The organism is Curtobacterium sp. MCPF17_051, from assembly GCF_003234595.1.
Taxonomy (GTDB): domain Bacteria; phylum Actinomycetota; class Actinomycetes; order Actinomycetales; family Microbacteriaceae; genus Curtobacterium; species Curtobacterium flaccumfaciens.
This window is the reverse complement of the sequence record NZ_QKSE01000012.1, coordinates 114,275-154,845: the sequence shown is the minus strand read 5'-3', so window position 1 is coordinate 154,845 and position 40,571 is coordinate 114,275. Positions and strand designations below refer to the sequence as shown.

The following is a 40,571-nucleotide window of genomic DNA, read 5'->3' as shown; positions in this document are numbered from 1 at the left end:
TCCGTCATGTGCGCCCCCCCCCCCCCCGCAACACGCCGTCGTGTCAGCGGGACGCCGCCTGCCCGCCGAGACGCCGCCGAATTCGGCGGCGTCTCGCGCGCGTGGCGGCGTCGAACGAAGACGCCGGCGTCTGCGCACCCGATGCAGCGCGGCGAGACGCCGTCAACGCAGGTTGACGAAGGCCGGTGCGTCAATGTAGGTTGACAGGCATGGACCGACCGACCATCACGAGCCTCGCGGCCGGAGCATCGGGGGACGACCCGTTCTCCGCCCTCGCCAACGTGCGGGAACTGCGCCGTGAGCTCGACCGGACCGAAGAGCTCGCCGCGCGACGTGCCCGCACCGCCGGCGCCTCGTGGCAGGAGATCGCGACGCTGCTCGGTGTCAGCCGACAGGCAGTGCACAAGAAGTACGGCAGAAACTAGGAACACGATGAGCTTCCCCTTCGCACGCCCGAAGACCTCCGACGGCCCCCGCGCCACGTTCGGCCGCCTGCTGTCCTACCTGTTCGAGAACAATCCAGCGATGGTCGTGATCATCGTGCTGAGCGTCCTCGGTGCGGGGGCATCGCTCGCGCAGCCACTCCTGGTCAACCAGGTCATCACCGCGGTGCAGCAGGGCAACACCCTCAGCACGCTCGTGTGGCTGCTGGTCGGGCTCGTCATCGTCGCGGGAGTGCTGAACGGCGTGCAGCACTTCCTGCTGCAGCGCGCGGGCGAGGGCGTCGTGCTCTCCACCCGCCGCAAGCTCATCGCCCGCATCCTCAACCTGCCGATCTCGGAGTTCGACACCCGCCGAACCGGTGACCTGGTGTCCCGCGTCGGCAGCGACACCACGCTCCTCCGGGCCGTCCTGACCCAGGGACTGATCGAGTCGATCGGCGGCGCGCTCACGTTCATCGGCGCCATCGTCGCGATGGCGATCATCGATCCACTGCTGCTCGGCATCGTGATCGTCATCGTCCTGATCGCCATCGTCGTCGTCGGCGGACTAAGCCGTCGCATCCGGGTCGCCTCGAAGCGTGCGCAGGAGAAGGTCGGCGACCTCACTGCCGCCGTCGAACGCGGGATCGGCGCGGTCCGGACCATCCGAGCGGCCGGCGCCACCGAGCGCGAGGTGCGCGAGGTCGACGGCCACGCGACCGAGGCCTACAAGCGGGGCCTCGACATCGCGAAGATGTCCGCCTTCGTCGTCCCCGTCGCCAGCATCGTCATGCAGGTCGCGTTCATCGCCGTCCTGGGCGTCGGCGGGGCACAGGTCGCAGCCGGCACCATCACCATCGCGACGCTCATCACGTTCATCCTGCTGCTCTTCATGATGATCATGCCGCTCGGCCAGGCCATGGGCGCGGCCGTCGCCGTCGCCCAGGCGCTCGGCGCGCTCGGCCGGATCGAGGAGATCCTGCACCTGCCGACCGAGTCCCAGGACGACGAGTCGGCCCGGCCGGCCGCAGCCGTCGCCACCGACGACGCCATCGCGTTCGAGCACGTGTCGTTCCGGTACCGCGCCCAGGCGGACGCATCGGGTGCCGACGGCGCGGTCGCGTCCGACCCCGCGGACCGCCCAGGAGGCCCGGATCACGTCGACGACGAGCGCCCGGCCGACGACGTGGTGCTCCACGACGTGTCGTTCCGGGTGCCCCGCGGCTCGCGCGTCGCACTCGTGGGCCCGTCCGGCGCCGGCAAGTCGACGACCCTGGCGCTGATAGAGCGGTTCTACGACCCCTCCGACGGCGTCATCCGCCTGGGTGGCATCGACGTGCGCGGCATGGACCGCGACGAGCTCCGTGCCCAGATCGGCTACGTCGAGCAGGACGCGCCCGTGCTCGCCGGCACGATCCGCGCCAACCTGCTGCTCGGGTCGCCGAACGCCACCGAGGACGACTGCGTCCGGGTGCTCGAAGCGGTCAACCTCGGCGAGGTCCTGCACCGCGATCCCCGCGGTCTCGACGCGCAGGTCGGTGAGGACGGCGTCATGCTCTCAGGTGGGGAACGGCAGCGCCTGGCCATCGCCCGCGCGCTGCTCGCCGCTCCCCCGATCCTGCTGCTCGACGAGTCGACGTCGTCACTCGACGGGGTCAACGAGCAGAAGATGCGGCTCGCGATCGACGCCGTCGCCGAGGACCGCACCCTGCTCGTCATCGCCCACCGGTTGTCCACGGTGGTCGACTCCGACGTGATCGTCGTGCTCGAGCACGGCCGCGTCGTCGGCAGCGGCACGCACTCCGAGCTCGTGGAGTCGACGCCGCTCTACCGCGACCTGGCGAAGCACCAGCTGCTCGTGTGAGTACGGGTACGGCCGCGTGCACCGCGGCCGTACCGCCGACTCGGGCTCAGGCGGCGAACGGGTCCGGCGTCAGGACGTAGACGGTCTCGAGGTACTCCTCGATGCCCTCGTGCGATCCCTCGCGGCCCAGGCCCGAGGACTTCACGCCGCCGAACGGGAACGCCGCATTGGACACGACTCCCGTGTTCAGCCCGAGCATGCCCGTCTCCAGACGCTCGGCCAGGCGCTGGCCGCGCCGGAAGTCGGTCGTGAAGGCGTAGGCGATGAGTCCGTACTCGGTGTCGTTCGCGAGCCGGATCCCCTCGTCCTCGGTACTGAAGCGCGTGACCGAGGCGACCGGTCCGAAGATCTCCGTCGTCATGATCTCCGAGCCGGGCTGCACGTCGTCGATCACCGTCGCCTCGTAGAACGTGCCCGGGCGGTCGATCCGGTGGCCACCGGTGACGAGCCGGGCACCGCGACCGAGGGCGTCGTCGACGAGCGAGGCGGCCTTGTCCACGGCGCGGTCGTCGATGAGCGGTCCGAGCGTCGTGCCGTCCTCGGTTCCCCGGCCGACGCGCAGGGCGTCCACCTTCGCGGTGAGGGCCGCGACGAACGCGTCGGCGATGCCGTCCTGCACGAAGAACCGGTTCGCCGCGGTGCACGCCTCGCCCGTGTTGCGGAACTTCGCGAGCATCGCCGCGTCCACCGCCTCGTCGAGGTCGGCGTCGTCGAACACGAGCAACGGGGCGTTGCCGCCGAGCTCCATGCTCGTCTTGAGCACGTTGTCCGCCGCCTGCTTGAGGAGCGCCGAACCGACCGGGGTCGAACCGGTGAACGTCAGCTTGCGCAGGCGCGGGTCGGCGATGATCGGCTCGGACAGCCCCTTGGCGTCACTCGACGGGATCACGTTGAGCACACCGTCCGGCAGCCCGGCACGGCGGAACAGCTCGACCAGGAACAGGGTCGTCAGCGGGGTGAGGTCGGCCGGCTTCGCGACCACCGTGCAGCCGGCAGCCAGGGCCGGGCCGATCTTCCGGGTCGCCATCGCGAGCGGGAAGTTCCACGGCGTGATCGCGTAGACGGGGCCGACCGGACGCTTCAGCACGATCGCGCGCCCGGTGCCCTCGGGGTTCGTGCGGTAGTCACCGGTGATGCGGACCGCTTCTTCCGAGAACCAGCGCAGGAACTCGCCGCCGTAGACGACTTCGCCGCGGGCCTCGGCCAGGGGTTTGCCCATCTCGAGCGACATCAGGGCCGCGAGGTCGTCGGCGTGCTCGTGCACCAGGTCGAACGCCCGGCGCAGGATGTCCGACCGTGTGCGCGGGGCCGTGGCTGCCCAGGACTCCTGTGCGGCGGCCGCGGCGTCGAGGGCGGCGATGCCGTCCTCGGGTGTGGCGTCGGCGACCTCGGCCAGGACGGCACCGGTCGACGGGTCGTGCACGGCGAACGTGGACCCGCTCGACGAGGCACGCCAGGTGCCCCCGATGAAGAGTCCGGTGGGGACGCCCTCGACGCGGACGTGCTCGTCGGCGACGGTGGTGGTCTCGTTCGTGGTGGTGTCGGTCACAGTCGTGCTCCTCCTGGGTTCGCGAGGCCCTCGTCCATGTCGCTGCGGTCGACGTGTCCGCCGGCCGCCCGGATCTCGTCGAGCGCCCGGGCGCTGCGCTCGGCGTCGACGCCGGCCACCAGGTCCTCGTACACGGCGACGTCGAGTCCAGCGGCACGGGCGTCGAGTGCCGAGTCTCGGACGCAGTGGTCGGTCGCGATGCCGACGACGTCGATCGTGTGCACGCGGCGCTCGGCGAGCAGGTCGGCCAGCGGGACGCCCGCTTCGGTCACGGCCTGGAACGCCGAGTAGTCCGGCGTACCCTGGCCCTTGAGGACGTCGACGTCGATCAGTGCGGTGTCGAGATCAGGGTGGTAGTCGGCGCCGGGCGTCCCGGCGACGCAGTGCACCGGCCACGTGTCGACGAAGTCGGGTCCTTCGGGTCCGGCGAAGTGTCCGCCGTTGTCGTCGTCCCCGTGGTGCCAGTCGCGGGACGCCACGATGAGGTCGTACTCGTCCCCGTGCCGACCGAGGAACGCGGTGATGCGCTTCGCGAGCGCCGCTCCCCCGGTGACCGCGAGCGCACCGCCCTCGGTGAAGTCGTTCTGGACGTCCACGACGAGGAGTGCTCTTGCCATGGGTCCATCCAACACCCGTCGGCTCAGGAGCCGGTGAGCTTGCTCCCGCACGAGTAGGTCGCGGCGGTCACCGCGTCGAGTGCCGGCAGTGCCGCCGCACGCGGCGAACCGATGGCGTAGAAGGCGAAGGTCAACCGAGACCCGTCGGCGGCGTCGATGTAGCCGCCGAGGGTGTTCGCGCTGTCGATCCAGCCCGTCTTCGCGTGCACCTTGCCACGGGCGACCGCGTTCGCGCCGGTGAACCGGCTCGCGAGCGTGCCGGACTGCCCGGACACCGGCAGGGCGTTCGCGAGCGTCCCGAGGCCCTTCGCGCCGGAGGCGACCTGCACCATCAGGTGGGCGACGAACTCCGGCGACACGGCGTTCGAGGCGCTCTCGCCCGAGCCGTCCTTGATCACGATGCCGGCCGGGTCGAGGCCGTACGAGCGCAGCGCCGACTGGTACACGGACGACAGGGACGCCGCCGAGCCGTTCGACCCGGACTCCTTCGAGGACACCCGGGCGAGCATCTCGGCCAGGGTGTTGTCCGAGTTCGGGATCATCTGCCCGATGAGCGTCGACACCGGCTGCGAGGACACCGTGGCGATCGTCTCGGTGCCCGTCGTCGCCCGCTTGACGATCTGCGCGGAACCGGCGCCCGCGACGCCCGCGTTCGCCAGCGCCGTGCGGAAGGCGACGCCCGCGCGTCCGACCGGGTCCTCCGACCGCGGTGACGTCGCCGCTGCGGGGTTCGCTCGGTCGCCGTCGACCATCAGCGCGGTGACCTCCGGCTGGTACCCGATGGTGCGCTCGGAGACCGGCCACGTGGGGTCCCAGGCGTCGGCATCGCTCCAGTAGGAGTCATCGGTGACGATCGTGGTGACCGGGGTGCCACCCACCTTCGCCTTCACCTGCTGCGCGAGCTGGGCGAGGGTCGGGGCGCCCGGGTACACGGTCCCGCCGCCGGCGGACAGCGTCGCGTCGCCGTGCCCGACCAGGGCGACGGTGTTCGCGGACTCCCGTGTGACGGTCGTCGAGATGCGGTGGTCGCCCCCGAGCACGGAGAGCGCGGTCGCCGAGGTCAGGGTCTTCATGACGCTGCCCGTCTGGGCGGCCCGTTCGCCGTGCTTCGAGAACAGGACCTTGCCCGTCTCGGCGTCCATCACGTACCCCTCGAAGTCGCCGAGGCCGCTCGCCGACGCAGCCGTCGCGATCGAGCAGGTCCGGAGGGCGGACGGGCCGGCGAGGTCGTCCGGCACGACGCGGGCGTCGGCGGTCGGCGTCGGGGACGGCTTCGCCGTCGGGCGCTTCGTGGTGGTCGTCCGGTCCGGAGCCGAGGACGCGGTCCGGGTCGAGCTCGGCGCGGCGGCCGTCCGGGAGTCCGGGGTCGTGGCTGCTGCGACGGCGACGGCCCCACCGGAGCCGACCACGAGCAGCGCCGCGAGACCACCTGCGATCCAGGGGACCGGGCGTCGTGCGGCGGATGCGCGCACCGCGGTGACGGCGGCGCGGAACCGCTCCGGGACGGAACGCGGGGTGGGCTGCTGCTCGGACATCGCGTCCGATCCTACGGAACTGCGGCAGGAGCCTCCAGGCCGGGGGCGGGATCCGTCGAGGACGGGCGCCGGATCAGGGAGCCGCGACGGGACCGTCGGCGGGGTACCGGACCCCGACCTGGCGACGCGCCTCGTCCAGCACCGCCATGATCGCGACGGTCTCGTCCGGGTCCATCGGGCCGTCGTCGTGGCGGCCCGACGTGATCATCGCCTCGAAGGCACGGGCCTCGTGCTCGTAGCCGGCGAGTTCCTCGCGACCGTCGAACTCCTCGACCACGGCACCGTCGCGGTCGCGGATCCGCCAGGTGGTCGGCGTGTACCAGGTGGAGTCGAGGTCGATGCGGCCGGTCTCGCCGATGATCGACGCCGTGTTCGGACTCCGCAGGTCCATCCCGAAGTGGATCATCGACTGCGCGCCGCCCGTGTGCGTCATGACCAGGCCCATCTGCTCGTCGACGCCCTGCTCGCTCAGCGTGCCCGCTGCGACGAGCGCGGTCGGCACGCCGAGCACGTCCACCGCGAAGGACACCGGGTAGATCCCGAGGTCGAGCATCGCTCCCCCACCGAGTGCCGGGTCGCGCAGCCGGTGACCAGGGTCCGTCGGGAGGGCCTGGTGGTGCGTCGCCTCGACGACCATCGGGCGACCGATCCTGCCCTCGGCGACGATCTCGCGGATCATCGCCATCTGCGGCAGGAAGCGGGTCCACATCGCCTCCATCACCGCGACACCCGATCGTCGAGCGGCGTCGACGACCGTACGGGCCTCCTCCGCGGTCATCGTGAAGGCCTTCTCGACCAGGACGTGCTTACCCGCCCGGATCGCGAGCAGGGCGTCCTCGGCGTGCCGGACGTGCGGGGTCGCGACGTAGACCGCGTCGATGCCCTCGTCCGCCACCAGGTCCTCGTAGGAACCGTGGGACCGCTCGATGCCGAACTCCGCGGCGAAGGCCTCGGCGTGTCCGCGGGTGCGGCTGCCCACGGCGGTGAACACGATGCCAGCCGCGGTGCAGTCACCCACGAAGGACCGTGCGATGCCGCCTGTGCCGATGACTCCCCAGCGAACCGTCATGGATCCTGTCTACCAGCGCGACGTGGGCTGCGGCGGTGCTGTCAGCGGCGGTGCTTGCCGAGCGCAGCGTCCGGGGCGGCCATCGGGTGGTTCCGGAACCAGCGCAGGAGCTCACGGGCACGGCTCGTGTCGGCGCTCGCGTCGCCCTCGGCGAGGAACGAGTCGAACCCGTCGGGCAGCTCGGCGTCCGGCTCGCGGTGGAACGCCATCTTCCACTCCCCGAAGCGCGGGGTGTGGATGCGCTCCTCGACCAGCAGGCCGACCTCGGTGTGCCGCGGGTCGTCGATGATGCGCTGGTACGTCTGGAGCACGGCTCCTTCCGGACCCTCGAGCAGCTGCATGAACCGGCCGTCCTTGTAGACGAGCAGACCGGACAGGCCGGACGCCGCGTTGCGGAGCCGTGCGTGCTCGAGCAGTGCGTCGAGCCGCTCCTGGTCGAACACCTCTTTCGCTGCGCTCATGTAGACCAGGGACAGCAGCATGACGACCTCTCGGTGACGACGGAACGGGTTCCCTCTCATCGTGGACCGCGCCGACGCCGTCGGGCAGCCCCAGAACGGGGATCGTCCCCGTCCGCGCACCCGCGTCGAGGTTCGGGTCATCGACGCGAGCACACGGGTGTCGGGTCGTACGACCGGACTGATTCGGAGCCCCCGTCCGGGGGGATTGGTCTCTCACCTGTCGTAGGTGCGGACCCAGTCGATCTGGACGTGCCCCGGGTCGCCCCAGTTGCCGATCTGGAACATGTACCGATGCGGAGTGGTGGGCACGTTGCGCGGCACCGTGAACACGAGCTTGCCGTCGAGGTAGTACCGGACGCTCTTCCCCGGCACCCACTCGGTCGTGTACGTGTGCCAGTCGTTCCAGGACACCCGGGTGTTGTAGTGCTCGAAGCGGCGCTCCAGCCCCGGCAGCATCGAGTGGTGGAAGACGCGGGGCGACCCGTCGAACTGTCCCTCCGGGTAGCTCACCTCGCCGTCGGCCCAGACGTTCGACGTCGGCCAGAGCATGACCGCGATCCCGTTGCCGTCTCCGCCGGTCGCCCGCGCACGGATGCTGAAGGTGCCGCCGACGTGTGACCACGCGCCGGTGGGCGTGCCGAACGTTCCGGCAGCACCGTGCTCACCGTCCATCGCGACGTCCAGGTAGCCGTCGTGGGCGCTGACGAGCCCGTTCGAGTAGTACTTGCCGCCGGTGCCGTCGGGGTACGGCTGCCACGAGTTCCGGTACGTCTCGGCGAAGGGGCCGCCGGCTGCGGCGGGGGTGTCGAAGTCCTCGGAGAAGGTCGGCTCGCGGTCCGCCAGGTACGCGGGGCCGGTCGCGGACGCCGTCGGGGTCGCGGACGAACCGGTGCTCGGCGACGAGGTCGACGCCGACGTCGCGCCGGACTCGGGCACTGCTGCCGCGGTCACCGCGAGGGCTCCGGCAGTGGCGGCGACCACGACGATGACCAAGACACGCTTCAGCACGGCGTCATCGCCGGTGGAGCGCTGGGCTGGTGGTCGGTCATCGTGTCCCCCGTATCGCGGACAAGGCTAGCCCGCGATCACGCCGGACGTCTGCCCCTCGGGCGAGGGACACGGATTCGTCCGGAATACGAAAACCCCGGTCAGAGCCACTTCGAGTGGACCTGACCGGGGTGTTCACGGAGCCGCCTGTCGGAATCGAACCGACGACCTATTCATTACGAGTGAATCGCTCTACCGACTGAGCTAAGGCGGCGCACACTCCATGTCCGGAGTGGCACGAGCAATGACTATACAGGTTCAGACGAGTGAACGCGAAACCAGCACGCCGAGCTCGGAGAAGGACCGTTCGAGCTCGTCGACCAGGTGCGTTCCGGCTTCGGAACCCGACCACTCCCACCAGGCGTGGCGCAGAGCGGCGAGGGCGACGATGGCCGCGAGCCCCGCGCGACGACGGAGCGCCTCGGGGTCCGCGGCGAGCTGCGGGTCGGCGTCGTCGAGCCGCCGCGCGATGGCCGCCTGCAGCTCCGCCTGGAACTCCTTCATGGACGCCATCCGACGGCTGAACAGCTCCGGGTTCGCGCGGAGGACCTGCTGCCGCTCCTCGATGAGCCCGCGCTCCTCGATCAGTTCGCGTGTCGAGTGCACGAGCAGCGCGCCGATGTCGGCGAGCAGGTCGCCGCTCGGACCACCGTCGACGAACGCCTGCAACGCCGCGTCGTCGGGCAGCTGCGGGTCGTCTCCGAGGATCGCCTGCTCCTTGCTCGGGAAGTAGTTGAAGAACGTCCGGGGCGAGATGTCGGCCCGCCGGGAGATCTCGTCCACCGTGACCGCGCCGAGGCCGTCCTCGATGGCGATCCGGAGCGCAGCCTGCTGGATGGCGCGCCGGGTGGCGCGGCGCTTCCGTTCGCGCAGGCCGGGTTCAGCGTCGGGCATGCCGTGATTGTCGCACGCCGTGACTCAGCGGCGGGCGCGGGCGATGGTGACGAGCAGTGCTTCGAGCGCCAGGAGTGCCGCCACGTTGGCCGCGATGCGCTGGCGGGCCAGGGCCACGGCGTCGAGGACCTCGAGCGCGGCAGCGGGTGGGATCGTTGGCAGCGCGTGCTCGAGCTGGTCCTGCATCGCCAGGTTGACCGGTTCCGCCGGGGCTCCGAGCCCCAGCAGGAGCAGGTCGCGGTACAGCGAGGAGACGTCCACCAGGATCCGGTCGAGGCCGTCGCGCAGGCTGCGGGTCGCACGGCGTTTCTGGTCGTCCTCGAGGGCGCGGAGCTGCGACCGGAGCGCCGGCGGGATCGTCCCGCCGGGTTCGACCCCGAGCGAGCGCAGGGCTGCGTCGCGCTCTTCGGAGTCCCGCTGCTCGGTGATGGACTTGGCGTCCTCGTCGGCGACGGCGAGGAGCTCGGCGGCCGCCATGACGGCGTCACCCACGCTCCGCACACCGAGCACGGTCGTCAGGGTCCGGCGACGACGGTCACGTGCCGGCTCGCTCGTGGCCAGGCGCTGTGCCATGCCGATGTGGCTCTGCGCCTGACGGGCAGCATCCATGGCGAGGGCGCGGTCGACACCGGTCCGGGCGACGAGCAGGTCGGCGACGGACTCGATGCCGGGCACCCGCAGACGGACCGAGCGGACGCGCGACCGGATCGTCGGCAACAGGTCGGCTTCACTCGGGGCGCAGAGGATCCAGACCGTACGCTCCGGGGGTTCCTCGAGCGCCTTGAGCAGCAGGTTCGAGGTGCGCTCGGTCATGCGGTCGGCATCCTCGATGATGACGACGCGGTAGCGCCCGACCGACGGCGAGTAGTACGACGAGGTGACGAGCTGCCGGATCTCGTCGATCGTGATGATCACGCGCTGGGTCGTGAGCACCGAGACGTCTGGGTGGGTCTTCGCGGTGATCTGCCGCAGTGTGTGGTCGTCGTCGGGGCCGTCGCCCACGAGCGCCGCGGCGAAGGCGGTCGCCACGTTCGACCGTCCCGACCCGGGCGGGCCGGTGATGAGCCACGAATGCGTCATGCCGCCGGTGCCGCCGGTCGACTCGGCTGCGTTGCGCAGCGACGCGACCGCTTCGTCCTGCCCGGTCAGGCCGTCCCACACGCTCACGGGACCATCCTGTCAGTGACCACCGTCATGCCGGGTCGATCCCGACGAGCGGGGCGACCGCTCGACGGATCGCGTCCTGTACGGCGTCGGTCGGGTCCGAGGCGTCGACCACCAGGAAACGTGCCGGCTCGGCCTCCGCCATCGCGAGGAAGGCCTGACGGACGGACTCGTGGAACGCCGCGGCCTCGGACTCGAGGCGGTCGAAGGTGTCCCCCCGCGCCGCGGCCACCCGGGCGCGTCCGACGGTGACGTCGAGGTCGAGCAGGATCGTGAGGTCCGGTGCCAGGCCGTCCGCTGCCCACTCCGAGACGGAGCGGACCTGCTCGGCGCCGAGCCCCCGCGCGACGCCCTGGTAGGCGACGGACGAGTCGATGTAGCGGTCCTGCAGGACGACCTCGCCACGCGCGATCGCCGGACGGACGATCGTCTCGACGTGCTGGGCACGGTCGGCCGCGTACAGCAGCGCCTCGGCCCGGGGTGCGACGTGGCCCCGCTCGTGCAGGACCATCTGCCGGATCTGGACGCCGAGGTCGGTGCCGCCGGGTTCGCGGGTGCGCACCACGGTTCGACCGTGCGCACCGAGCCACGCCGAGAGCAGCTCCGCCTGGGTCGTCTTTCCCGCGCCGTCGCCGCCCTCGAGCGTGATGAAGCGACCGGTCACTTCTTCTTGGCCGCCGTCCGACGAGCCGGGGTCTTCTTCTTGACCGGCCCCTTGGCACGCTTGTCGGCGATGAGCTGGACCGCGCGGGCGTGGTCGACGGCCTCGACGTCCTCGCCCTTGGGGATGGTCGCGTTCGTCTCGCCGTCGGTGACGTACGGGCCGAATCGGCCGTCCTTCATCTTGATCGGCTTGCCGGACACCGGGTCGGCGTCGAACTCCTTGAGCGCGGCGCTCGCGGTGCGGTTCCCGCCGTACTTCGGCTGCGCGAACAGCTCGAGTGCGCCGGGCAGGTCGATGTCGAAGATCGCGTCCTCGCCGGGCAGGGTCCGGGTGTCGGTCCCCTTCTTCAGGTACGGCCCGTACCGGCCGTTCTGCGCCGTGATGTCGTTGCCCGTCTCCGGGTCCTGGCCCACGACGCGGGGAAGGTCGAGGAGCTTCAGCGCCGTCTCGAGGTCGACGGTCTGCGGATCCATCGACTTGAAGAGCGAGGCGGTGCGTTCCTTCGGCGCCGCGGCCTTCTTCGTCGTCTTCTTCGCAGGCGCCTTCTTTGCGGGGGCCTTCTTCGCCGTCGCCGTCTCGCTCGTCGCGGTCGCAGCAGCTGCCTCGGCCGCCGGGGCCTCCGCCACTGCGGGCGCCTCGACGACCTCGCCGGTCTTCGGGTCCACGGTGGGTTCGGGCTCGGGGGTGCGCTCCGTGACGTAGGGGCCGAAGCGGCCGTCCTTCGCCAGGACTTCCTTGCCCGTCTCCGGGTTGATCCCGACGACGCGATCGCCGATCACCGGGGCGTCGACGAGTTCCTTCGCCTTCTCGACGGTCAGTTCGTCGGGAGCGAGGTCCTCGGGGACGTTGACGCGCCGCGGCTTCTCGGGGTCGTCGCTCGGCACCTCGATGTAGGGGCCGTACCGACCGATCCGGAGTGTGAGGCCCGGAGCGAGCTCGACCGAGTTGATCTCGCGGGCGTCGATCTCACCGAGGTTGTCGATGACGGTCCGCAGGCCGCGCTGGTCGTCGTCGCCGCCACCGAAGTAGAAGCCCTTGAGCCAGTCCACCCGGTCGGCGTCGCCGCGGGCGATGCGGTCGAGGTCTTCTTCCATCTCGGCGGTGAAGTCGTACTCCACGAGCTCGCCGAAGTACTCCTCGAGCAGCCGCACCACGCTGAACGCGATCCAGTTCGGCACCAGCTGCGTACCGCGGAGCGAGACGTAGCCGCGGTCGATGATCGTCGGGCTGATGGTGGGGTAGGTCGACGGACGCCCGATCCCCAGCTCTTCCAGCGTCTTGATGAGGCTCGCCTCGGTGAAGCGCGGCGGCGGGGTGGTGTCGTGCCCCTTCGCCTCGACGTCGCTGACCGCGAGGTGCTCGCCCTGGGCCACGTTCGGCAGGGCGACGTCCTGACCGGCACGCTCGGAGGACTCGTGGCGGTCCTCGTCACGGCCTTCTTCGTAGGCGCTGAGGAAGCCGCGGAACGTGATGACGGTGCCGGAGGCGGTGAACTCCGCGTCCGTGCCGTTCGCGGTCGAGGCGATGCCCTCGACCGACTCGGCGGAGGAGATGCCGAGCACGATCGATGCGGTCGAACCCTTGGCGTCCGCCATCTGGGAAGCGATGGTGCGCTTCCAGATGAGGTCGTAGAGGCGCCACTCCACACCGGTCAGGGTGCCCTGCAGGTCTTGCGGGGTGCGGAAGGAGTCCCCGGCGGGACGGATCGCCTCGTGCGCCTCTTGCGCGTTCTTGCTCTTGCTCGCGTAGAGACGGGGCTTGTCCGGAACGGTGGCCGAACCGTACAGGTCCGCTGCCTGCTTGCGAGCGGCGTCGATGGCCTGCTTCGAGAGCGAGACCGAGTCGGTACGGATGTAGGTGATGTAGCCGTTCTCGTACAGGGTCTGCGCGGCACGAGCGGTCTGTCGCGGGGACAGACGGAGCTTGCGTGCGGCTTCCTGCTGGAGCGTCGACGTGGTGAACGGGGCGGCCGGACGTCGCGTGTACGGCTTCGAGTCGACGCTGCGGACGGTGGCGTCACCGGCGCGCTCGAGGACCGTCGTCAGCGACGCGGCAGCGGCCTGGTCGAGCCGGACGACGTCTCCGCTGAGGGTGCCGCGGTCGTCGAAGTCACGACCGGAGGCGACGCGGGTGCCGTGGATCCGGGCGAGTCGCGCGGAGAAAGAGGACTCGCCGGCCTTCTCGAACCGGGCGGAGAGGTCCCAGTAGTTGGCGGAGACGAAGGCCAGGCGCTCGCGCTCACGGTCGACGACGAGACGGGTGGCGGCGGACTGCACACGGCCGGCGGACAGACCGGGCGCGACCTTGCGCCACAGGACCGGGGAGACCTCGTACCCGTAGAGACGATCGAGGATGCGGCGGGTCTCCTGCGCGTCGACGAGGGCGGTGTCGAGCTCACGGGTGGCTTCCTGCGCGCGCTGGATCGCCTCCTTCGTGATCTCGTGGAACACCATCCGCTTGACGGGCACCTTCGGCTTCAGGACCTGCAGCAGGTGCCACGCGATCGCTTCGCCCTCGCGATCTTCATCTGTTGCGAGGTAGAGCTCGTCGGCGTCCTTGAGGGCGCGCTTCAGCTCGGAGACGGTCTTCTTCTTGGCGTCGGACACGACGTAGTACGGCTCGAAGCCGTTGTCGACGTCCACCGAGAACTTGCCGAGGGAGCCCTTCTTGAGCTCGGCCGGCAGGTTCTTCGGCTCGACGAGGTCGCGGATGTGTCCGACCGAGGCCTGGACTTCGTATCCGTCACCGAGGTATTGCGCGATCGTCTTCGCCTTCGCAGGGCTCTCGACGATCACGAGCTTCTTCGTGCCTGGCACGTGTCTCCTTGATCGATGGTGCTGATCGGCCCTGTCCACGAGCGTGTCCGGGTCGACCGGGACATCGGTGACCGCGGGCCGACAGGCACACCATACACATAGTGTTCGGACGGGTCGCCTGCCGGACCGGCCACCGCGAGTGCGCCGACGACGAACGGACCGGTGCCCACGACCACGCGGACCCGGGCCGTGGTGGCGACGAGTTCGCAGGCGTCGAGGGTGGCCCCGTTCGCGGTGGCGATCCGGGTGGCGACGGCGCAGGGCTCCCCCGGCACCAGACCGGTCGCGGACGCCGCGGTGCCCACCGCGGCGGCGTCGGCGGCACCCTGGGCCCGGATGGCCTGCGTGCGGTGACCGGCTGCGGCGAGCGCCGACGACCCGACGAGGACACCCACGCCGAGGACCGCCACGAGCAGCACGGTCGCCGAGCCGCGTAGGCCGTCGAGACTCGTCACGTCAGCCCCCTCGGGCCACGGCGCACCCCGTCGCGGTCAGTGGGAGCGCCGCGAAGGGACCGGTCCCGCCGCGCGTGGCGTCGACGCAGACCAGGTCGCCGTCCGACCGGACGACGACCGAGACCCCCGGGACGATCCGGTCAGCCGCGGACCGGCCCTGGCTCTCGTCGTCGCGCCCGATCGCCCGGGCGGCCGTGGCTGCGGCGAGTTGCAGGCGGCCCTGCGCATCGACGACGAGCACCGCCGCGACGAGGGCGGTCAGCACGAGCGCCACCACGGGGAGCGCCACCGCGAACTCGACGGTCACGGAGCCGCGCTCACAGCGAGAGCGCACCACGGACGAGGTCGGTGAGGATGGTCTGGACCTCGCCGGAGCGCATGACGGCGACGAGCACACCGGCGAAGGCCACGGCGGCCGCGGTAGTGCACGGAGGGCAGGAGTGTGCCTAGGCTTACGGACATGTCCACAGAAGCCGTGATCTACGTCCGCCAGTCCCTCGACATGACGGGCGAAGGGGCGGCCGTAGAGCGGCAACTCGAACTCTGCCAGGCGATCGCGAAGGAGCACGGCTGGCCGGTCGCGCAGGTCTACTCCGACAACAACCGGAGCGCATCGAAGCGCAACGGCGTCCGACCCGCGTACGACCAGATGGAGAAGGACTTCGAGGCCGGAAGCTTCGACGTGCTGATTTGCTACGACCTCGACCGCCTGACCCGCCAGCCTCGCCAACTGGAGGACTGGATCGACGCCGCGACTCGTCGGCACCTCCGGATCATCACGGCCAACGGCGAGGCCGACCTCGCGACGGACAACGGGCGCATGTTCGCCCGCATCAAGGCCACCGTCGCGCGAGCCGAGATGGAACGGAAGGGTGCCCGCCAGAAGGCGGCGAACGCTCAGCGGCGATCCCAGGGCGTCCCGTCGTCGGGCCGCGTCCCGTTCGGGTACTCGTGGGTCAGTGCCGCCGACCGGCGAGCACGGGGCAGCCTCGCGGCGTACGACATCGTGGAGGACGAGGCGGCCGTCGTCCGGGACATGTACGACCTCCTCATTGCGGGGTCCAGCCTCGGCGCGATCGCCCGGCAAATGAACGACCAGGGCCGCCTCACGCGAGCGGGCGCACAGTGGCAGCCCTCCACCGTGAAGCGCCTCCTCCTCTCCCCGTTCAACGCCGGACTGATCCCGCCCCTCCGCGAGGACGGCGGGCACTACACGCCCGCGAACGTGGACCCGGACCTCTGCATGGAGGGCGCGTGGGAGGGCATCGTCTCGCGAGACCGGTGGCTCGCCGCCCGCGGCCTCCTCAGTGCCCGGAAGCCCCACGGCCAGGGCACCGCGAGGAAGTGGCTCCTGTCCGGCCTCGCGGTGTGCGGCGTGTGCTTCGAGCCGATCCGCTCCGGTGGCGGCGACAAGGGCGTCCAGTCCTACCGGTGCCGGTCCATGGGCCACTTCATGCGCCGGGGCGCGCCCCTCGACGCCTACGTGTCCTCCCTCGTCGTCGCCCGCCTGTCCGAGCCGGACGCCGCCGACCTCCTCGTGGACCAGGACCGCCCCGACCTCGACGCGCTCCGTGCCGAGCGCCGGGAGGTCCAGGCCCGCCTCGACACCGTGGCCTCCCTCGTGGCGGACGGCACCCTCAGCGCCGACCAGGCCCGGGCCGCGGTCCGTGATCTTCGCGAGCGCCTGGCCGGGCTGGACGACCGGCTCACCGAGTCGGCTCGCGTCGAGGTGCTGGGCGGCCTGGTCGAGGCGGCGGACGTGGCGGCCGTGTGGGCGTCCCTGCCGCTGGACCAGCGCCGTCGGGTGGTTGACCTCCTGATGCGCGTCGAGGTCCACACGATCGGGCAGGGGAACCGGACGGGCGGCGACCTCAACGACCCGGCCGTCTTCCGTCGCGTGATGGCCCGCATGTCCGAGACGACGACGGTCACCTGGAAGGTCTGAGATACGCCCGCTCAACAACCCCGAGCGCTGTAGTCGAGGGGGCGTACACGCGAGCCGTCAGGACGGGGGAGATCGGGGGTGTTCGTTCCGCGCGAGCCGGGTATAGGCCACCGATAGTTACGTCTACATAACCAATGGCTTTCGCTGCCAACCCCGTCGTTCTCCAGGGTTTCTCTCTACTGCCCTCACCACCCGTGCCAGTCGTCCGGGTTGGTGCCCGGACGATCGTCCCGGACGAGGAGATGGCGTCCGACCGTCGTCCGGGTCCACGCGAGCGCTGCCATCCCCGTAGCTACTGGGAAGTAGAGCCATTCGTCCGGGTCGTCCGACCATCGTCCGACCACCGTCCGAGCCGTCCGTCCGGGTCCGGCCCCCTTAGGGGGTGCCGGTTACCCGGACGGACGACGACGGCACGGACACGGACAGATGAATAGGAAGATTCAATGTCTACTTTCGGGACATATCCACATTCTTGACGACACGCCGAATGCATTCCCCTATTGACCAGGTAATGCGGAACCAGGTACATTCGTATTACTGGTTGAGGCCAATACCTCGACTGGCCGGACCTAACGGCGTACTGCCCGTCACCGGGGTCTGAGGGCGGGGCACGATTCCCCGCGACAAGTAGGCACGCTCCCGTACAGCCTCCGATTACGACCTCCCGAGGGTCGGAGGTGTTGACGTCCAGCGAGACAGGACGAACTCCCTCCGATACCTGGAGTCCGTCTCTTGCCTACCTCCGTCATCCCCTCGTCCCCCTGGGACATCGTTCGCACCTTCTCGCGGCTCCCTGAAGCCGACCGTGCCGCGCTCCTGGCCGCCGTCCCGCCGCCGCCTCTCTCGCCCGCCATCCGCTCGGGTCTCGCTGGCGTCGTCGCGACCGCTCGAAAGGCGGCGTGACCATGGCAGACAGCCCCGAGCGCGCCGCGACCCGCAAGTCAGCCGGTCGCAAGGGCGGCTACAACCGCATGGCGAACATGACGCCCGAGGAGCGCGCCGCCCTCGGCAAGAAGGCCGGTGCCGCCTCCGCCGAGGCAGCCCGGAAGCGTCGCGCGGGCCTCGAAGCTCTTCGCGCCGCCCTGAAGGCCCAGGGTTGGACGGACGAGCAGATCGAGGCCGAGTACGGGATTAAGAAGCCCGCCCGCTCCTCCCGCCAGTACGCCAGCCTCCGGCCGTCGGCCGAGGAGTTGGACCCCTACCTCCGCGAGGTAGACGAGGAGTTCCCGGAGGGTCTGACCTACGACCAGCGGGTCCGCGAAGCCACGCTCCGACTGAAGCGTGACCGTGCCCGTGCCATCGAGGACGGCCTCCGATGACCGCCCCGAAGACGCCCCAGGAGTTCGCCGACGCCCGCCTGGTCGAGGCGATCCTCGCGTGCCGCACCCATAGGGCCGCTCAGGACCTCGTGAGGGCACTCCGAGAGTCCGGGAAGCCCCCGCGTCGGGCGACCCGCGCCAGCCCGTACGTGGACAGCGTGGCCCAGGGCCTCGCCTACGGGAACCGTCTGCTGAAGCACTCCGACCTCGTGGACCACCTCGTGGACGGCCTCGGCATCAATGAACGGTCCGCACTCTCCGCGATCTTCGAGGCGTACGACATGGGCCTGGTGAAGGTGTTCCGTCGCGAGACCGGCACCTACTACGGGGCCGCATGAGCGCCCGCGTCGAGAAGGCGCTCGCGTGGCTGGAGGCCGGGCACTACGTCCTCCCTGGGATTCCGGGGACGAAGCGTCCCGCCGTCGGCTACCAGCGCGACGGGATCGAGACCGTGACGGCCGACATGGTGCGCAAGTGGTGGAAGGACGAGCCGAAGGCCGAGGTACTGGTGGTCCCCGGCCGCGCGAGCACGCCCCTGCACGTCACGGACCTCGACTGGAAGCCGGGCCAGCCCGACGGCCGGGACTCGATCCGTGAGCGCGGCCTCGGCGACGAGTTCGACCTCGGCGGCGGCGAGCCGTCCCGGTCGGGCCTCGGCGAGCATCACTGGCGGCTCGCGAACCCGAAGCACGATCGCAACGGCACGGTCTCCGGCATCCTCCCTGGCGTGGACACCCGCTCCTACAACGGCCTGGTCTCCGTGACGCACTACCTCGGAGCCGATTCGGCCGGCCGACGTGACCGAGACTGTCCCGGAACTCCTCGCCACGGCCTACCAGCCGAGGAGCACACCTGAGGACCTGGACCTCGTGCGGACGCTCCACCGGTACGCGGAGCCGGGCAAGCCCTCGAAGCGCGCTCGGACGGCCGGGGAGGCGATCCTGGACGACGGTCAGGACCGCGGTCAGGTGCAGAAGCCCCTCCGCCACCTCCTCGGTCTCGTCCTCGAAGGCGAGCCGGGCGCGCTCGCGGTCTACACCGATGCCCGCGAGCGTTGGAGCACGCACCCCGAGGCCGACGTGGAGGCGGACTGGGACTCCCTCGCTCGCGAGGTCGTCGCCAGGGCCACGGACACCGACCCGATGGACGCCGGGCACCTCCTCACCCGGAAGGAGCGCAAGAAGGCCAGGAAGGCCGCGAAGAAGGACGCCGCGAAGGTGGCCGAGTTCGAGGCCGAGGTGGACGAGGAGGTGGACGAGCGGGAGGCCGCGATCCGTGAGCGCGTCGAGTGGCTGGCGCGCCAGGACGAGGCCCGGCGCCGATTCGAGGCGTCCCAGCGCGGCGAAGCGACGACCTTCGAGGACTCCCTCCTGTCGCTGGAGGACGTGCTGAGTCTCCCCGCCCCGGAGCCGCTGATCGAGGGTGTGCTCGACCGCGGGACGACGACGATGCTCTACGGCGCACCCGCGACCGGGAAGTCTTTCGTCGCCCTGCACTGGGCCTGGTCGATCGCGACCGGAAGCGCATGGCTCGGGCACGAGGTCGAGGCCGGGCGGGCGCTCTACGTCGCCGCGGAAGGCGTCTCCGGCCTCGGGGAGCGCGTCCGAGCTCTCCGTCTCGCGTGGCCCGGCGAGGTCGAGGACCGGCTCCTGTTCCGCACCTCGGCCGTGAACCTCACGAACGGCGCGGAAGTGGCCGAGATTGCCGCGACGGTCGCCGCTCGGGAGGTGGACTTCGTGGTCCTCGACACCCTCGCCCGTGTCGCCGGGGACGCCGAGGAGAACTCGTCCACGGCCATGTCTGGGATCGTGCGAGCGGTGGACACGATCCGCGCCGCCCGCCCCGGGTGCACGGTCGTTCTCGTCCACCACGAGGGCAAGTCCGGCGATCTTCGCGGCTCCTCAGCGATCCTCGGTGCGCTCGACGTGGCGCTCCGGCTCCACGGCGACCTCGTGAAGACCCTCGAGTTCATGAAGCGCAAGGAAGGTCCGATCGAGCGCGTGGCCGACCTGGTGTTCCAGACCATCGAAGGCACCTCCTCAGGCGTCATGAGCGGCACCCGAGGCCACCTCCACCGCGAGGTCGAAGACCTCCCGAGCCGGGACGACGAAGCGCTCCAGGCCTTCCACCGGGGCTTCTCGGAAGTCGGCGCAACATCGGCGGCGTTCCGGGACACCCTCGTGGACTCGCTCGGGTTCAAGCGCACTCCGGCCTACGACGCGATCAACCGCCTGGTCTCGCGCGGCTTCCTGGAGAAGACCGGGAAGACCAGCCTCGCGATTACCCCTTCCGGTCGAAGGCACGTGACCGACGCCCTCGACCTACTCGACCCCTAGACACACAAAGGAAAATCACCATGGCTACATACCCAATACGTACCCCCGGAGCGCTCGGAGGTCTGGAGGACCGGATTGCGCGCCTGGAGCAGCAACTACGCCGAGTGTCTTCCCCGACAGCGGAGCAGTACGCCCAGGCCGTCGCGAGCCTCCCCCTCGTGCAGACCACATCGGGCGGGACCTACGGCCTCGGCCTCACAGACCAGGCGTCGAACGTGTACCGCGAGTGGGTGACGATGACCCTGGAAGTGCCGCAGGGGAAGTCCTCGCTGGACGGCATGGTGATGGCGACCGCCTCGATTGCCGACGCCTCCTCGGGCGGCGTCGCTTTCGTCAACATGCGAATCCGAGTCGGGTACCCGTCCGGCGACCAGTTCTCGATGGTCTTCCCGTCCGCGAAGCAGTTCGGGTCCTACGACTCGCGAAACGCTCTGACGGGGGCCTACTGGGTCAGCCAGGTCGGATTGAAGCCCGGCGACATTGTCGAAATTGGCATTCAGCTCGCGGCCTCCAGCCCATCGGCCTTCCCTGCCGCCACCGGCAACGACCTGGAGGCGTCCACGATCGTCTCCGCTGCCAACCTCCACTAACCCTCAACACCAACTCGAAGGACATATCCCATGACGAACACCACTTTCCAGACCAACGACCGTGCTCTCCAGTACAGCGTCGAACTCCCCACCCCGGAGAACATCCCCGTGAAGCCGCTCGCGGAGGCCGTGGACCGGTTCCGCGTCGCGGACGACCGGCTCCGTCGCCTCCGTCGCGAGGTCACGGTTCTGGACACCGCGATCCCTCAGGCTGTGAAGGCCGACCAGCGCCGCGCCCAGATTGCAGTCGAGGACGGCGCAGAGTCGATCGAGGACCCGACGGAACTCGAAGACCTCGCCCGCGCCGCCCTCGCGAAGGCTCGCGCCGCCGTCCGCCCAACGGAGGCGCTGGCGATGGAGGCCTTCGTGAAGGTCGAGTCCGCTGTGACCGAGCATGGCGTCGAGTGGGCTGCCTCGTCGGCTCGCGACCTCGACGCCGCGCTGAACAGCATCGCCAGCGTCCTGAAGACCGTCGAGACGATCGCCGCTCGCGTGGACCAGGCCTATGGCGTCACGCCCCTCGCGCTGGAGGGGGTGCGCTACACGAACACGGGCGGCCACGTGGTGTCCGTGAGGGACAGCGAAGCCGCCGTCCAGATCGGCGCGGCCGTAAGCGCGCTCCAGAAGGCCGCGGGCCTCGTCCACGAGCGCATCGGTGTGGCAAAGGCTGCCGTGACGGCGAAGGCGGTCGCCGAGTGAGCGGCAAGAAGGGCAAGGGGGCGGTCGAGAAGTCGGCCGCCCCGGCCTCGGCCCGCGAACTCAGCGAGGATGCCCGGAAGACCCTGGAGTGCCTGGTCCGCCGTCGCGAGGGGCAGCCCCTCGAAGAGATTGCGCTCGCCACCGGCCTGACGCCGTTCGAGGTGGCCGAGCGGGTCAAGGTCGCCTACGGCCGCCTCGCGAGGCAGACCGCCGACGAACTCCGGATCGACGTGGAGCTTCGCCTGGACGACGTGCTCCAGCGACTCCACCAGGACCTCCGGCTCGCGCTCGACCAGCCCGCCCGGAACGCGATCTACGCCTTGATCCTGAAGACCGAGGCCCAGCGCACCCGGCTCCTCGGGTTGAACCTCCCGGATCAGGTGCCGGACGTGACCGATGCCTAGGCGGATCGAATTGGCGAGGACGGCCACCGATCGGACCGCCCTCCTCCGGACACTCCCACTCGTGAGCCTCCTCCTCCCGGAGTCCGCCCTGAAGCCGCCGAGCCGGGACGCGCTGAAGGCCCTCGACTCCGTGGACCGGGACAGGCTCCTCGACGCGGAGGAGGCGCTGGAGCGCGAGGAAGACCGCTTCCTCGCGTGGTGCCTCGGCATCGAGGAGGACGTGGGCGGACCGGCGACGGCCGAGGAAGTCGCCCGCTGGACGAAGCGCCGCGAGAAGACGGCGAAGCGGGCGCGGAAGGCCGAGAAGGCCCGCGAGAAGGCCGCCAGGAAGGCTCAGGAGGGCCGAGCGGAGGCCGAGCCGGTCCTCGCCCACCGCGGGGCGTTCACGCTCTCAGACGAGGACGAGGAGCACCCGGCCTCGCGAGCGCCAGTCCTACCCCCACCCCCACGACGCCCGGAGTCGGGCGCGTACGACGAAGACGACTAGGAGTGCACCATGACGAAGACCGCCACGGAACGACAGGCCGAGCGCCTGTCAGCCGCGATCGAGGCCGAGAGGTCACGCCGCGAGGCCGTCGAGGAGAAGCGCGAGCCGACCCCGACGGAGCGACAGATCGCCCACCTCGACGCCCAGGAGGGGGACCGGCTCGCGAGGATCCGGGCCGCCCGCCACCGCGAGGAGGTGGCCGCCCGTCACGACGACGAAGACGAACCGATCAAGTAGAATCGCCCCAGTCATTGACGGACTCATAGCCCCTCGGCTCCCATCTCGGGCCGAGGGGCTTCGTCGTGTCTCAATGGCCCCCGAGGCCAGCCTCCCGAGGCGGATTGTCGCTGGCAACTGAGCGTAGGAAGTCGAAGGCTTGGGTCTGAGCCGCTTCAAACTCGTTGAACAGGCGCTGGACCTCGATGAGGGCTTCGAGGGCACGATCGGCCTCCTCGGGAGTCGTCGCCGGTGACCTGTCCCAGGTCTCGCTATACGCCGAGTTGGCTTTCACGAATGCGTCGCGAGCAGCCCGAGCCTCCTCGATCAACTGACGGTTCATGGTTGCTCTGAGGCGCTGGTCCTCGGGCATCTCGGCTAGTTCATCGTCGGTGACAGGTTCATGGTCGTAGAAGTCCATGGACTTACTCTCGCGTAGGTCCCGCGCCCCCGCCATCATGAGGACATGGATATATCCGCCATCGTGGCCGCAGTAGTTTCGAGCACCGTCATCTCCGCGGCGGTCACCGGTCTGATCACGTGGAGGGTGCAGACCAACGCCCTGAAGCAGGCGAAGTTGACTGAGACGAGCCGCCTCTTCATCGAGTTGATGGCGCTCGGACACGGACGTGCGATCACCGATCGGAAGGACCCGATCGGTCAAAGCGAGATCCTGGGAGCGGTCGAGATGGTGGCTGCCGTTGGGCTGGAGTACAAGCCGCTTCGGGACGCCGCTATGTCGTACTTGGACGGCCACATCATCTCCTACGGCAGCGCAGAAGTGATCGAGGTCGCGAAGAGGAGCCGGGCGCGATTCGGCCACAAGGGGTCTTAAGACTCCTGCCTCTCACGCGCCACACCGGCGAGGATGACGACCGCGTACTCGGCGGTCGCCGATCCCCGGTCGTCCCGCAGTCGTGACCGCCACCGGGCGACGAGGGGACGCGGGCGACGGTGGCGGATGGCCCGACGGGTGCAGTTGCCGGGGGATGACGTGGTGCTCATGGTGTCCGTCCTTTCTGTTCGGTGGGTCCAGCCTGTCCGGGCTGCGGTGGCGACGAGGGGTCCCGGTGGCATCTGTGGAGAGGTCACGCGGTACCGCCCACCGTGGAGGAGAGGACCCCCACCACCACGGGCACCACCCCCACGAGCACGAACGCCGGCAGGACGCAGACCCCGAGTGGCAGCACCAGCCGGACGGCCAGGCGTTCCGCAGCCACGAGCCCGTCGGCAGCGGCCTCGTCGCGCACGTCCTCGGCAGCGCGGCGGAGCAACCCCGCGGCGGGGACCCCGGCGCGCCGGGCGAGGTCGAGGACCTCCCGCAGCCGGTCCAGGTCGCCGACGGGCGCGGCGGCTCCCGCGGACGCCTCGGCGACGGCCCGCCCGGCGGTGGTCCACGACCCGCCTCCGGCGACCGCCACGGCCCAGGCGTCGAGGAGCACCCCGGGCACGCGGCCGTCGGGGGTCGCGGAACGGACCAGCCGGGCGGTCCACCCCCGACCGGCCAGGACGAGGGCCGCCGCGGTGCACGAGCACGCCCAACCGGCCGGTGAACCGACCAGGACCTCGACGGCGCCGGCGCCCCAGGCCGCGCCGAGGCCCAGCCCGAAGAGCGGCAGTGCGAGCACCACCCGGGCGCTCGTCCGCGGACCGGCCAGGGCGACCCGGATCGCGCGGTCCGAGGCGGCAGCACGGCGGAGCGCCCCGGCGAGCCCGCGGAGGGTCTCCGCGACGGGCGCTCCCGTCCGGTCCGCCACGCGGAGGACGACGGCGATGTCCTGCTGCGCGGGTCCCCCGGCCCCGGGCAGTCCGCCGACGAGCCGCCAGGCCCGCGGCGGCGGGACCCCCGCCGCGACCAGCGTCGCCACCCGGTCGAGCACCCCGGCGATCCGCACCGGACCGTCGGGTGTGGGTCGGCTCACCGCAGCCCGTCCACCGGGCGCACCTCGAGCCTCCTGTCCGGGCCGACGCGCAGCGTGCCCACGCCACCGAGCCGCCGCTGTCCTGCCCGTCGCTCCACGTGCAGGACCAGGTCGAAGGCGCTGACGGCCTGCCGGGCGAGCGCCTCGGCACCGAGGCCGGCGAGTGCGCCGAGCGCTTCGAGGCGTTCGGCCACGTCGGCGATGCCGTTGGCATGCACGGTGCCGGCTCCCCCGTCGTGCCCGGTGTTCAGGGCGGAGAGGAGTTCGCGGACCTCGGCGCCGCGACACTCCCCCACGACGATCCGGTCGGGTCGCATCCGCAGCGCCTCGCGCACGAGCCGGTCGAGGCCGAGCGCGCCGACCCCCTCGGCGTTCGCCTGCCGCACCTCGAGCGCGACGACGTGCGGGTGGGCGATCCGGAGCTCGGCGACGTCCTCCACCGTCACGATGCGCTCGTCGACGGGGACGTTCCCGAGCATCGCCGCGAGCAGGGTGGTCTTGCCGCTGCCGGTCGCACCGGTGACCAGGACGTTCCGGCGCGCGGCGACGGCGTCCTCGACGACCGACCGCGGGACGAACGCGAAGGTCCCGCCGCGCTCGAGGGCGGCGAGGGAGGGTCGCTGGACCTGCGGCAGTCGGATCGACACGGCGGTGCCCCCGACGGACACCGGGGCAAGGACGACGTGGACCCGGACGCCGTCGCCGTGCCGGACGTCCGCGCACGGGGTGGTCTCGTCGACGTGTCGGCCGCCGAGCGCGACGAGCCGGGTCGCGAGTTCGCGGGCTCGCGCTTCCGTCAGTCGCGGCTGGACGGCTTCGAGGCCGGTCCCGCGGTCGACCCACGTCCCCACACCGCCGAGCACCAGGACGTCCGTCACGGTGGCATCAGCCACCAGGGCAGCGAGTTCCTCGAACTCGACGACCACGGCGGCCCGGCGGCGAGCCGGCGGCGCGGCCCCGGGCAGGAACGGCGCGGACGGTGCAAGTGGTCGCGACGGCGCGGACGACCGTGACGACGGGCGGGACGAGGGCGAGGGAGGAGCACGGTGCAGGGGCATGCCGCCGACGGTAGGCAGTCGGCACCCGCGCCGATCGGACGGTCCCCACATCTGTGGACAACGTCGGAGTGTCCGACCAACGGACCGATTTGTACCCCGATACGGAAAGCCGTACCCCGGTCGATGATGCGACACCGAATCCGCTCGAGCCACCGATCACCCCTGCACCCCACAGCAGGACTGGGCGGAGCAACTGCTCCGCAGGTACATGCAGAATGCATGCACGAGCATGGACCGGTCTGTCCACGCGACCGGCGTCCCTGCGCGGATCGGGGCACACGACGAAGCCCGACGAAGCACCGTCGCTCGAGGCGGACCCCGGAAAAGAGAAGAGGCGGCACCGGTTGGGGGGAACAGGTGCCGCCTTGACATCGAGGGATTGGGGGGAATCCGATTCGATGCCGCCGGAAACGAGTCCAGCGAGAACCACTGTACCCCACGATCGGCTCTCCAGGGCAAACCCGGACACGACATCCGGGCGTGCCGCGCCCCGACCCGGCCGAGGGGTAGTCTCCGGATGCACGCACGCACCGGCGACGGATGCACGCACACACCGGCGACGGATGCACGCACACACCGGCGACGGATGCACGCACGCAACCGCCCCGGATGCACGCACGCATCCACGACGGATGCCACCAGAGGCCGCAACGACGCGAAAGGACATCGATGTCCACTCCGACCCAGACCGACCCCCGAGGCGATGACGGAGCGACCTTCGCGCCGCCGCCCGAGTTCGTGGCCGACGCGGTCGCCGGCGAGGACCTCCACCACGCGGCAGCAGCCGACCGCGAGGCCTTCTGGGCCGAGCAGTCCCGCTCCCTGCTCGACTGGCGCACCCCGTTCACGCAGACCCTGGACTGGTCGGGCGCCCCGTTCGCGAAGTGGTTCGCCGACGGAACGCTCAACGTCGCCGAGAACTGTCTCGACCGGCACGTCCGCGCGGGCAACGGCGACCGGGTCGCGATCCACTTCGAGGGTGCACCAGGCGACACGCGTCGGATCACCTACGCCGAGCTGACCGCCGAGGTGCAGCGCGCCGCGAACATGCTCACCGACCTCGGCGTGGGCCAGGGCGACCGGGTGGTCGTGTACCTGCCGCTCATCCCCGAGGCCGTCGTGACGATGCTCGCCGTCGCCCGCATCGGTGCCGTGCACTCGGTCGTCTTCGGGGGGTTCAGCGCGGAGAGCCTCCGCGCCCGCATCGAGGACGCCGGCGCGAAGCTCGTCGTGACAGCGGACGGCGGGTGGCGTCGCGGCGCCGTCTCACCGCTCAAGCCCGCCGTCGACGAGGCGCTGACCGGCGAGGGCACCGACACGGTCGAGCACGTCCTGGTCGTCAAGCGCGGCGGCAACGACATCGCGTGGAACGACCGTGACGTCTGGTGGCACGACGAGCTGGCGAAGGCGGCACCGACCCACGAGGCCCGGGCGTTCCCGGCCGAGACCCCGCTGTTCATCCTGTACACCTCGGGCACGACCGGGAAGCCGAAGGGCATCGTGCACACCTCCGGTGGCTACCTCACGCAGGCGGCCTACACGCACAAGAACGTCTTCGACATGCACCCGGAGAAGGACGTCTACTGGTGCACCGCCGACATCGGCTGGATCACCGGCCACTCCTACGTCGTCTACGGCCCGCTCGCCAACGGCGTCACCCAGGTGCTCTACGAGGGCACCCCCGACGAGCCGAAGCCCGGCCGCTGGTGGGACCTCGTCGACGCCTACGGTGTCACCGTCCTCTACACCGCACCCACCGCGGTCCGCGCGGCGATGAAGGCCGGCCGCGAGATCCCGGAGGCCCGCAGTCTCGAGACCCTCCGCCTGCTCGGCAGCGTCGGCGAACCGATCAACCCCGAGGCGTGGCAGTGGTACCGGCAGGTCATCGGCCACGACCGCACGCCGATCGTCGACACGTGGTGGCAGACCGAGACCGGCGCGATCATGATCTCCGCGCTGCCCGGCGTCACGAAGCTCAAGCCCGGCGCCGCGCAGACGCCCCTGCCGGGCATCGTCGCCGAGATCGTCGACGACGACGGCCGCCGCGCCGACCCCGGCGAGAGCGGCTACCTGACGATCACCGAGCCGTGGCCGTCGATGGCCCGCGGCATCTGGAACGACCCGGACCGGTTCGTCGAGACGTACTGGTCGCGGTTCCCCGGCCGCTACTTCGCCGGCGACGGTGCGCGGCTCGACGGGCAGGGCGACATCTGGGTCCAGGGCCGCGTCGACGACGTCATGAACGTCTCGGGCCACCGCCTGTCGACGGCCGAGATCGAGTCCGCCCTGGTCGGCCACGAGGGCGTCGCCGAGGCCGCCGTGGTCGGTGCCGCCGACGAGACCACCGGGCAGGCGGTCGTCGCGTTCGTCATCCTGACGGCCGAGGCCGCCGCCGACGTCGACCGCGACGCTGCCTCCGCGGAACTCCGCAACTGGGTCGGCAAGCGGATCGGCGCGATCGCGAAGCCGCGCCAGGTCGTCATCGTGCCGGAGCTGCCGAAGACACGCTCCGGCAAGATCATGCGGCGGCTGCTCCGCGACGCGGCCGAGGGCCGCCGCATCGGCGACACGACGACGCTCGCCGACCCGACGATCATGGCGACCATCGCGGAACTCATGTAGTCCCGGGAACGGAAGCAGGGCCTCCAGTCAGATTCAAACTGGAGGCCCTGCTCGCGTACTGCGTTCGGCTGACGGTCCGTCAGGCGGTGAGCTCCACCACCAGCTCGACCTCGACCGGTGCGTCCAGCGGGAGCACCGCGACGCCCACCGCGCTCCGCGCGTGGACGCCGGCGTCCCCGAAGACGTCGCCGACCAGGGTCGACGCCCCGTTCGCGACCCCGGGCTGACCGGTGAACGACGGGTCCGAGGCGACGAAGACCGTGACCTTGACGACACGCGCCACGCGGTCGAGCGAACCGGCGACCGACTGCACGGCGGCCAGGGCGTTCAGCGCGGCCACACGAGCCTGGGCCGCGGCGGTCTCGGCGTCGACGTCGGTGCCGACCTTGCCGGTCACGGGCAGGGCACCGTCGACGAACGGCAGCTGACCAGCCGTGTAGACGTACTGCCCCGTCACGACGGCGGGCACGTAGGCGGCGACGGGAGCGGCGACCGCGGGGATCGTCAGGCCGAGTCCGGCGAGCCGGTCGGAGACGCTCATGAGTCGGCCTTGGGGCGCTTCAGGTAGGCGACGAGTCCGCCCTCGGGCCCGGTGACGATCTGGACCAGCTCCCAGCCCTCGTCCCCGTAGTTGTTGAGGATCGCGGTGGTGTTGTGGATCATCAGCGGCGTGGTGAAGTACTCCCAGCGAGTCATGCGGTTCCTTGCCAGCCTTTCAGTCGGGGGTGTCGTTTAGGCTGCATCCTATGTCTGCCCAGAAGACGTCTGCATCGCGGACCAAGCCCGTCTCAGCAGTCGGCGCCTTCATCGGATTCGTCGGGTTCAGTGCCCTCGCCGGCCTGCTCGTCACGATCGGTGTCACCCCGGCCATCGCGGTCGCCGGTGTCACGACGACGTCCACGATCGGCGTGTTCGAGTCCCTGCCGGAGTACATCGAGATCGGTGACCTCCCGCAGCGCAACGAGGTGTACGCGTACTCGGGCGGCAAGTCCGTGCACTTCGCGACGGTCTACGACCAGAACCGCGAAGAGCTGAAGTTCGACCAGATCAGCGAACAGCTCAAGAACGCCGCGATCGACGGCGAGGACAAGCGCTTCTACGACCACGGCGGCGTCGACATGACGTCCCTGGTCCGCGCCGGCGTCGGCAGCCTCGCGGGCGGTCTCGGCGAGTCCGGCGGTGGCTCCACGCTGACGATGCAGCTCGTCCGCAACATCAAGATGCAGCAGGCCCTCGAGCTCCCCACGAAGAAGGAGCAGGTCAAGGCCTACAACGAGGCAGTCGAGCAGACCATCCCCCGCAAGCTCGAGGAGATGAAGCTCGCGATCGGACTGGCGAAGAAGTACTCCAAGAAGGAGATCCTCACCGCCTACCTGAACATCGCCTACTTCGGCGACCAGACGTACGGCGTGCAGGCCGCGGCGCAGCACTACTACAACAAGAGCGCGACCGACCTGACCCCGGCCGAGGCGGCGTCGCTGCTCGCCATCGTGCAGTACCCCGAGGCACGCAACCTGTCGAACCCGAAGAAGTACGAGGCGAACGTCGCCCGGCGCGACGTCATCCTGAAGTCGATGTACGCCCAGAAGAACCTGACGAAGGCCGAGTACGACCAGGCCGTCGCCTCGAACCCGAAGGACTACGTCCGCCTGACCCAGCCCTCGCAGGGGTGCCGGGCGTCGGTCGGCGATGGATCGCAGTTCTTCTGCGACTACGCCGTCAAGGTCGTCAAGGAGATGTCGCAGCTCGGATCGTCGCAGAAGGCCCGTGACGCCGCGTGGCGCAACGGCGGCTACAAGATCCAGACGACGCTGAACATCGACCTGAACGCCGAGCAGAAGCAACTCGTCAACACCTACGACAACAAGGCCGAGACCGGCCTGGCGCTCGGGGCCACGCTCAACTCGATCGAGGCGGGCACCGGTCGCATCCTGACGATGGCGCAGAACAAGGACTACGACCAGTCGCTGAAGTCCGCGCCGACGTCGACCTCGATCAACTACAGCGTCGACTACAAGTACGGCAACTCCGGCGGCTTCCAGACCGGCTCGACCTACAAGCTGTTCACGCTCCTCGCCTGGCTCAAGGCTGGTCACGGTCTCAACGAGGTCGTCAGCGGCGCACCGCGGAACATGTCGTCCGGCTGGACCGCCTGCGGGTCACCGATCACCGCGGGCAACTACAACCCGAAGAACGACAGCCCCGGTGAGAGCGGCAACTACACGGTGGCCGCCGCGACCGCCGGCTCCATCAACCTGGCGTTCCTGAACATGGCCCAGAAGCTCGACCTCTGCGACATCCGCGACACGGCGGAGTCCCTCGGCGTGCACCGCGCCGACGGCGGCGAACTGCAGTACACCCCGTCGTCCGTCCTCGGCGTCAACGAGATCGCACCGATGACGATGGCCGCCGCCTACGCCGCCGTCGCGAACAACGGCATCTACTGCAAGCCGATCGCCATCGAGCAGGTCACCTCCCCCAGCGGCAAGCAGCTCGGCGGACAGACCAAGGACTGCAAGCAGGTGCTCGACCCCGAGGTCGCCCACGCCGCTGTCTACGCCATGAAGGGCACGATCGCCAGCGGTACCGCCCGCGGCGCGCAGACCCCGGACGGTACCCAGCTGTTCGCCAAGACGGGTACCACCGACACCGCGAACCAGATCTGGCTCGTCGGGTCGAGCTCGCGGGTCGCGACGGCGTACTGGCAGGGCAACACCGACGGCAAGCTCAACAACCTGCGGCACTACAGCAACGGCGTCAACGGCACGTACGCCGGTGTCCGAGCGAGCGTGTGGCAGCAGGCGATGACCCCGGTCAACGCCGCCTACCCCGCCGGCGCCTTCACCGACCCGAACACCTCCGCCCTCCGCGGCAACAGCAAGGCGCTGCCGGACCTCCGCGGCAAGACGGCCGACGAGGCCCGCGCCGCGATCTCGGGTGCCGGCTTCACCTACGTCGACGGCGGTGCGCAGCCGGGCGCCGGCAAGGCCGGAACCGTGACGTCGACCTCGCCGTCGGCCGGTTCGCTGCTGTCGTCCGGGTCGAGCGTCACCGTCTACACCTCCGACGGGTCGCAGATCACCGTGCCGTCGGTGACGGGCAAGCCCCTCTCCGACGCTCGCGCCCAGCTGAACCAGGTCGGGCTGACGAACGTCGCCATCGCCGAGCAGTACGCGAAGGGCGGCGGCGACAAGGAGTGCCGTGTCGCCTCGGTCGAGCCCGGCGTGCACACCGACGCCAGCAAGGACTCGACGGTCACGCTGACCCTGTACGGCGACAAGAACGGCAAGGCGCCCAAGGACTGCAAGTGACCCGCGGGCGCGCCGCACTCGGGGTCCTCGCAGCCGGTGCGGCCGTCGGAGCTGCTTCGGCAGCCTGGGGTTCGCTCGTCGAACGCCGTCGCTTCGGGATCCGGTGGGAGACCGTCCCGGTGCTCCCGCCGGGTTCCCGTGACGTGACCGTCCTGCACCTGTCCGACATCCACATGGCCCCGTGGCAGGCCGACAAGCAGCAGTGGCTGCGCGACCTGAGCCTGGTCGAGCCGGACTTCATCGTGAACACCGGGGACAACCTCGGCCACGCGACCGCGAACGCCGCCGTGGAGTACGCGCTCGAGCCGTTCCGCGGGGTGCCCGGGGTCTTCGCCTACGGGTCGAACGACTTCTTCGGGCCCTCCCCGCGCAACCCGCTCAAGTACTTCTCCGGGCCGAGCCGGATGCACAAGGCGGCGGAGCCCGTCGGTCTCGACATCGATCGGCAGACGGCGTTCTTCGAGTCGCTCGGCTGGCTCGACCTGAACGACCAGGCGCACGCGATCGAACTCCGGGGTTCCCGGTTCGAGCTGTTCGGCACCTCGGACGCGCACCGCGACTGGGACCGCCTCGACCTGCTCCCCACCAACGTCGACGAGATGCGCGGTGACGTGCCGTGGTCCGAGGACGAGGACGGCCCCGCACCGGTCGCCATCGGCGTCACGCACGCCCCCTACCGTCGCGTGCTCGATGCCTTCGTGACCCAGGGCGCCGACGTCATCTTCGCCGGGCACACCCACGGCGGTCAGGTGGCGGTCCCCGGGGTCGGTGCGCTCGTCACGAACAGCGACCTCCCCCGTCGGTACGCCAGCGGCCTGCACAAGTGGGAGCACCGCAACCACTGGTCGTGGCTCGAGGTCTCCGCGGGCCTCGGCACCTCGATCTACGCGCCCGTCCGGTTCGCCTGCCGGCCCGAGGCCGTCGTGGTCACTCTCACCGCACGAGCTTCCTGAGCCGACGCGCCCGGGAGTTCGCCGGATGGTCGTGAGCATCCCCGATCATCGGATAGTATTGTCGGGTTGCTCCGGTACGGAGTGATGACACCGCGGGGTGTGGCGCAGCTTGGTAGCGCGCCTCGTTCGGGACGAGGAGGTCGCAGGTTCAAATCCTGTCACCCCGACACTGTGTTGAGACAGTACGAAGAAGGCCCTGGTTCTCCGGAACCAGGGCCTTCTGCTTTCCCGGGTGCAGCTCGACCGTCGGATGGGTCGCACGACCCACGCGGTCCGTTCCTCCCCCGCTGCGAGCACCACCTCCCGCTACGCTCGCAAGCGCCATGCAGAACGACCATCCCCTCGCCGCCGTGCTCACCACGATCGCTGCGGAGTTCCCCGGCATCGCGGACGACCCGGTGCTCGCTGAGAGCCTGACGGAGAACGTCACGTCGATGATCGCCGAGGCCCACGAGCGCTACGCGGCAGGAACCGACGGCAGCGTCGTGAGCCACGCGTTCCTCGACCCCGAGCACCTGGCGACCGGCAGTCTGCACGCCGAGCATGCCCAGCACCCGGCGGGCGCCATGCTCGCGGCGGAGATGCTGTTCGACGCCTACCTGCCGGTCTTCGTCGACGAGGTCGGCGCGGAGTCCACCGCCGAGGTCCTGCGGGCCACCAGGGCCCTGCACGCCGGCATCTGGAGCCGGTTCCCGGCCGGGGCGGTCGCGTACACGGAGGCACTGCGCCAGCGTGTCACCTCGGCGCACCTGGACTCCCGCACGCAGATCGCGCGAGACCTGCACGACCGCGTGGCACACGGCATCCTCGCCGGCTTGCAGCGCCTCGACCTCGTCCTGCTGACGGACCCGCCCTCGGACGAGCGCGCCGCACAGCTCGACGACGCGGCACGGTTGCTCCGGAGTGCGCTCGGCGACGTGCAGGACCTCGCAGTGAGCCTGCACGCCCGGGTCGGGGACGCGCTGCTCGACGACGCGCTCCGCCGGCACATCCACGACCTGTTCCCCGACGACGACCGCCTGTCCGTCGAGTCGACGGGCAATTCCGGTCCTCTGCCGAACTGGCAGGCCGAGGAAGCGCTGACGATCCTGCTCGAGGCGCTCACGAACCGCAGCAAGCACGCCCCGGGTTCGTCGACCTCGGTGCGCTTCGCGTGGTCCCCCGCCGCCGTGGTCGCGACGGTGACCGACGACGGCCCGGGCTTCGACGTGCAGAGCGACGCCGACGGTCGCCTCGGACAGCAGACGATGCGCGAGCGCGCCGCGGTGATCGGCGCTCGGCTCGACGTCGAGAGCACCCGCGGCCGCCGACAGCACGGCACCACCGTCCGCCTGACCATCCCGAGGGGCACCCTGTGACCGTCACCCACGTCGCCATCGTCGACGACCACCGGCTGTTCCGTGAAGGGCTCGCCACCATCCTGGCCGCGGTCCCCACGATCCGCGTCGTCGCACACGGCGAGCGACCGGCCGAGGTGCTCGGCTCCTCCGAGGCCGCCGCGATCGACGTCCTGCTGCTCGACGTCGAGCTCGACGGCCCGCCGGCACGGACGACGATCGCCACGATCAGCCGCACCCGCCCGGACATCCGGGTGGTGGTGCTCACGATGCACCGGGACGCGGTCCTCCGCCGCACCCTGCTCGACGCCGGCGCGGTCGACTTCGTCACGAAGGACACCCCGAGCCGCGAACTCGTCGACCGGATCGCGCGGGCGGCACATGCCGATGCGGCGCCGGTCACGTTCCCCGTCGACCTGGTGACCGAGGCCCGTGCCGGCTCACCGCTGAGCGACCGCGAGCTCGAGGTCCTGCGACTCATCGCCGCCGCTCGCACCAACGCCGAGATCGCCGCCGACCTGCAGCTCGCGATCGGCACGGTCAAGCGGCACGTCTACAACGTGTTCCGCAAGCTCGACGTCGGCTCCCGCGTCGGCGCGGTCGCCGCCGCCACGCGCCTGGGCTTGCTCACCTGAGGCGCCGCGGAACCTCGTGAGCAGCAATGGTCGGGTGCCCAGCGGACACCCGACCATTCCTGCTCACGAAGCGAACGAACTCGACGGAGTGAACGAACTCGACGAGCTAGCCGACGGACGACGCCCCGGCACCAGCAGCCGCACCCGCGGGCACGAGCTTGCCGGCCGCGTGCAGCCCGGCCACGACGTCGAGCGCCTGGTGCCGGTACCGCGCCTGCGCAGCACCGGGCGACACGATCACGCCGTTCGCTCCCGTCGACGCCACGAGCGCGTTGATCTTCTCCGCGACCTGCTCGGCGTTGCCGTAGGCCTGACGCTCGGTGCGGGCCGCGATGAACCGACGCTCGAGGTCGTTGAACTCGTACGCACGCGCCTCGTCCATCGACACCGGCTCGGGCTTCCGGCCCGAGCGCATCCGGATGAACGAGATCATGCCTGGGGCGCTCTGCTCGTCGATGACGGCGGGGTCCTCGTCGGTGACGACCTGCACGCCGATCAGCGCGTTCGGCGTCTGCCGGAAGCGCGACGGACGGAACGAGTCGCGGTACAGGGCGAGTGCGGCCTCGGTGTTGTCCGACGCGAAGTGGTGGGCGAAGGCGAACGAGATGCCGAGCGCGCCGGCGACCTGCGCGCTGTACCCGGAGGACCCGAGCAGCCAGAACTCCGGCACGTCGCCGTAGCCCGGCACGGCGCGGATGCCGGCCAGCGGGTTCTCCGCGCCCATGCCGGTGAAGAACCCGATCAGGTCGGCCAGGCGGTCCGGGAAGTCGTCGACGTCGAGTCGGTCCGTGCGGCGGAGTGCCATCGCCGTCGCGCCGTCGGTGCCGGGAGCGCGCCCGAGCCCGAGGTCGACCCGGTCGCCGTACAGGGCACGGAGCGTGCCGAACTGCTCGGCGACGACGAGGGGCGCGTGGTTCGGCAGCATGACGCCACCCGAACCGATGCGGATGGTCGAGGTGGCAGCGCCCACGGCGCTCAGCAGCACCGCCGGGGCCGAGGACGTGATGCCCGGCATCCCGTGGTGCTCGGCGACCCAGAACCGCTCGTACCCGAGCTGCTCGGCGTGCACAGCCATGTCGATGGACCCCTGCAGGGCCTCGGTGTTGGACTGGCCGTACTCGCGGGTGGCCAGGTCGAGGACGGACAGGTGCAGGGTGTCGTCGGTCATGTGGTCACCAACGCGCTCCGGCACATCCGCATTCCACCCGGGACCGGGACATCGACCGGTCAGGACGTCCCGTCGTCCCGCCGCCGCCCGGTCACCGGGCGTCGCCCGGAAGTCGCGGCAGCGACGGTCCGCGACCACTCGACTGACGCATGCGGCCCGCCCCGGACGTGCGGCGCGACGGCCGGGAGGCACGTGGCGGGGCCGCGCCGCGCCTCCAGGCCGTCTGTCGGTTCCGTCTCGGACGTCGGGCGGTCACGACGTGCCGCGCGCACCGCGCGGACCGGTCACGTCCGGTCGGCCGACAGGCGCGCCGCCGACGCGACGTGACCGCACGGCGAACCCGAGCGGGTTGTCGTGACCGCTCGACGAACCGAGCGAGTGACGTGTCCGCCCGGCAGAGGGGTCAGGCGCCGTCGAGGCGGCCGCCGGACTCCGTCAGGTAGCAGTTGGCGCAGAGCGACTCGTAGGCGACGTCGACGCCGTCGATCGCGACCTGCGAGCCGTCGAAGACGAACCGACCGTCGACCGTACGGGCGTTGAAGACGGCCTTGCGGCCGCAGCGGCAGATCGTCTTCAGTTCTTCGAGGGAGTGCGCGACCTCGAGCAGGCGGGCGCTGCCGGGGAACGCCTCGGTGCGGAAGTCCGTGCGGATGCCGTACGTGATGACCGGGATCTCGTCGAGCACCGCGATGCGCAGCAGGTCGTCGACCTGACGCGGGCTGAGGAACTGCGCCTCGTCGACGAGCACGCAGCTGACGGGCCGCACCATGCCGTCCAGGCGGTCCGACTCGGGGTCGACGGCGCCGGCGGCGGTGACGGCCTGGCGCACGTCGGCGTCCGGGGAGAAGACGATGTCGACGGTCCGGGTGACGCCCAGGCGGGAGACGATCTCACGGTCGCCCTTCGTGTCCACAGCGGGCTTGGCGAGCAGCACCCGGTGCCCGCGCTCCTCGTAGTTGTAGGCGGCCTGCAGCAAGCCCGTGCTCTTGCCGCTGTTCATCGCGCCGTAGCGGAAGTAGAGCTTCGCCACTACGCGAGGAACCCGTCCTCGGCGGCCCGACGGATGAGGTCGGACTTCTTCGAGGCGGGGCGGCCCACCTTGCTGTACTTCTCGCGCACGCGACGCAGGTAGGTCTTGGCGGTTTCGTACTGCACGTTCATCTGCGCGGCGACCTCGTTCGTCGAGTAGCCGGACACGTAGAGCCGCAGCGCCTCTTCTTCACCGGCGCTGAGCTTCGGCCGTTGGTGCGCTGCGGCGCCCGTCGGCAGCGGACGCCATTCCCGGGGCTGCGGGGTCTCGCGGGCGACGCCCATGATCTCGCGGGCGACGTCCATGACCTCGCGCATCGGGAGCGACTTCGACAGGAACGCCGCGGCGCCGGCGGCCAGGGCACGGTCGCGGGACTCACGGCTGTCGACGCTCGAGAGCACGATCACCTTCGCGCCGGCGGCACGGCAGGTGCGGACGCGGGCCTCGATCGAGACGGGTTCCTTGAGCTGGAAGTCGAGGAACACCAGGTCGGTCGGGAAGCTGTCGCTGTGGACCATCTCGAGCCAGGTGTGCGCGGTCAGGGCCAGGTCGAAGTCGAACGCGTTCACCGCGATCCAGCTCGACAGGCTGTCCAGCAGCACCTCGTGGTCGTCGAGGATGGCCAGCCGCACACGTCGTGCTCCCGGGTTCGGGAGGGACGGCGACCCCTCCGAGAGCCTGTTCGGGTCAGTGCTGGTCATAGGAGAACCTTAGTGCGAGGGAGGAAGGGCGGACCGCGACGTCGAGGTCGGGGAACGTCACGCGGAGGACTGCGAAGTAGGGGTCGAAGGTGCGGTGGATGCCGATGTCGGAGTCCGCGACGGCGAGCTCCATGTCGACGGACACACGAGCGGGTGCGGGCGACCGCGCGGGCCCGGCGGCCGGGGCTGCCGGGCCCGCCACGGTGTCGGCTCGTCGCACCGTCGCGCGGAACCCGGCCGGGTCGACGGTCGACGCGCGGAGGGCCGCACGGACGAAGGTGCGGACGACCGCCCGCTGGTCGGTGTCGAGCGTCGCGATGAGGCCGTCGGGGTCGTCGACCACCGGCGCCTGCCCGCCATCGACCCGGACGGCGTGCTCGAACCAGGTGCGGTCGGCGTCGGCGACCATGGAGGCCCGGATGCCGTCGGCGATCGCGCGGGCACGGGCACGGTCGGCGTCGGTGATGACGTCGCGTGTGCGGAGCTCGGCGAAGAACGGGGCGACGTCGCGGGACAGGATCGTCGAGCGGTCCTGCTGCACGCTCGCCGCGATGCCGTCCCGCTCGGCGCGTGCGACCGAGTACGACCCGGCACGGATCTGCACCCGTTCGGCGAGCCCCGCGAAGGTCCAGGCGAACACCGCGGACGCGGCGGTCAGCACGAGCGTCGGGGCCGCGGCCAGGAACGCCGCGACGGCGACCGGCACCTCGTGCGGGAACTCGGCTGCCCCCGCGCCCCAGGTCACGGCGTTCACGGCGGCCAGGACGACCCCGCCGATCGTCAGGTCGGTCCACGGGCGGTACGGCGCGACCATGACGATGCCGGTCGCGGTGATCAGGGACATGAAGTCGTTCAGGGCACTGCGGTCCGGCCCCCACTGCGCCGCGACGCTCGTGACCGACGCCAGGCCGAGCAACCCGACGTGTGCGACGAAGGCCGAGCGCGGGAACGGCGCACGGAACGGGCTCGAGGCAGCGAGCACCACCACCGCCGAGGCGGCGACGAGCAGCACCGTGAGGGCGCTGAGCGTGGGGCTGCCCACGACGTCGCGGTCGAAGATCGACACGAGCAGTGCCCAGACGACGCTGCCGGCCCCGAGCACGAGGGCCAGGGGCCGCGATCCCATCGCGCCGAGCGGGTCGTACTGCTGCGCGGTGCGGCGGGACCCCGATCCGGACCCGACGCGCTGCCGGGCCGCCGTCATCGCTCGGTCCCCCGGTCGTCGCCGACCACCGGCACGGTGACCGCGCCGGTGACCGGTCCGTACGGCACGGTCATCATGACGCTCGTGCCGGAACCGGGCGACGACCAGATCTGGACGTCACCGCCGACCCGGCCGATCCGCTCACGCACCGAACCGCGGAGGCCCATCCGGTCGGCTCCGGTGGCGTCCTCGTCGAACCCACGACCGTCGTCGACGACCATGACGGTGCAGGACGCGCTGTCGTCGAACACACTCACCTCGGCGGCGTCGGTACCCGCGTGCTTCCGCACGTTGGCCAGGCACTGGCCGACCGCCCGGACGACCGCCGACAGCGCACGCTGGTCCAGGCGCTCGAGCGCCGAGGTGTCACCGGAGACGGTCACGTCCAGCCCGAGCGTCCGGTGCTCGTCGACCATCACACCGAACGCCTCGGCCGCCGCACCGGGACGCGGGCGGGCGGCCGGCGCGAGCCACCCCTTGCCGGTGAGCACCGCGACGTCAGCGTCGACCGTCTCGGCGAGGTGCGGGTCCATCGGGCCGTCCGGCGCGAGGGCGATCGCACCCAGGTGGTTGAGCACGGTGTCGTGCAGGATCGCGGACGCCTCGGCCTCGACCCCGGCGCGGTAGGCGGACACGTGTTCTTCGCGCGCCGAGCGCAGGAGTTCGGGCTGCACCCGTTCGCTCCGCCCCGTGCTGCGGGTCGTGAAGAGCACGAGCGCGACCACGAATCCCAGGGTGACCCAGGCCAGGATGAGCGGACGGGGCGACTGGTCGGCCTGCACGATGGCGATCCAGGTCGCGAGTCGTCCGGTCAGGAAGCCCACGAAGGACCACAGCACGACGCGGCTCGGCACAGCCCCGGCTCCCCCGACCAGGATGAGCGGGATCACGACGAGGGACATCAGGTACGAGGTCACCCACCCGGTCGGCACCTGCTGCTGGACCCCGACGGCGAACCACCAAGCGCAGACACCGCCGACGGCCAGGAACGCGATCGCCGAGACCGGGGTGCCGAACTGTACGTGCACGCCGATCATGGCGAGCATCGGGACGACCGCCAGCGCGGTGCCGACGACCTGCACCCCGGGCTCGGACAGGCCGTAGAGCACGAGCGTGATGGCCGCGGCCAACAGGGACCCGATGGCGGCGGCGTGGAATGCGCGCACGGTCGACCACGCGTTCACTCGCGGTGCGAGGTGCGTGGGGATGCCGAGCACGAGGTGGATCCTTCCGGGTGGCGAGGGCGCCGCCCACGATCCAACCACCGGAGCAGCGGCCGTGTACCCCGAATCCGGGGCCGTGCGGCGACCCGCACGATGATAGCGGCCCGGACCGGGGTCTTGCTGTCCCCCGAACGTGGACAAGACACGACCCGGAGGGACACCCTTCAGAACAGCGTCTGCGCCGCTGCCGGCCGGAGCAGCCGCTGGTCGAACCCGGGGTCGGCGCGCTTCAGCGGTGACACCGTCGGCGCCGACTGCTCCTGCGGTAGCGCCTGTGGGACTCCGTGCCGCGGCCCCTGCGGCACGCCCGGCTGCAGGGTTCGCGGTTCGGAGAAGCCCATCGACCCCGTCGCCGGGTCCACGCGCCCCAGTCCGACACCGTGCGCCGCCAGGATCGGGCGGATGCGCTCCGACAGCCACCGTCGGTAGTCCTTCGGCGCGTAGGTGTTGTCGAGGTACATCGCGCGGTACCGCTGCACCAGGTCGGGTCGCTCACGGCCGAGCCACTCGAACCACCACGGCTTGACGCCGGGCCGCAGGTGCAGCGCCGAGTACATGATGCTCGTCGCGCCGGCCGCGGTCGCCCGACCGACGGCGTCGTCGAGGTGCGCCCGGGTGTCGGTGATGTAGGGCAGCACCGGCATCAGGAACACCGCGCAGTCGAGCCCGGCGTCGCGGATGGCCCGCACGGTCGCCAACCGGGCCGACGTCGTCGGTGTGCCGGACTCCACCGACTGCTGCAGCGAGTCGTCGTACACGGCGATCGACATCGCGAGGTCGACCGGCACCACCTTCGCCGCCTCGGCCAGCAGTGGCAGGTCACGGCGCAGCAGGGTGCCCTTCGTCAGGATGCT

At 70.8% G+C, this 40,571-nt stretch carries 43 protein-coding genes and 2 tRNA genes (1 of these 45 cut by a window edge); 19 read left to right on the top strand and 26 right to left on the bottom strand.

What is annotated here, in order from left to right:
* Positions 1-209 precede the first annotated feature (209 nt).
* Complete coding sequence (locus DEJ35_RS11350; RefSeq protein WP_027466417.1) at positions 210-425, top strand: hypothetical protein; 216 nt, start codon at positions 210-212, stop codon at positions 423-425.
* Positions 426-432: 7 nt separating this feature from the next.
* Positions 433-2,286 (top strand): ABC transporter ATP-binding protein, encoded by a 1,854-nt coding sequence (locus DEJ35_RS11345; protein WP_111123349.1) that lies wholly within the window; start codon positions 433-435, stop codon positions 2,284-2,286.
* Positions 2,287-2,332: 46 nt separating this feature from the next.
* Here DEJ35_RS11345 and DEJ35_RS11340 read toward each other — a convergent pair whose 3' ends face one another.
* The 14 genes from DEJ35_RS11340 to DEJ35_RS17040 form a co-directional block, all read right to left on the bottom strand.
* The gene (locus DEJ35_RS11340) at positions 2,333-3,835 is read right to left on the bottom strand and encodes an NAD-dependent succinate-semialdehyde dehydrogenase (protein WP_110861401.1); all 1,503 of its coding nucleotides are present in this window, start codon (positions 3,833-3,835) and stop codon (positions 2,333-2,335) included.
* Entirely contained in the window at positions 3,832-4,452 is a 621-nt protein-coding gene (locus tag DEJ35_RS11335; RefSeq protein WP_181435572.1) for an isochorismatase family protein, read from the bottom strand. Before DEJ35_RS11335 ends, DEJ35_RS11340 begins: the two co-directional genes overlap by 4 nt.
* Positions 4,453-4,475: 23 nt before the next feature.
* Positions 4,476-5,987, bottom strand: coding sequence for a D-alanyl-D-alanine carboxypeptidase/D-alanyl-D-alanine-endopeptidase (dacB, locus tag DEJ35_RS11330; RefSeq protein WP_111123346.1), 1,512 nt, complete (start codon positions 5,985-5,987; stop codon positions 4,476-4,478).
* A gap of 73 nt (positions 5,988-6,060) precedes the next feature.
* Positions 6,061-7,056, bottom strand: a complete 996-nt coding sequence (locus DEJ35_RS11325; RefSeq protein WP_111123345.1) for a Gfo/Idh/MocA family protein — start codon at positions 7,054-7,056, stop codon at positions 6,061-6,063.
* A 41-nt stretch (positions 7,057-7,097) separates the two neighbouring features.
* On the bottom strand, positions 7,098-7,538 hold the full coding sequence (locus tag DEJ35_RS11320) for a BLUF domain-containing protein (RefSeq protein WP_181420108.1): 441 nt from the start codon (positions 7,536-7,538) through the stop codon (positions 7,098-7,100).
* A gap of 192 nt (positions 7,539-7,730) precedes the next feature.
* A complete protein-coding gene (locus DEJ35_RS11315; protein ID WP_110861412.1) occupies positions 7,731-8,525 on the bottom strand; it encodes a glycoside hydrolase family 16 protein in 795 nt (264 codons plus the stop codon).
* A 180-nt stretch (positions 8,526-8,705) separates the two neighbouring features.
* A tRNA-Thr gene (locus DEJ35_RS11310) sits at positions 8,706-8,778 on the bottom strand.
* A 44-nt stretch (positions 8,779-8,822) separates the two neighbouring features.
* On the bottom strand, positions 8,823-9,458 hold the full coding sequence (locus DEJ35_RS11305) for a TetR/AcrR family transcriptional regulator (protein ID WP_111123296.1): 636 nt from the start codon (positions 9,456-9,458) through the stop codon (positions 8,823-8,825).
* 24 nt (positions 9,459-9,482) lie between these two features.
* Positions 9,483-10,625, bottom strand: coding sequence for a DNA polymerase III subunit delta' (locus tag DEJ35_RS11300; RefSeq protein ID WP_111192741.1), 1,143 nt, complete (start codon positions 10,623-10,625; stop codon positions 9,483-9,485).
* A 25-nt stretch (positions 10,626-10,650) separates the two neighbouring features.
* Complete coding sequence (gene tmk / locus DEJ35_RS11295; RefSeq protein ID WP_110861418.1) at positions 10,651-11,286, bottom strand: dTMP kinase; 636 nt, start codon at positions 11,284-11,286, stop codon at positions 10,651-10,653.
* Positions 11,283-14,102: a type I DNA topoisomerase gene (gene topA, locus DEJ35_RS11290; RefSeq protein ID WP_110861420.1), complete on the bottom strand. Its 2,820-nt coding sequence runs from the start codon at positions 14,100-14,102 to the stop codon at positions 11,283-11,285. Before topA ends, tmk begins: the two co-directional genes overlap by 4 nt.
* Positions 14,078-14,557, bottom strand: coding sequence for a hypothetical protein (locus tag DEJ35_RS11285; protein WP_111192740.1), 480 nt, complete (start codon positions 14,555-14,557; stop codon positions 14,078-14,080). Before DEJ35_RS11285 ends, topA begins: the two co-directional genes overlap by 25 nt.
* A 1-nt stretch (position 14,558) precedes the next feature.
* Positions 14,559-14,864, bottom strand: coding sequence for a TadE family type IV pilus minor pilin (locus DEJ35_RS17320; protein ID WP_181420110.1), 306 nt, complete (start codon positions 14,862-14,864; stop codon positions 14,559-14,561).
* Between the two features lie 10 nt (positions 14,865-14,874).
* On the bottom strand, positions 14,875-14,967 hold the full coding sequence (locus tag DEJ35_RS17040) for a DUF4244 domain-containing protein (protein ID WP_146244782.1): 93 nt from the start codon (positions 14,965-14,967) through the stop codon (positions 14,875-14,877).
* A 50-nt stretch (positions 14,968-15,017) separates the two neighbouring features.
* Here DEJ35_RS17040 and DEJ35_RS11275 point away from each other — a divergent pair, with 50 nt between their 5' ends.
* The 10 genes from DEJ35_RS11275 (at position 15,018) to DEJ35_RS11230 (ending at position 22,574) form a co-directional block, all read left to right on the top strand.
* Positions 15,018-16,502 (top strand): recombinase family protein, encoded by a 1,485-nt coding sequence (locus DEJ35_RS11275; RefSeq protein WP_111192739.1) that lies wholly within the window; start codon positions 15,018-15,020, stop codon positions 16,500-16,502.
* Positions 16,503-17,407: 905 nt separating this feature from the next.
* The gene (locus DEJ35_RS11270; protein ID WP_111192738.1) at positions 17,408-17,821 is read left to right on the top strand and encodes a hypothetical protein; all 414 of its coding nucleotides are present in this window, start codon (positions 17,408-17,410) and stop codon (positions 17,819-17,821) included.
* A complete protein-coding gene (locus DEJ35_RS11265) occupies positions 17,818-18,159 on the top strand; it encodes a hypothetical protein (protein WP_111192737.1) in 342 nt (113 codons plus the stop codon). Before DEJ35_RS11270 ends, DEJ35_RS11265 begins: the two co-directional genes overlap by 4 nt.
* Positions 18,156-18,677, top strand: coding sequence for a bifunctional DNA primase/polymerase (locus DEJ35_RS11260; protein ID WP_111192736.1), 522 nt, complete (start codon positions 18,156-18,158; stop codon positions 18,675-18,677). The genes DEJ35_RS11265 and DEJ35_RS11260 overlap by 4 nt, the downstream gene beginning before the upstream one ends.
* Positions 18,619-20,157, top strand: coding sequence for an AAA family ATPase (locus DEJ35_RS11255; protein WP_181435571.1), 1,539 nt, complete (start codon positions 18,619-18,621; stop codon positions 20,155-20,157). Before DEJ35_RS11260 ends, DEJ35_RS11255 begins: the two co-directional genes overlap by 59 nt.
* Before the next feature lie 158 nt (positions 20,158-20,315).
* Positions 20,316-20,747 carry a hypothetical protein gene (locus DEJ35_RS11250; RefSeq protein ID WP_146244781.1) on the top strand — a complete coding sequence of 144 codons (432 nt, stop codon included), beginning with the start codon at positions 20,316-20,318 and terminating at the stop codon, positions 20,745-20,747.
* Between the two features lie 30 nt (positions 20,748-20,777).
* Positions 20,778-21,446: a hypothetical protein gene (locus DEJ35_RS11245; RefSeq protein ID WP_111192733.1), complete on the top strand. Its 669-nt coding sequence runs from the start codon at positions 20,778-20,780 to the stop codon at positions 21,444-21,446.
* Positions 21,443-21,850: a hypothetical protein gene (locus tag DEJ35_RS11240; protein ID WP_111192732.1), complete on the top strand. Its 408-nt coding sequence runs from the start codon at positions 21,443-21,445 to the stop codon at positions 21,848-21,850. Before DEJ35_RS11245 ends, DEJ35_RS11240 begins: the two co-directional genes overlap by 4 nt.
* A 61-nt stretch (positions 21,851-21,911) precedes the next feature.
* The gene (locus tag DEJ35_RS11235; RefSeq protein ID WP_146244780.1) at positions 21,912-22,337 is read left to right on the top strand and encodes a hypothetical protein; all 426 of its coding nucleotides are present in this window, start codon (positions 21,912-21,914) and stop codon (positions 22,335-22,337) included.
* 9 nt (positions 22,338-22,346) lie between these two features.
* On the top strand, positions 22,347-22,574 hold the full coding sequence (locus DEJ35_RS11230) for a hypothetical protein (protein WP_111192730.1): 228 nt from the start codon (positions 22,347-22,349) through the stop codon (positions 22,572-22,574).
* A 70-nt stretch (positions 22,575-22,644) separates the two neighbouring features.
* Here DEJ35_RS11230 and DEJ35_RS11225 read toward each other — a convergent pair whose 3' ends face one another.
* Complete coding sequence (locus DEJ35_RS11225) at positions 22,645-22,974, bottom strand: hypothetical protein (protein ID WP_146244779.1); 330 nt, start codon at positions 22,972-22,974, stop codon at positions 22,645-22,647.
* 45 nt (positions 22,975-23,019) lie between these two features.
* Between DEJ35_RS11225 and DEJ35_RS11220 the strand changes: the two genes are divergently transcribed.
* Complete coding sequence (locus DEJ35_RS11220) at positions 23,020-23,388, top strand: hypothetical protein (RefSeq protein WP_111192728.1); 369 nt, start codon at positions 23,020-23,022, stop codon at positions 23,386-23,388.
* On the opposite strand, the gene DEJ35_RS11215 is transcribed toward DEJ35_RS11220, so the two are convergent.
* The 3 genes from DEJ35_RS11215 to DEJ35_RS11205 all read right to left on the bottom strand — a co-directional run bounded on the left by DEJ35_RS11215 (position 23,385) and on the right by DEJ35_RS11205 (position 25,401).
* Entirely contained in the window at positions 23,385-23,558 is a 174-nt protein-coding gene (locus DEJ35_RS11215; protein ID WP_181435570.1) for a DUF4244 domain-containing protein, read from the bottom strand. The two genes, DEJ35_RS11220 and DEJ35_RS11215, sit on opposite strands and share 4 nt — an antisense overlap.
* Positions 23,559-23,641: 83 nt before the next feature.
* Positions 23,642-24,475, bottom strand: a complete 834-nt coding sequence (locus DEJ35_RS11210) for a type II secretion system F family protein (protein ID WP_111123292.1) — start codon at positions 24,473-24,475, stop codon at positions 23,642-23,644.
* Positions 24,472-25,401, bottom strand: coding sequence for a CpaF family protein (locus DEJ35_RS11205; protein WP_111192727.1), 930 nt, complete (start codon positions 25,399-25,401; stop codon positions 24,472-24,474). The genes DEJ35_RS11210 and DEJ35_RS11205 overlap by 4 nt, the downstream gene beginning before the upstream one ends.
* An 801-nt stretch (positions 25,402-26,202) precedes the next feature.
* Between DEJ35_RS11205 and acs the strand changes: the two genes are divergently transcribed.
* The gene (gene acs, locus DEJ35_RS11200; RefSeq protein ID WP_111123290.1) at positions 26,203-28,155 is read left to right on the top strand and encodes an acetate--CoA ligase; all 1,953 of its coding nucleotides are present in this window, start codon (positions 26,203-26,205) and stop codon (positions 28,153-28,155) included.
* A gap of 79 nt (positions 28,156-28,234) precedes the next feature.
* Here acs and DEJ35_RS11195 read toward each other — a convergent pair whose 3' ends face one another.
* Complete coding sequence (locus tag DEJ35_RS11195; protein ID WP_110861432.1) at positions 28,235-28,696, bottom strand: RidA family protein; 462 nt, start codon at positions 28,694-28,696, stop codon at positions 28,235-28,237.
* The gene (locus DEJ35_RS11190; RefSeq protein WP_110861434.1) at positions 28,693-28,851 is read right to left on the bottom strand and encodes a DUF4177 domain-containing protein; all 159 of its coding nucleotides are present in this window, start codon (positions 28,849-28,851) and stop codon (positions 28,693-28,695) included. The genes DEJ35_RS11195 and DEJ35_RS11190 overlap by 4 nt, the downstream gene beginning before the upstream one ends.
* A gap of 50 nt (positions 28,852-28,901) precedes the next feature.
* On the opposite strand from DEJ35_RS11190, the gene DEJ35_RS11185 reads away from it, so the two are divergent.
* The 5 genes from DEJ35_RS11185 to DEJ35_RS11165 all read left to right on the top strand — a co-directional run bounded on the left by DEJ35_RS11185 (position 28,902) and on the right by DEJ35_RS11165 (position 34,391).
* Positions 28,902-31,466, top strand: coding sequence for a transglycosylase domain-containing protein (locus tag DEJ35_RS11185; RefSeq protein WP_111123289.1), 2,565 nt, complete (start codon positions 28,902-28,904; stop codon positions 31,464-31,466).
* Positions 31,463-32,419, top strand: a complete 957-nt coding sequence (locus tag DEJ35_RS11180; protein WP_110861438.1) for a metallophosphoesterase — start codon at positions 31,463-31,465, stop codon at positions 32,417-32,419. Before DEJ35_RS11185 ends, DEJ35_RS11180 begins: the two co-directional genes overlap by 4 nt.
* Before the next feature lie 93 nt (positions 32,420-32,512).
* A tRNA-Pro gene (locus tag DEJ35_RS11175) sits at positions 32,513-32,586 on the top strand.
* A 156-nt stretch (positions 32,587-32,742) separates the two neighbouring features.
* Positions 32,743-33,777, top strand: coding sequence for a sensor histidine kinase (locus DEJ35_RS11170; RefSeq protein WP_111123288.1), 1,035 nt, complete (start codon positions 32,743-32,745; stop codon positions 33,775-33,777).
* A complete protein-coding gene (locus tag DEJ35_RS11165) occupies positions 33,774-34,391 on the top strand; it encodes a response regulator transcription factor (RefSeq protein ID WP_111123287.1) in 618 nt (205 codons plus the stop codon). Before DEJ35_RS11170 ends, DEJ35_RS11165 begins: the two co-directional genes overlap by 4 nt.
* Before the next feature lie 106 nt (positions 34,392-34,497).
* Here DEJ35_RS11165 and DEJ35_RS11160 read toward each other — a convergent pair whose 3' ends face one another.
* The 6 genes from DEJ35_RS11160 to DEJ35_RS11135 form a co-directional block, all read right to left on the bottom strand.
* On the bottom strand, positions 34,498-35,559 hold the full coding sequence (locus DEJ35_RS11160; RefSeq protein WP_110861445.1) for an LLM class flavin-dependent oxidoreductase: 1,062 nt from the start codon (positions 35,557-35,559) through the stop codon (positions 34,498-34,500).
* Between the two features lie 403 nt (positions 35,560-35,962).
* The gene (locus DEJ35_RS11155) at positions 35,963-36,589 is read right to left on the bottom strand and encodes a thymidine kinase (protein WP_027466399.1); all 627 of its coding nucleotides are present in this window, start codon (positions 36,587-36,589) and stop codon (positions 35,963-35,965) included.
* The gene (locus tag DEJ35_RS11150) at positions 36,589-37,290 is read right to left on the bottom strand and encodes a response regulator transcription factor (protein ID WP_035808846.1); all 702 of its coding nucleotides are present in this window, start codon (positions 37,288-37,290) and stop codon (positions 36,589-36,591) included. Before DEJ35_RS11150 ends, DEJ35_RS11155 begins: the two co-directional genes overlap by 1 nt.
* Positions 37,277-38,494 carry a hypothetical protein gene (locus DEJ35_RS11145; protein WP_111123286.1) on the bottom strand — a complete coding sequence of 406 codons (1,218 nt, stop codon included), beginning with the start codon at positions 38,492-38,494 and terminating at the stop codon, positions 37,277-37,279. Before DEJ35_RS11145 ends, DEJ35_RS11150 begins: the two co-directional genes overlap by 14 nt.
* Positions 38,491-39,711 (bottom strand): sensor histidine kinase, encoded by a 1,221-nt coding sequence (locus DEJ35_RS17315; RefSeq protein WP_181435569.1) that lies wholly within the window; start codon positions 39,709-39,711, stop codon positions 38,491-38,493. Before DEJ35_RS17315 ends, DEJ35_RS11145 begins: the two co-directional genes overlap by 4 nt.
* 170 nt (positions 39,712-39,881) lie before the next feature.
* Positions 39,882-40,571: the 3' portion of an Rv2578c family radical SAM protein gene (locus tag DEJ35_RS11135; RefSeq protein ID WP_111123285.1), read on the bottom strand. It continues 465 nt past the right edge of the window; 690 of the gene's 1,155 nt are visible here — the last part of the coding sequence; the start codon falls outside the window, past its right edge — the gene reads right to left on this strand; the stop codon is at positions 39,882-39,884.

Excerpts from the sequence above, each read along its gene's own strand:
- DEJ35_RS11270 (WP_111192738.1), top strand. The coding sequence starts at position 17,408 with ATGGCAGACAGCCCCGAGCGCGCCGCGACCCGCAAGTCAGCCGGTCGC.
- DEJ35_RS11150 (WP_035808846.1), bottom strand. The coding sequence starts at position 37,290 with ATGACCAGCACTGACCCGAACAGGCTCTCGGAGGGGTCGCCGTCCCTC.
- DEJ35_RS11265 (WP_111192737.1), top strand. The coding sequence starts at position 17,818 with ATGACCGCCCCGAAGACGCCCCAGGAGTTCGCCGACGCCCGCCTGGTC.
- DEJ35_RS11145 (WP_111123286.1), bottom strand. The coding sequence starts at position 38,494 with ATGACGGCGGCCCGGCAGCGCGTCGGGTCCGGATCGGGGTCCCGCCGC.
- DEJ35_RS11185 (WP_111123289.1), top strand. The coding sequence starts at position 28,902 with ATGTCTGCCCAGAAGACGTCTGCATCGCGGACCAAGCCCGTCTCAGCA.
- DEJ35_RS11350 (WP_027466417.1), top strand. The coding sequence starts at position 210 with ATGGACCGACCGACCATCACGAGCCTCGCGGCCGGAGCATCGGGGGAC.
- DEJ35_RS11325 (WP_111123345.1), bottom strand. The coding sequence starts at position 7,056 with ATGACGGTTCGCTGGGGAGTCATCGGCACAGGCGGCATCGCACGGTCC.
- DEJ35_RS11305 (WP_111123296.1), bottom strand. The coding sequence starts at position 9,458 with ATGCCCGACGCTGAACCCGGCCTGCGCGAACGGAAGCGCCGCGCCACC.
- DEJ35_RS11260 (WP_111192736.1), top strand. The coding sequence starts at position 18,156 with ATGAGCGCCCGCGTCGAGAAGGCGCTCGCGTGGCTGGAGGCCGGGCAC.
- DEJ35_RS11190 (WP_110861434.1), bottom strand. The coding sequence starts at position 28,851 with ATGACTCGCTGGGAGTACTTCACCACGCCGCTGATGATCCACAACACC.
- DEJ35_RS11195 (WP_110861432.1), bottom strand. The coding sequence starts at position 28,696 with ATGAGCGTCTCCGACCGGCTCGCCGGACTCGGCCTGACGATCCCCGCG.
- DEJ35_RS11335 (WP_181435572.1), bottom strand. The coding sequence starts at position 4,452 with ATGGCAAGAGCACTCCTCGTCGTGGACGTCCAGAACGACTTCACCGAG.
- DEJ35_RS11220 (WP_111192728.1), top strand. The coding sequence starts at position 23,020 with ATGGATATATCCGCCATCGTGGCCGCAGTAGTTTCGAGCACCGTCATC.
- DEJ35_RS11170 (WP_111123288.1), top strand. The coding sequence starts at position 32,743 with ATGCAGAACGACCATCCCCTCGCCGCCGTGCTCACCACGATCGCTGCG.
- dacB (WP_111123346.1), bottom strand. The coding sequence starts at position 5,987 with ATGTCCGAGCAGCAGCCCACCCCGCGTTCCGTCCCGGAGCGGTTCCGC.
- DEJ35_RS11160 (WP_110861445.1), bottom strand. The coding sequence starts at position 35,559 with ATGACCGACGACACCCTGCACCTGTCCGTCCTCGACCTGGCCACCCGC.
- DEJ35_RS11230 (WP_111192730.1), top strand. The coding sequence starts at position 22,347 with ATGACGAAGACCGCCACGGAACGACAGGCCGAGCGCCTGTCAGCCGCG.
- DEJ35_RS11345 (WP_111123349.1), top strand. The coding sequence starts at position 433 with ATGAGCTTCCCCTTCGCACGCCCGAAGACCTCCGACGGCCCCCGCGCC.
- DEJ35_RS11275 (WP_111192739.1), top strand. The coding sequence starts at position 15,018 with ATGTCCACAGAAGCCGTGATCTACGTCCGCCAGTCCCTCGACATGACG.
- DEJ35_RS11320 (WP_181420108.1), bottom strand. The coding sequence starts at position 7,538 with ATGCTGCTGTCCCTGGTCTACATGAGCGCAGCGAAAGAGGTGTTCGAC.
- acs (WP_111123290.1), top strand. The coding sequence starts at position 26,203 with ATGTCCACTCCGACCCAGACCGACCCCCGAGGCGATGACGGAGCGACC.
- DEJ35_RS11225 (WP_146244779.1), bottom strand. The coding sequence starts at position 22,974 with ATGGACTTCTACGACCATGAACCTGTCACCGACGATGAACTAGCCGAG.
- DEJ35_RS11215 (WP_181435570.1), bottom strand. The coding sequence starts at position 23,558 with ATGAGCACCACGTCATCCCCCGGCAACTGCACCCGTCGGGCCATCCGC.
- DEJ35_RS11245 (WP_111192733.1), top strand. The coding sequence starts at position 20,778 with ATGACGAACACCACTTTCCAGACCAACGACCGTGCTCTCCAGTACAGC.